64 protein-coding genes (1 of these 64 only partly in view) are annotated in these 55518 nt (G+C 65.6%); 23 read left to right on the plus strand and 41 right to left on the minus strand.

Going from position 1 to position 55518, the window contains the following annotated elements:
* Positions 1-139 precede the first annotated feature (139 nt).
* From EH231_RS14285 to EH231_RS14300, 4 genes are all read right to left on the minus strand, one after another.
* On the minus strand, positions 140-688 hold the full coding sequence (locus tag EH231_RS14285) for a hypothetical protein (RefSeq protein WP_036432564.1): 549 nt from the start codon (positions 686-688) through the stop codon (positions 140-142).
* 54 nt (positions 689-742) lie between these two features.
* Positions 743-1378, minus strand: a complete 636-nt coding sequence (locus EH231_RS14290; RefSeq protein WP_036432566.1) for a class I SAM-dependent methyltransferase — start codon at positions 1376-1378, stop codon at positions 743-745.
* 20 nt (positions 1379-1398) lie between these two features.
* A complete protein-coding gene (locus tag EH231_RS14295; RefSeq protein ID WP_036432568.1) occupies positions 1399-2010 on the minus strand; it encodes a methyltransferase family protein in 612 nt (203 codons plus the stop codon).
* 81 nt (positions 2011-2091) lie between these two features.
* The gene (locus EH231_RS14300) at positions 2092-2754 is read right to left on the minus strand and encodes a DsbA family protein (RefSeq protein WP_036432571.1); all 663 of its coding nucleotides are present in this window, start codon (positions 2752-2754) and stop codon (positions 2092-2094) included.
* A gap of 101 nt (positions 2755-2855) precedes the next feature.
* Here EH231_RS14300 and EH231_RS14305 point away from each other — a divergent pair, with 101 nt between their 5' ends.
* Together EH231_RS14305 and EH231_RS14310 are read left to right on the plus strand one after the other, a co-directional pair.
* Entirely contained in the window at positions 2856-3227 is a 372-nt protein-coding gene (locus tag EH231_RS14305; RefSeq protein ID WP_047036712.1) for an ArsR/SmtB family transcription factor, read from the plus strand.
* Complete coding sequence (locus EH231_RS14310; RefSeq protein WP_036432573.1) at positions 3224-5200, plus strand: heavy metal translocating P-type ATPase; 1977 nt, start codon at positions 3224-3226, stop codon at positions 5198-5200. The genes EH231_RS14305 and EH231_RS14310 overlap by 4 nt, the downstream gene beginning before the upstream one ends.
* A gap of 598 nt (positions 5201-5798) precedes the next feature.
* Here EH231_RS14310 and EH231_RS14320 read toward each other — a convergent pair.
* The 11 genes from EH231_RS14320 to EH231_RS14370 form a co-directional block, all read right to left on the minus strand.
* The gene (locus tag EH231_RS14320) at positions 5799-6164 is read right to left on the minus strand and encodes a SpoIIAA family protein (RefSeq protein WP_036432576.1); all 366 of its coding nucleotides are present in this window, start codon (positions 6162-6164) and stop codon (positions 5799-5801) included.
* 23 nt (positions 6165-6187) lie between these two features.
* The gene (locus tag EH231_RS14325) at positions 6188-6520 is read right to left on the minus strand and encodes a YnfA family protein (RefSeq protein ID WP_036432578.1); all 333 of its coding nucleotides are present in this window, start codon (positions 6518-6520) and stop codon (positions 6188-6190) included.
* Positions 6521-6530: 10 nt separating this feature from the next.
* On the minus strand, positions 6531-6863 hold the full coding sequence (locus EH231_RS14330; protein WP_036432580.1) for a hypothetical protein: 333 nt from the start codon (positions 6861-6863) through the stop codon (positions 6531-6533).
* A complete protein-coding gene (locus tag EH231_RS14335) occupies positions 6850-7302 on the minus strand; it encodes a MerR family transcriptional regulator (protein WP_036432581.1) in 453 nt (150 codons plus the stop codon). The genes EH231_RS14330 and EH231_RS14335 overlap by 14 nt, the downstream gene beginning before the upstream one ends.
* Complete coding sequence (locus EH231_RS14340; RefSeq protein ID WP_036432584.1) at positions 7299-7643, minus strand: hypothetical protein; 345 nt, start codon at positions 7641-7643, stop codon at positions 7299-7301. Before EH231_RS14340 ends, EH231_RS14335 begins: the two co-directional genes overlap by 4 nt.
* 73 nt (positions 7644-7716) lie before the next feature.
* Entirely contained in the window at positions 7717-8175 is a 459-nt protein-coding gene (locus tag EH231_RS14345; RefSeq protein ID WP_036432587.1) for an arsenate-mycothiol transferase ArsC, read from the minus strand.
* Positions 8176-8202: 27 nt separating this feature from the next.
* The gene (locus EH231_RS14350; RefSeq protein WP_036432590.1) at positions 8203-8871 is read right to left on the minus strand and encodes an arsenate reductase ArsC; all 669 of its coding nucleotides are present in this window, start codon (positions 8869-8871) and stop codon (positions 8203-8205) included.
* A complete protein-coding gene (gene arsB, locus EH231_RS14355) occupies positions 8864-9982 on the minus strand; it encodes an ACR3 family arsenite efflux transporter (protein ID WP_036432593.1) in 1119 nt (372 codons plus the stop codon). The genes EH231_RS14350 and arsB (EH231_RS14355) overlap by 8 nt, the downstream gene beginning before the upstream one ends.
* Positions 9979-10359: an ArsR/SmtB family transcription factor gene (locus tag EH231_RS14360; RefSeq protein WP_064873926.1), complete on the minus strand. Its 381-nt coding sequence runs from the start codon at positions 10357-10359 to the stop codon at positions 9979-9981. Before EH231_RS14360 ends, arsB (EH231_RS14355) begins: the two co-directional genes overlap by 4 nt.
* Positions 10360-10401: 42 nt before the next feature.
* Positions 10402-10914 (minus strand): DinB family protein, encoded by a 513-nt coding sequence (locus EH231_RS14365; RefSeq protein WP_036432600.1) that lies wholly within the window; start codon positions 10912-10914, stop codon positions 10402-10404.
* A gap of 63 nt (positions 10915-10977) precedes the next feature.
* Complete coding sequence (locus EH231_RS14370; protein ID WP_036432603.1) at positions 10978-11454, minus strand: ArsI/CadI family heavy metal resistance metalloenzyme; 477 nt, start codon at positions 11452-11454, stop codon at positions 10978-10980.
* Between the two features lie 100 nt (positions 11455-11554).
* Between EH231_RS14370 and EH231_RS14375 the strand changes: the two genes are divergently transcribed.
* On the plus strand, positions 11555-11914 hold the full coding sequence (locus tag EH231_RS14375; protein ID WP_036432606.1) for an Rv2640c family ArsR-like transcriptional regulator: 360 nt from the start codon (positions 11555-11557) through the stop codon (positions 11912-11914).
* Between the two features lie 80 nt (positions 11915-11994).
* On the opposite strand, the gene EH231_RS14380 is transcribed toward EH231_RS14375, so the two are convergent.
* From EH231_RS14380 to EH231_RS14400, 5 genes are all read right to left on the minus strand, one after another.
* Positions 11995-12408: a DUF6262 family protein gene (locus EH231_RS14380; protein ID WP_036432609.1), complete on the minus strand. Its 414-nt coding sequence runs from the start codon at positions 12406-12408 to the stop codon at positions 11995-11997.
* Positions 12405-14645: a tyrosine-type recombinase/integrase gene (locus tag EH231_RS14385; RefSeq protein WP_072279042.1), complete on the minus strand. Its 2241-nt coding sequence runs from the start codon at positions 14643-14645 to the stop codon at positions 12405-12407. The genes EH231_RS14380 and EH231_RS14385 overlap by 4 nt, the downstream gene beginning before the upstream one ends.
* Positions 14632-15837, minus strand: a complete 1206-nt coding sequence (locus EH231_RS14390) for a tyrosine-type recombinase/integrase (protein ID WP_036435507.1) — start codon at positions 15835-15837, stop codon at positions 14632-14634. Before EH231_RS14390 ends, EH231_RS14385 begins: the two co-directional genes overlap by 14 nt.
* Positions 15838-15859: 22 nt before the next feature.
* On the minus strand, positions 15860-17116 hold the full coding sequence (locus EH231_RS14395) for a helix-turn-helix domain-containing protein (protein WP_070930154.1): 1257 nt from the start codon (positions 17114-17116) through the stop codon (positions 15860-15862).
* 64 nt (positions 17117-17180) lie between these two features.
* The gene (locus EH231_RS14400; RefSeq protein ID WP_049234150.1) at positions 17181-17894 is read right to left on the minus strand and encodes a hypothetical protein; all 714 of its coding nucleotides are present in this window, start codon (positions 17892-17894) and stop codon (positions 17181-17183) included.
* Between the two features lie 207 nt (positions 17895-18101).
* On the opposite strand from EH231_RS14400, the gene EH231_RS14405 reads away from it, so the two are divergent.
* On the plus strand, positions 18102-18560 hold the full coding sequence (locus tag EH231_RS14405; RefSeq protein WP_164480890.1) for a DUF3060 domain-containing protein: 459 nt from the start codon (positions 18102-18104) through the stop codon (positions 18558-18560).
* Here the strand turns inward: EH231_RS14405 and EH231_RS14410 are convergent.
* Positions 18533-19432, minus strand: coding sequence for an alpha/beta fold hydrolase (locus EH231_RS14410; protein ID WP_164480891.1), 900 nt, complete (start codon positions 19430-19432; stop codon positions 18533-18535). The two genes, EH231_RS14405 and EH231_RS14410, sit on opposite strands and share 28 nt — an antisense overlap.
* A gap of 103 nt (positions 19433-19535) precedes the next feature.
* Here EH231_RS14410 and EH231_RS14415 point away from each other — a divergent pair, with 103 nt between their 5' ends.
* Positions 19536-20138, plus strand: coding sequence for a TetR/AcrR family transcriptional regulator (locus EH231_RS14415; protein ID WP_090427719.1), 603 nt, complete (start codon positions 19536-19538; stop codon positions 20136-20138).
* Between the two features lies 1 nt (position 20139).
* Here EH231_RS14415 and EH231_RS14420 read toward each other — a convergent pair whose 3' ends face one another.
* Positions 20140-20913 (minus strand): amino acid ABC transporter ATP-binding protein, encoded by a 774-nt coding sequence (locus tag EH231_RS14420; RefSeq protein WP_090427717.1) that lies wholly within the window; start codon positions 20911-20913, stop codon positions 20140-20142.
* Positions 20910-22325: an amino acid ABC transporter substrate-binding protein/permease gene (locus tag EH231_RS14425; RefSeq protein WP_090428890.1), complete on the minus strand. Its 1416-nt coding sequence runs from the start codon at positions 22323-22325 to the stop codon at positions 20910-20912. Before EH231_RS14425 ends, EH231_RS14420 begins: the two co-directional genes overlap by 4 nt.
* A 176-nt stretch (positions 22326-22501) precedes the next feature.
* Between EH231_RS14425 and EH231_RS14430 the strand changes: the two genes are divergently transcribed.
* The gene (locus tag EH231_RS14430; RefSeq protein ID WP_090427714.1) at positions 22502-23446 is read left to right on the plus strand and encodes a YjiK family protein; all 945 of its coding nucleotides are present in this window, start codon (positions 22502-22504) and stop codon (positions 23444-23446) included.
* A gap of 4 nt (positions 23447-23450) precedes the next feature.
* On the opposite strand, the gene EH231_RS14435 is transcribed toward EH231_RS14430, so the two are convergent.
* Entirely contained in the window at positions 23451-25115 is a 1665-nt protein-coding gene (locus EH231_RS14435; RefSeq protein ID WP_124712607.1) for a CotH kinase family protein, read from the minus strand.
* A gap of 344 nt (positions 25116-25459) precedes the next feature.
* Between EH231_RS14435 and EH231_RS14440 the strand changes: the two genes are divergently transcribed.
* The gene (locus tag EH231_RS14440; RefSeq protein ID WP_124712608.1) at positions 25460-25753 is read left to right on the plus strand and encodes a hypothetical protein; all 294 of its coding nucleotides are present in this window, start codon (positions 25460-25462) and stop codon (positions 25751-25753) included.
* Positions 25754-25767: 14 nt separating this feature from the next.
* On the opposite strand, the gene EH231_RS14445 is transcribed toward EH231_RS14440, so the two are convergent.
* Both EH231_RS14445 and EH231_RS14450 read right to left on the minus strand, forming a co-directional pair.
* Positions 25768-26688 carry a TauD/TfdA dioxygenase family protein gene (locus EH231_RS14445; RefSeq protein WP_124714272.1) on the minus strand — a complete coding sequence of 307 codons (921 nt, stop codon included), beginning with the start codon at positions 26686-26688 and terminating at the stop codon, positions 25768-25770.
* Positions 26689-26760: 72 nt separating this feature from the next.
* Positions 26761-27075, minus strand: coding sequence for a hypothetical protein (locus tag EH231_RS14450; protein WP_234927248.1), 315 nt, complete (start codon positions 27073-27075; stop codon positions 26761-26763).
* Between the two features lie 158 nt (positions 27076-27233).
* Between EH231_RS14450 and EH231_RS14455 the strand changes: the two genes are divergently transcribed.
* Entirely contained in the window at positions 27234-27527 is a 294-nt protein-coding gene (locus EH231_RS14455; RefSeq protein ID WP_044519994.1) for a DUF4193 domain-containing protein, read from the plus strand.
* Between the two features lie 34 nt (positions 27528-27561).
* On the opposite strand, the gene EH231_RS14460 is transcribed toward EH231_RS14455, so the two are convergent.
* On the minus strand, positions 27562-27921 hold the full coding sequence (locus tag EH231_RS14460; protein ID WP_044519995.1) for an Rv2640c family ArsR-like transcriptional regulator: 360 nt from the start codon (positions 27919-27921) through the stop codon (positions 27562-27564).
* Between the two features lie 100 nt (positions 27922-28021).
* On the opposite strand from EH231_RS14460, the gene EH231_RS14465 reads away from it, so the two are divergent.
* Genes EH231_RS14465 through EH231_RS14475 form a run of 3 tightly spaced genes read left to right on the plus strand, consistent with a single transcriptional unit; the run spans position 28022 to position 29942 of the window.
* Positions 28022-28453, plus strand: a complete 432-nt coding sequence (locus EH231_RS14465; RefSeq protein ID WP_124712609.1) for an ArsI/CadI family heavy metal resistance metalloenzyme — start codon at positions 28022-28024, stop codon at positions 28451-28453.
* The gene (arsB, locus tag EH231_RS14470) at positions 28450-29523 is read left to right on the plus strand and encodes an ACR3 family arsenite efflux transporter (protein ID WP_170856296.1); all 1074 of its coding nucleotides are present in this window, start codon (positions 28450-28452) and stop codon (positions 29521-29523) included. Before EH231_RS14465 ends, arsB (EH231_RS14470) begins: the two co-directional genes overlap by 4 nt.
* Positions 29523-29942: an arsenate reductase/protein-tyrosine-phosphatase family protein gene (locus EH231_RS14475; protein ID WP_090428881.1), complete on the plus strand. Its 420-nt coding sequence runs from the start codon at positions 29523-29525 to the stop codon at positions 29940-29942. Before arsB (EH231_RS14470) ends, EH231_RS14475 begins: the two co-directional genes overlap by 1 nt.
* Before the next feature lie 16 nt (positions 29943-29958).
* Here the strand turns inward: EH231_RS14475 and EH231_RS14480 are convergent, their stop codons facing one another.
* Positions 29959-31068 carry a hypothetical protein gene (locus tag EH231_RS14480; protein WP_090427702.1) on the minus strand — a complete coding sequence of 370 codons (1110 nt, stop codon included), beginning with the start codon at positions 31066-31068 and terminating at the stop codon, positions 29959-29961.
* 137 nt (positions 31069-31205) lie between these two features.
* Here EH231_RS14480 and EH231_RS14485 point away from each other — a divergent pair, with 137 nt between their 5' ends.
* The 8 genes from EH231_RS14485 to EH231_RS14520 all read left to right on the plus strand — a co-directional run bounded on the left by EH231_RS14485 (position 31206) and on the right by EH231_RS14520 (position 37562).
* Positions 31206-31628, plus strand: coding sequence for a YybH family protein (locus EH231_RS14485; RefSeq protein ID WP_090428878.1), 423 nt, complete (start codon positions 31206-31208; stop codon positions 31626-31628).
* Between the two features lie 78 nt (positions 31629-31706).
* The gene (locus EH231_RS14490) at positions 31707-33068 is read left to right on the plus strand and encodes a cytochrome P450 (protein ID WP_090427699.1); all 1362 of its coding nucleotides are present in this window, start codon (positions 31707-31709) and stop codon (positions 33066-33068) included.
* 12 nt (positions 33069-33080) lie between these two features.
* A complete protein-coding gene (locus tag EH231_RS14495; RefSeq protein ID WP_090427696.1) occupies positions 33081-33401 on the plus strand; it encodes a hypothetical protein in 321 nt (106 codons plus the stop codon).
* Positions 33402-33414: 13 nt separating this feature from the next.
* Positions 33415-33705 carry a cupin domain-containing protein gene (locus EH231_RS14500; RefSeq protein ID WP_090427693.1) on the plus strand — a complete coding sequence of 97 codons (291 nt, stop codon included), beginning with the start codon at positions 33415-33417 and terminating at the stop codon, positions 33703-33705.
* Positions 33706-33818: 113 nt separating this feature from the next.
* The gene (locus EH231_RS14505; protein ID WP_090427690.1) at positions 33819-34382 is read left to right on the plus strand and encodes a hypothetical protein; all 564 of its coding nucleotides are present in this window, start codon (positions 33819-33821) and stop codon (positions 34380-34382) included.
* Positions 34379-35716: a Dyp-type peroxidase gene (locus EH231_RS14510; protein ID WP_090427689.1), complete on the plus strand. Its 1338-nt coding sequence runs from the start codon at positions 34379-34381 to the stop codon at positions 35714-35716. The genes EH231_RS14505 and EH231_RS14510 overlap by 4 nt, the downstream gene beginning before the upstream one ends.
* Complete coding sequence (locus tag EH231_RS14515) at positions 35713-36720, plus strand: hypothetical protein (RefSeq protein ID WP_044520004.1); 1008 nt, start codon at positions 35713-35715, stop codon at positions 36718-36720. The genes EH231_RS14510 and EH231_RS14515 overlap by 4 nt, the downstream gene beginning before the upstream one ends.
* An 11-nt stretch (positions 36721-36731) precedes the next feature.
* Positions 36732-37562 (plus strand): bile acid:sodium symporter family protein, encoded by an 831-nt coding sequence (locus EH231_RS14520; RefSeq protein ID WP_090427686.1) that lies wholly within the window; start codon positions 36732-36734, stop codon positions 37560-37562.
* Here EH231_RS14520 and EH231_RS14525 read toward each other — a convergent pair.
* On the minus strand, positions 37492-39756 hold the full coding sequence (locus tag EH231_RS14525) for a winged helix-turn-helix domain-containing protein (protein WP_124712610.1): 2265 nt from the start codon (positions 39754-39756) through the stop codon (positions 37492-37494). The two genes, EH231_RS14520 and EH231_RS14525, sit on opposite strands and share 71 nt — an antisense overlap.
* Before the next feature lie 121 nt (positions 39757-39877).
* Between EH231_RS14525 and EH231_RS14530 the strand changes: the two genes are divergently transcribed.
* Positions 39878-40561 carry a hypothetical protein gene (locus tag EH231_RS14530; RefSeq protein ID WP_090427680.1) on the plus strand — a complete coding sequence of 228 codons (684 nt, stop codon included), beginning with the start codon at positions 39878-39880 and terminating at the stop codon, positions 40559-40561.
* An 89-nt stretch (positions 40562-40650) separates the two neighbouring features.
* On the opposite strand, the gene EH231_RS14535 is transcribed toward EH231_RS14530, so the two are convergent.
* From EH231_RS14535 to EH231_RS14545, 3 genes are all read right to left on the minus strand, one after another.
* Entirely contained in the window at positions 40651-41328 is a 678-nt protein-coding gene (locus EH231_RS14535) for a YczE/YyaS/YitT family protein (RefSeq protein ID WP_241177983.1), read from the minus strand.
* A gap of 242 nt (positions 41329-41570) precedes the next feature.
* The gene (locus EH231_RS14540; protein ID WP_124712611.1) at positions 41571-41993 is read right to left on the minus strand and encodes a hypothetical protein; all 423 of its coding nucleotides are present in this window, start codon (positions 41991-41993) and stop codon (positions 41571-41573) included.
* A gap of 177 nt (positions 41994-42170) precedes the next feature.
* Complete coding sequence (locus EH231_RS14545; protein ID WP_234939992.1) at positions 42171-42461, minus strand: hypothetical protein; 291 nt, start codon at positions 42459-42461, stop codon at positions 42171-42173.
* Positions 42462-42592: 131 nt separating this feature from the next.
* Here EH231_RS14545 and EH231_RS14550 point away from each other — a divergent pair, with 131 nt between their 5' ends.
* Positions 42593-43432: a glycoside hydrolase family 16 protein gene (locus EH231_RS14550; RefSeq protein WP_090427676.1), complete on the plus strand. Its 840-nt coding sequence runs from the start codon at positions 42593-42595 to the stop codon at positions 43430-43432.
* An 11-nt stretch (positions 43433-43443) separates the two neighbouring features.
* Here EH231_RS14550 and EH231_RS14555 read toward each other — a convergent pair whose 3' ends face one another.
* Positions 43444-45096 (minus strand): acyl-CoA synthetase, encoded by a 1653-nt coding sequence (locus EH231_RS14555; protein WP_124712612.1) that lies wholly within the window; start codon positions 45094-45096, stop codon positions 43444-43446.
* A 54-nt stretch (positions 45097-45150) separates the two neighbouring features.
* Entirely contained in the window at positions 45151-45699 is a 549-nt protein-coding gene (locus EH231_RS14560; protein ID WP_241177985.1) for a cutinase family protein, read from the minus strand.
* Here EH231_RS14560 and EH231_RS14565 point away from each other — a divergent pair.
* Positions 45698-45880 (plus strand): DUF3349 domain-containing protein, encoded by a 183-nt coding sequence (locus EH231_RS14565; protein WP_164480892.1) that lies wholly within the window; start codon positions 45698-45700, stop codon positions 45878-45880. The genes EH231_RS14560 and EH231_RS14565 overlap by 2 nt on opposite strands.
* Here the strand turns inward: EH231_RS14565 and EH231_RS14570 are convergent.
* Together EH231_RS14570 and EH231_RS14575 are read right to left on the minus strand one after the other, a co-directional pair.
* Entirely contained in the window at positions 45877-47808 is a 1932-nt protein-coding gene (locus EH231_RS14570) for a potassium transporter Kup (RefSeq protein WP_206429661.1), read from the minus strand. The genes EH231_RS14565 and EH231_RS14570 overlap by 4 nt on opposite strands.
* Positions 47809-47954: 146 nt before the next feature.
* Complete coding sequence (locus EH231_RS14575; protein ID WP_124712614.1) at positions 47955-48959, minus strand: AraC family transcriptional regulator; 1005 nt, start codon at positions 48957-48959, stop codon at positions 47955-47957.
* 233 nt (positions 48960-49192) lie between these two features.
* On the opposite strand from EH231_RS14575, the gene EH231_RS14580 reads away from it, so the two are divergent.
* Complete coding sequence (locus EH231_RS14580) at positions 49193-50569, plus strand: DUF1254 domain-containing protein (RefSeq protein WP_124714274.1); 1377 nt, start codon at positions 49193-49195, stop codon at positions 50567-50569.
* 10 nt (positions 50570-50579) lie between these two features.
* Here EH231_RS14580 and EH231_RS14585 read toward each other — a convergent pair whose 3' ends face one another.
* The 5 genes from EH231_RS14585 to EH231_RS14605 all read right to left on the minus strand — a co-directional run.
* Entirely contained in the window at positions 50580-51728 is a 1149-nt protein-coding gene (locus EH231_RS14585) for a zinc-binding dehydrogenase (RefSeq protein ID WP_124712615.1), read from the minus strand.
* Positions 51729-51773: 45 nt separating this feature from the next.
* Positions 51774-52637: a viomycin phosphotransferase gene (gene vph / locus EH231_RS14590; RefSeq protein ID WP_124712616.1), complete on the minus strand. Its 864-nt coding sequence runs from the start codon at positions 52635-52637 to the stop codon at positions 51774-51776.
* 48 nt (positions 52638-52685) lie between these two features.
* On the minus strand, positions 52686-54575 hold the full coding sequence (locus EH231_RS14595) for a hypothetical protein (protein WP_124712617.1): 1890 nt from the start codon (positions 54573-54575) through the stop codon (positions 52686-52688).
* Positions 54576-54690: 115 nt separating this feature from the next.
* Entirely contained in the window at positions 54691-55134 is a 444-nt protein-coding gene (locus EH231_RS14600) for a DUF6636 domain-containing protein (RefSeq protein WP_124712618.1), read from the minus strand.
* 35 nt (positions 55135-55169) lie between these two features.
* Positions 55170-55518, minus strand: partial view of a glutamate racemase gene (locus EH231_RS14605; protein WP_124712619.1) — the 3' end only. Its footprint extends 428 nt past the window's final position; the window shows 349 of its 777 coding nt (coding positions 429-777); its start codon lies off the right edge, out of view — the gene reads right to left on this strand; it ends in the stop codon at positions 55170-55172.

Here is a 55518-nt window from a genome sequence, read left to right on the forward strand (position 1 = left end):
GTTATCTGGGGTCAGATTCTGATGTTTACTGTTGTTCCCGCTGAGGCGATCTGATCTAGTCGGGCCTGATCGGAAACAGGTTAGGCTGTTGGTGTTTCCGGTTAGGGGTTGGTTGGTGCGTTCTGGTTGACGCGACGATTCAGGAGCCCATCATTCCGCGGCCGCCCATCATCGGGCCCATCATGGCGGGCATGCCGTCGGTGACGAAGCCGGTGACTTCGTGTGCGTGGGCGCGGATGGTGTTGGTGAGCTCGGGGTCGGAGGAGGTCTCGGTGGCGATAACTCCGTTAGGTGTCAGTGTGATTCGCCGCTGGTAGTCGGTTGCATGGCGGAACAGGGTGGGCAGGCTTTGACTCATGCAGCTCACTTCGGCGCCTTGGTCGAGATGCTGATACATCGAGGAGACGTGGGCGTGCAGTTGCGCGACGAGATCGGGGGCGTCGGATTCGGTGGTGGTACGGATGCCTCCGGGGATGTTTTCCACGGTGCGGCGCAGTTCGGTGTGGCGGGCGAACATGGTCATGTAGCGATCCATGTCGGTGCCGGAGACTCCGCCCATCATGCCGGGACCGTTGGCGTTCCCGGTGGGCATGCGAATACTGTTGGTGCGCAACAGGTATCCCAGTGCGGCGATCGCCCCTGCCCCACTGAGTAGGGCAAGTGCGGCGCGTCTGGTGAATTCGGTCATGTGCGGCTGCTTTCGTGATGGTGTCCCGCTCGGACCCCTTGGCTGCAGGGCAGGTCAGGTGGCAGGGGTTTTGTGGGCGACGACGCGTTCGACGAGGCCGAGTGTGAACCGCTCACGATGGTCGATCGCGAGGTCGGTCGCGGCCCGCAGGTGCTCTAGGGGGCGACGTAGGAAGTGTTCGCCGCCGAGGGGAATGGTGAATAGTTCGAGGCCCCGCTGCACGGCTCGGACTGGGGCGGTGCTGCTGCGGATGTGGTCGACGAGGATGAGTTTTCCGCCGGGGCGCAGGACTCGGGTCATTTCGGTGAGGGCTTGGGTGTGGTCGGGGATGGCGCAGAGCCCGAAGGTGCAGACGACGGTGTCGAAGCTGGCATCGTCGAACGGCAGGTGATGCGCGTCGGCTTGTTGCAGGGTGGCGGGGTGACCGAGGTCGGCGGCGCGTTGGCGGGCGATGTCGAGCATCTGCTGGCTCCAGTCGATCCCGGTCAGGGTGACGTTCTCGGGGTAGAAGGCAAGGTTGAGTCCGGTGCCGATCGCGACCTCCAGGACGTCGCCGGTGGCTTGGCTGCAGACCCATTGGCGGGAGTCGCCGAACAGGTGGCGGTCGAAGAACCCGATCTCACGGTCATAGGTGCGAGATTTCTTGTCCCAGTACCGGTTCCAGCGGGCGGTGCGATCATCGGTGGGCATGGTTCACCTCGCGTCGGCGGTCAGACGGTCAGGCGGCGTCCGATGTAGGGAACGAACCGGCCGACAGCCCCACAGTAGTCCCGGTAGGCCTGGCCGTGGATGGTGTTGAGGTAGGGCTCTTCGACCACTCGTACCTGCAGTTCGATCGTGGCCCACAAGACGGCGAAGGCGGCCAGGGCAAGCGGGTTTGGGGTGATCAGGGTGATGCCGGCGGCGAAGATCAGCATGGCGGTGAAGATGGGGTTGCGTACCAGCGCGAACACGCCGTGGCGCACCAATGTGGTTGTTTCGCTGGGGTCCACTCCGATGCGCCACGATGGGCCCATGTCGCGTTGGGCGTGGACGGTGGCGGCGATCCCGGCGACGGCCAGCACTATGCCGGTGGTCTGGATCCACGGCGCATCAAGCACGGCCATCGGGGTGAGGATGTCGAGCAGTTGCAGCAGGGGCGCGGCCGCCCCGGCGAGGATGGCGGCGATGAATCCGACACCGGCCAACCATTGCAGCGACCCGGGCCGACCGTGGATGCCGCGGAATCCGGTGGATCCGGTGTGGCGGTATTGGGTCCAACTGCGCCAGCCGAACCCTAAGACGGCAAAGATCACGTAGAAGATGAGCGCGGTGGCGGGCATGGGTGAAACCTCCTGGCCGGGACTGGGATAGGTGCCGATGTGGAGATGGGCGTTAAAGCCGATGGACGTGGGACGGCGCGGTTAGTTCTCGGCGAGCGCTTGATCAAGGGCCTTGGCGAGGTCTTCATAGCTGTGCGGTTGGATGCGGGTGCCGTTGAGGAAAAACGTCGGCGTGCCCTGCACCCCCAAGGCCCGGCCGTCGGCCATGTCGAGCCGGATGCGCTCCAGCGTGGCGGGATCGGCGTAGGCCGCGTCGAAAGCGGCCATATCCAGGCCGAGTTCTGCTGCGAATCCACGGAATACGTCATCGGCCGGGGTTTGCTTTTCACCCCACTGAGCCTGGGTGTCATACATTTTGCGATACACCGCCTCCAGCTGGCCCTGCTGGGCGGCGGCTTCCACGGCCCGGGCGGCCCGCTCGGCGTTGACGTGCGCTGGCAGCGGGAAGTGGCGGATCACGAAATTCACCCGGTCCCCGTATTCAGCCCGCAACTTTTCGATCTCCGGGTAAACCGCGCGGCAACCCTCACATTCGAAGTCGAGAAACTCCACGAACGTCACCTTGCTCTCAGGCACCGAGTTGAGCCGGTGACTGTTCTCCCGCACCACCTGCCCGATCTCGCTGGTATCGGACTGCGCTGGGGCGGTCGAGTCACGGTCGCGCACCGACAGGTAGACCAGCGCACCGATCGCCATCGCGGCGATGACGAACGCGGTGAGCAACATGCGGCTGGCGCGCGCCATTCAGATACCTCTTTCGTGGGATCGGCGGCTATATCGCATGGCATCGATGTTGGCGAGGTTGACCGATCAATAGCATTGGACGCTATCATCGTTATGTGGCGATGAAAAGTGGTTCGGTCGATCCCGCGGTGTGCGGGAATGTGGATGCGGCGACGGCGTTGTTTCACAGCCTCTCGGATGCGACCCGGTTGGCGATCCTGCGCCGCCTGGCGGGTGGTGAGGCCCGGGTGGTGGATCTGACGGGCGAGTTGGGGTTGGCGCAGTCGACGGTGTCGGCGCATCTGGCCTGCCTGCGTGACTGCGGGTTGGTGGATTTCCGGCCGCAGGGCCGCGCCTCGGTGTATCGGCTGGCCCGCCCGGAGCTGCTGGAGATGTTGCGCGCGGCCGAGGCGGTGCTGGAGGCCACCGGCAACGCGGTGGCGTTGTGCCCCAACTACGGCCTCCCCGATCAGCGGAAGAAGGTTGCTCGATGAGTGAGGCGTGTGGCTGCGGCAGCGACGAACGTAGCGACGACGAGCACGAACCCGAACGGCTCTGGGAGATCACCGAACTGCGCGCCGCCGCGGTGGCGGGTGTGGTGCTGCTGGCCGGGTATGTGGTCGGCGGGGCCGGCGGGCCCCGCCCGGTCGAAATCGGGTTGTATGCGCTGGCGTTGGCGATCGGGGCCTACACGTTCGTGCCCTCGACGCTGCGCCGGCTGACCCAAGGCAAGATCGGGGTCGGCACGCTGATGACGATCGCCGCGGTCGGCGCAGTGATCCTCGGCGAGGTCGGCGAGGCCGCCATGCTGGCGTTCCTGTTCTCCATCAGCGAAGGTCTCGAAGAATACTCGCTGGCCCGCACCCGCCGCGGCCTGCGCGCCCTGTTGTCGCTGGTGCCCGATGAGGCCACCGTCCTGCGCGACGGCGCCGAAACCATCATCCCGCCAAGCGAATTGCGGGTGGGTGACCGGATGCTGGTCAAACCCGGTGAACGCGTCGCCACCGACGGGGTCATCGTCTCAGGCCGTACCGCGCTGGATGTTTCGGCGATCACCGGCGAATCCGTGCCGGTGGAGGCCGGGCCCGGTGATGAGGTGTTCGCCGGGTCGATCAACGGCACCGGGGTGCTCGAGGTCGAGGTCACCAGCAGCGCCGCCGACAACTCGCTGGCCCGCATTGTGGCCATCGTGGAGGCCGAGCAGTCCCGCAAGGGCGAAGCCCAGCGCCTGGCCGACCGCATCGCCAAACCCCTGGTCCCGACGATCATGATCGCCGGCGTCCTCATCGCGGCCATCGGCAGCGTGTTGGGTGATCCGCTGGTGTGGATCGAACGCGCCCTGGTGGTGCTGGTGGCGGCCTCCCCATGCGCGCTGGCGATCTCGGTGCCGGTCACCGTGGTCGCCGCGATCGGCGCGGCCAGCAAGCTCGGCGTCCTGGTCAAGGGCGGCGCGGCGCTGGAAGCCCTGGGCGCGGTCCGCACCGTGGCGCTGGATAAGACCGGCACATTGACTGCCAACAAGCCCACCGTCATCGACGTCGCCACCACCAACGGCGCCACCCGCGAGCATGTGCTGGAGGTCGCGGCGGCGTTGGAGGCCCGCAGCGAACACCCCCTGGCTGCAGCGATCCTCGCCGCCGCCGAGGGCCCGGTCCGACCCGCCGAGGAGGTGGAGGCGGTCACCGGCGCCGGCCTCACCGGGTATCGCGACGGCCGCCGGTTGCGGCTCGGTCGGCCCGGCTGGCTCGATCCCGGCCCGCTGGCCGAACAGGTCGCCAAGATGCAGGCCGCCGGGGCGACCGCGGTGCTGGTCGAAGACAACGGTCAGGTCATTGGGGCGGTCGCGGTGCGTGACGAACTACGGCCCGAAGCCGCCCGGGTCGTCGAGGCGTTACGCCGTGGGGGTTATCAGGTGGCGATGCTGACCGGTGACAACCAAGCGACCGCGACCGCCCTGGCCAAGCAGGTGGGGATCGATACGGTGCATGCTGATCTGCGGCCCGAAGACAAGGCCGCGCTGATTAGTCAACTGCGCCAACATTCCTCGACGGCCATGGTCGGTGACGGCGTCAACGACGCCCCCGCCCTGGCCACCGCAGACCTCGGCATCGCCATGGGCGCAATGGGCACCGACGTGGCGATCGAAACCGCCGACGTCGCCCTCATGGGTGAAGACCTGCGCCACCTCACCCAAGCCTTCGCCCACGCCCGCCGTGCCCGGCGCATCATGCTGCAAAACGTCGGCCTCTCACTGGGCCTGATCACGGTACTCATTCCGCTCGCCCTCACCGGGATGCTGGGGTTGGCCGCGGTCGTCGCCGTGCACGAACTCGCCGAAATCGTCGTCATCGCCAACGGGGTCCGCGCCGGACGCACCAAACCCCTCCGGGGCGCCATCATCGAAACCGGAACCGACTCCCACCGGCTGGCACACACCCGCACCCAGGAAACCACGACAGCCAGTTGAACTCGGGGCGCAACAGGATCACGTCACAGCCAAGAGGGGTCGGCCGAGCAACGGGGTGAAACCCCGGATCGATCAGGTCAACGGTGTCGCACTCCGCAGCGCCGCCAGCACGCGATCCCTGGTCGGAAGGTCCAATCGGCATGCATCAGCTGCCAACTCAGTGCCCGGCTTCATGATATCCACACCATCAACGAGCACCGTCGGCGATGGATATGCACCGACCCTTTCCACCACCACATCGTCAGCGATACCCACCTCAGACAGACACTCGGCGAGCAAGCGCCGAGCCGCCGCCGCATTCGGACACCCCGGGCTCGTGAGAAGCTCCACACGCATACATCCAGCTTCGCTCAACCCGCGCGAGTTCTGCACGCCTCCAGGCGGGGCCAACTGACACCGCCCAGGCGGAGCCAATTTAGGTTGACATAGGCACGGTGCACGAAATCGTCGTCATCGCCAACGGTGTGCGCGCCGGACGCACCACACCACTGGCCGCTGGTGCCACGACCGAAGCGCCGACGGCGGCTGCAACGCACACATAGGCCCACCACCAGTGGTGGCGCTGCTGGCTGACGCTGGCCTGACCGCTCAGCGGGCGCTATGCGCGAAGCCAGTCCCATGCGGGTTCGAGTTGATCGCGTGGAAACGTCTTCAGTTGACCGCGGATGAGCAGTGCCGCGGGTATTTTGACGCACCATTCTTCCCATTTCGGGGCGCCCAGCATGGCGATCTTGTCGAAGTGACGTCGATGTTTGAGGTCGAAGATCGTGTTGGCCCAGGCCGCGGGAAGGGTCCAGCCTTCAAAGGATTCGTCGATCAGGATCAGCACCCGCAACGTGGTGTACTGCTCCAGAAGGGAGTCGATTCGTGGGCCGAGCACGTCGCGGTAGGTTTGCCGGTTCAGCTTGCCGCTGAACCGGATTCCGACGACATTGCCGGTGCTGCAGGACAGGAACTCGATCACAGCATGCCCCTCCTGGGGAAGTGTCAGTGCGCGCGTGGGCCGTACATGATCACGGCGACGCCGGCCAGGCAGACCAGGGCGCCGATGATGTCCCAGCGGTCGGGTCGAAACCCGTCCAGCGCCATGCCCCAGGCCAGTGAGCCGGCGACGAACACGCCGCCGTAGGCGGCCAGGATCCGGCCGAAATGCGCATCCGGCTGCAGGGTGGCGACAAACCCGTAGATTCCGAGTGCGATGACGCCGAGCCCGGCCCATAGCCAGCCGCGTTGCTCGCGCACACCTTGCCAGATCAGCCACGCGCCTCCGATTTCGGCGACCGCGGCCAACACGAACAACAGGATTGAACGGATCACCATGGTGATGACCCTAGGAGACCTGGCCGGGCACTGGGGCCGCTGCCGGCTGTGATCGTCGGCACCGGCAACTGGTGTTCGTGTTCGGACGAGTGCACTGGCAGGTGTCGGCTCCGCGTCGGCGGTAGGCGCGGATCTGTGACACGACCACCCCGACGACTCCGACGGCGATGAGCGCGAATCCGAGTGGCTCTAGCCACCGGGAACCGACGAGCAGCATGCCACCGCCGGCGATGCCGGCCGCGGCCAGCAGTGGCACGACCACACAGCAGCCCACACATGCCAGCGCCCCGACGCCGATCGATGCCCACCACGCCTTGCGGGCGCGGTCGTCAGCAGCAGCCACCGGTGCCGCCTTTCGTCTCGTTGTCGGGTTCTGCGGTGAATGGTAGTGGGCAGCAGGGGCTTTCGGCGCAGGCGAGGAGGTCGTCACAGCCCGCGGCGAGCGCAGCACGCAGCGTGTCGCGCACGGCGGTAAGTTCGGCGAGCTTCTGGTCGACCTCGGCCAGTTTGGTGGCCGCCCGGGTGTGTAGTCCGGCCTCGGAGCGGCTACCGAGTCGGGTGGCGGCCAACAGGTCGGCGACTTCGTCGAGGGTGAAGCCCAACCGTTGCGCGGCCTTGATCACCCGCATCATGGTCACGGTTTCCGGTGGGTATAGGCGGTGTCCACCCAGTGATCGCTGCGGCTGGCGCAGCAGGCCGCGTCGCTCGTAGTAGCGCAGCGTCTCGGTGTTGACCCCGGCTGCGGCCGCGACCTGCCCGCTGCGCAATCCGCTGTCGCTCACCGTGTCTGCCCCGTCGTCATGTCACCGATCCGCTGTGCGAGGGCGTCGAGCACGTCGGTGTGCGACGGGGGAACGCCGATGCTTATCACCACATCCGAACCGGCCGTGTCGAAGTCGAAGCGGAAAAACGAGCAGCAGCCGACTTCGCGTGCCGCCAGGTCGCGGGCAGCGGCCTCGGCGTCGGCGGCCAGCACAAGATCCAACCGTGTGGCACTCACCCGTACCGACCGCAGCACCGATTGACCGAATAGCCCGTCGAACTCGGCCACCCGCAACGGCCGATCAACCGTGGGTAACGAGCACGAATCGGGCACCCAACCCGTAGTTTCCTCGCTGGCCATACGTCGACGATAAACCCGTACCTAGGTACGGAATGCAACCCTCAATCGGTGGCGAACGGCAGCGGGGTGGCCCTCAACCGTCTCGGCGGTCGGATTGTGTTGACTGGCCGGCGGGTGGTGCGGCCGCGGTGGACAAGTTGGCGGCCAGGGCCTGGACGCGCGTGGTGATGTCGTCGCGGATGATTCGCATGCGGTCGATGCCGTCGATGCCGCGCAGGGAGGGTTCGTCGGTGTCCCACCGTTGGATGGTGGTGCCGGGATGGTCCTCGAGTTGGGCTTGGGTGCCGACGATGACGACCAGATCGGCCTCGTCGAGCATCTGCTCGGTGAGTTGGGTGGGCTGATGGTCGCTGATGTCGACGCCGACTTCGGCCAATGCCTGCACCGATTGTTGGTTGACTGCACCCTTGGCGTGGGTGCCCGCCGAGGTCACGCGGATGTGCGGGCCGGCGATCTGCCGCATGAGCCCGGCGGCCATCACCGACTTGCCGGCGTTACTGACGCAGACGAACAACACGGATCTGTCGGCCATATCGGTGTTTTCCTTGGGTTTTCGCGATTAGCGGGTGATGGGCACGTTCAGATCGGTCAGGAGTCGGTGGATGCGTTCTTCGATGTCGTCGCGGATCGGGCGGACCGCGTCGAGGCCTTGGCCGGCGGGGTCGGGGAGTTCCCAGTTTTCGTAGCGTTTTCCGGGGAAGATGGGGCAGGCGTCGCCGCAGCCCATGGTGATGACGACGTCGGCGGCTTGCACGATTTCGTCGGTCCAGGGTTTGGGGTATTCGCCGGTGATGTCGATCCCGACTTCGTGCATGGCCTCGATGGCGGCGGGGTTGATCTCGTTGCCGGGTTCTGACCCTCCGGACCAGGCGATCGCGTTGTCGCCGGCCAGGTGGGTGAAGAAGCCGAGGGCCATCTGGGAGCGGCCGGCGTTGTGGGTGCATAGGAACAGGACGGTCGGTTTGCCGTCGCTGATCTTGCCTTCCACCCGGGCCAGGGCGTGGAGGCGCTGGCGGGCGAACCGTTCGGCCAGCAGCGGCAGGAAGTTGGGAATGGTGGCGCGGCCGGCGAACTGGTCGTAGGACGAGCAGAGGAACCGTTCGATGGTTTCGGTGCCGAAGGTGCCGTCGAACTCGCCGTGCAGACGGCTCGCCGCGGTTTTCAGGGCGAGTTGTTGGTCGATGGAGAGGTCGTGGCGCAGTTGGTGGGTGACGGGGCTGTCAGTCATCGGCTGGTTCCGTTCTCGTCGTCGAGCCGGTGGGCAGGTGTTGGGAGGTGTGGTGGCTGAACCGATTACGTAGCGCCAGCGAGACGTAGACCAATCCGACCAGGACCGGGACTTCGATGAGCGGGCCGACGACCCCGGCCAGCGCTTGGCCGGAGGTGGCGCCGTAGGTGGCGATCGCCACGGCGATGGCCAGTTCGAAGTTGTTGCCGGCGGCGGTGAACGCCAGGGTGGTGGTGCGCTCATAACCCAGATCCAACAGCGTGCCGAGCAGGTAGCCCCCGCCCCACATGACGGCGAAGTACGCCAACAGAGGTAGGGCGATGCGGGCGACGTCCCAGGGTTGGTGGGTGATCTGATCGCCTTGCAGGGCAAAGAGAATCACGATGGTGAACAGCAGACCGTAGAGGGCCCATGGGCCGATCGTCGGTAGGAACTTGGCCTCATACCAGTCGCGGCCCTTGGTTTTCTCGCCGATGCGGCGGGACAGGTAGCCGGCCAATAGCGGGATGCCGAGGAAGATGAGTACGGATTTGGCGATCTGCCACGGTGAGGTGTCGATGGTGGTTTGTTCCAGGCCGAGCCAGCCGGGCAACACCGACAAGTAGAACCAGCCCAGCACGGCGAACATGATGACTTGGAAGATCGAGTTGAGCGCGACGAGGACGGCGGCGGCTTCGCGGTCTCCGCAGGCCAGGTCGTTCCAGATGATGACCATGGCGATGCAGCGGGCCAGTCCGACGATGATCAGGCCGGTGCGGTATTCGGGCAGGTCGGGCAGTAGCAGCCAGGCGAGTGCGAACATCAGCGCGGGTCCGAGCACCCAGTTCAGGACCAGTGAGGAGAGCAGGAGTTTGCGGTCGCCGGTGACGGTGTCGAGGCGGTCGTAGCGGACTTTCGCCAGCACCGGATACATCATGATCAACAGGCCCAGGGCGATCGGCAGCGAAATCCCGTCGATCTGAACCTTTTCCAGAGCGGTGTTCAGGCCGGGGATCCAGCGGCCCAGCAGCAGCCCTGCGACCATGGCCGCGCCGATCCATAAGGGCAGGAACCGGTCGAGGGTGGAGAGCTTGCCGACGACCGCTGGAGGGGATGTGGTGGTGTCGGTCATGCCGATACTCCCGCCACGGTGTGGGCGGTGGTCGCGCCGAGGAGCACGGCCAGGCTGGCCAGCGCTTCGGGCACCACGGCGTAATACACCCACGACGCCCGGCGCTGCGAGGTCAGCAATCCAGCGTCCCGCAGCACTTTGAGGTGATGGCTGATGGTCGGCTGGGAGACTTCCAGCCCGGGTGAGATGTCACAGACGCAGGCCTCGCCGCCGGCGTGGCTGGCGATCGCCGAGAACAGCTGCAGCCGCACCGGATCGGCCAGCGCCTTGAGCTTGACCGCCATATCCGCCGCCACCGCCGCCGATATGGGTTCGTGCAGCAGGGCGCCCGGAGGGCAACACACTTGATCGGCCAACATCTCCCGGGACTTCGACATACATCGATATTGACAGCTATCGAATCAGATGGCAAATGAACGTCAGGTGAAGATGAGCTGGGCCGCGTGGAAGTCGAAATGGCGCCCTGGGTAGCGGTAGACGTCTTCGAGCGTCATGTAATCGGAGAAGAACGGATCCCATCCCGGCGGGAAGTGCATGCCGCGGCGCAGGGAGTCGTCGGTTTCTCGGGCGAGTCGTTGTTGCAGCGCGGCGATGACCCGGTCGAGTTTGGCGCCCATCCTGACCCGGTTGTAAACCAGGGCGGCGGCACACGATCCGTAGTAGTTGACGTGATGAAACGGCGTGGTCGCGGCGTTGAGCACCCGGGCGTAGGTGACGCTGACGCGGTCAGGCAGTCGGCCCATCACCCGCACCAGGGGCAGCAGTCGCTGCACGACCATGTAGCCGAACACCATGTGGAACAGCAATTGCTCGTTGGTCCAACGGGTTCCGCGCGTCGGGGCGCCCCAGTCGTCGGGACCGGCGGCCGCCAGTAGCTGGTGAAACGTGACACGCGCGCGCTCCAGATCGGCAGCGATGGCGTCGCGGTCCATGCCCCGATCATGCGCCTACCGCGGCCCGTGTGGCCACGGCCGCGGCAGGTCGCGAACGGTCGGCTAGCAGCAGGATGCTGCGGCTTGATCTGACTCCTTGGATGCGCCGCCGCAGCACACATCACCGTCACCCTCACTGGATTCGTCGAGGTGCTGTGGGCTGGCGCCGAATGTGTCGGAGTCGGCCAGCACGGTGTAGACCTCCCATTTCTCCCCGGCCGGGCCGGTCACCCAGACCTTGTCCTGGGTGGCGAAGCAACAGGTGGTGCCGATCTCCTCGTCGGTGAACAGCCCCTCGCCGGTCAGCCGGGCGATCTCGGCATGGACGGCTTCCCTGGACTCCACCTCGACGCCGAGGTGGTTGATGGTGCCGCCCTTACCGGGGTTTTCCAGCAGCACCAGCTTCAGCGGCGGCTCGGTGACGGCGAAGTTGGCATAGCCCGGCTTCACCTTCGCCGGAGTGGTGTTGAACAGCTTGGAGTAGAACGTGATCGCCTCATCGAGATCATCAACATTGAGGGCGAGTTGAACACGGGACATAATCCGCCTCCTCTAGGGCTGAGACATATATCGAATTGACGCGTCGACCTCAGGATGCCACCTTTTTGATATATGTCAAGATTGGTGGCAGGATGGGGTCATGCCCAAAGCGCTGCCCGTGATCGACATGTCCGCGCCGGTATGCTGCGCCCCGGTAGCCGCGGGCCCGATCAGCGACGACGACGCCCTGGCGGTGGCGATGCGCCTGAAGGCGCTCGCCGACCCGATGCGGGTCAAAATCATGTCTCTACTGTTCAGTTCGCGCCCCGGCGAGGAGACCAGCGGGGAACTGGCCGGGGCGCTCGACTTGAGCGAATCCACCGTCAGCCACCACCTGGGCCAACTCCGCAAAGCCGGGCTGGTGATCTCCGACCGTCGCGGCATGAACGTCTTTCACCGCGTCAAACCCGAAGCGCTCCAAGCACTCTGCGTGGTGCTCGACCCCGACTGCTGCACTTAGCCGACAGGTGAGCTGGACACCGTCGCCGCGCGCGCGGGTCAGCTGGGATGCTCCGGAATGACCGCCCCACGGTGAGATGATCAGGTGATCTGTTCGTGAAGGGTGTCGAGTTGGCCGTAGAGCAGCTCGATCGTTGATTGTTGTTCTGCCACGGTGGCTTTGAGTGCGGCGATCTCTTTGTCTTTGGCGGCGAGCCGGTGGCGCAGCGCAGCGTCGATGCTGGTTTCGCGGCCGGCCGGTGCTGGCTGGCGGGCGGCGGGGCGGTCGCGGTACTGCTTGATGAGGGCCACCAGGTCGTCGTGTTTGTAGATGGTCTTGCGGGACACCTTGGCGCGGCGGGACACGGTGGAGAAGTTGATGTCGGCGTTGGTCTTGCGCAGGTAGGCGATCGCTTTTTCGACGGCACGCCGCTTCTCATCGCTGCGGCCGTCGCGGTATTCGGCCAGCGCATTCAGTGCTTTCTGGGTGGGTGGCGGCGGCTTGGGGCGACTCATCGCGGCGTGTCCGGGTCAGCCTTGCGCAACACTGATTCGTGGCTTCCGCGGGCAGCAGTCTGCATCGTGGGTGCCCGGTTGGCGGTACCCGCACCGGCGACGCTGTTTGCGCCGTCATCGGTCACGTCGTCGCGGTGGAGCCGGTCGAGGATGGCGTCCAGGGAGGCGATTTCGCGTCGACGCTCATGGATCCACACGTTGTCGTCGGTGAGCTCGCGCCCGGTGCGGGCACGGTACTGTTCGCGGCGGACGTCGATCAGTTTCAGGGTCCTGGCGCGTTGGTCGACCAGTTCGTCGAGGTGGGTGGCGTCGGTGGCGAAATGCCCGCATGACAAGCAGGCGTTGCCTTTGTCGCAGGTGGCTACCGGTGGCAGCAGGCATACCCCGTTGGGCAGCACCCGGTCGGTGCGGGCCGAGAGCTGGGTCATGTCGTAGATGTCGGACGGGCTGATGGTGATATCGGTGCCATGGGCGCCGATCTTTTTGTGCCGCAGGAACTCCGCTTCGGCGGTCGCTTGCAGGGTGGCGGCATAGCGCAGGGTCATCGCCGGGGAGGCGTGTCCGAGATAGCGCTGCACCACATGGATCGGGACGCCGTCGTTGAGCAGCTCGGTGGCCCGGGTGTGGCGCAGCCGGTGGGTCTGGGAGAACCGCAGCGGGTGGCCGGCGGTGTCGGTGAGACCGTGGATGTTGTCGAGCCGATTGAGGATCCGGCTGTAGGAGTCATAGCTGCGTGGTCGTTGGCCCTGGTGCTGGTAGCGCACCCCGAGGAACAGGTACTTCGTCTCCAAATCCGGGTAACGCCGCCGGATCCAGTCTTGCTGTTCGCTGATCACGTTGACCACGGCCTGCTCGACCAGAATGGTGGGCACCACCCCGTCGACTTTGGTCTGCTGGTAACGCAGTTTGGCCACGAACCCATCGGGAACGTCGGTGGCTCCCGCGGGGCGGTCATGCCCCGGGATCGGCTGCAGCGGGTCGAAATCGAGCATCAGAATCTCCGAGGCCCGGCGCCCGGTCAACGCTTGCAGCAGCCAGATCCGGGCCGCTTGCGGATCGCCGAGACCAGCCACGACCGAGATGGTGGAATCGGGATGGGTGATGACCACCGGTTTGCCCGCATCGGCGGCCAGCACGTCGAGATAGCACAGCATCCGCTGCAGCTCGGCGGTCGAAAACCAGGTCAGCTCCCGGCCGCCGGTAGGGCGTCGGCTGCGAAACGCCGCACCCCACAACCGGGTATGGGTGTCGGTCAACCGGCTCCAGCGAGGATCTCCGGTCGCTGCCGCGGCTTCCTCGGCATGGTCCACCATGAACGTGTAGAACATCTGAATCTTGGACTGGACGACCGCGATCGTCGCCGCCGACAGCGGACGCTCCGGTTTGGCCCGCGCGGCAGGTGATTTGAGGTATTCGGTGAACTCGGTGAACACCAGCCGCAGCGCCGCCCGGTCGGTGCTGATCACCGGATCATCGATCCCGCGTTCGACCAAGAATGGACCCAGATGGCGGGTGATGCCGCGGGTGCGGCCGATCACCGACGACCAGCGCAGCAGTTCAGCCGTCAAACAGGTGCGCAGCCAGAACCGCACCCCTTCACGCAGCCAGACCGGTTCGATCCCTCCGAGGCGGGCAACCTGGTCATGGCAGGGTTCGTGCTCACGCTGCGGGATGCGGGGATCAGCGTCCAGATCCCAGATGTCATGAGCCCACCATGGCCGGTCGGTGCAGCGGACCGACACGTACAGGTGCAGGTGCTCGATGAAACTGGCCACGTTGCGCCGAAACCCGGCCGAGGGCAGCCGACCGGTGCGGCGCTCGAACTCGCGTACCCCGTGACGCACGATGGCCTCGGCGCTCAGATCAGCGACACTGACCGGGTAACGCCGGTGCCGTTGGTGGTAGTCGGCGGCGGCGATGCTCAGTGCACCGCTGGTCCATTTCAGCAGCGACGGTTCGATCTTGCGACGTTCTTCGTGTCCACACAGCCACACCCACCACGCGAGCTCCTCGCACAACCGTTGCGGCACACCCTGCGGGGTGAAGTCGTGGCCGTCCGGGGTGGGCCGGTAGCGCGGGTTGCGCTGAAAGACCGTGTTGGCCGGGCCGGTATCCAGGTGATAGACCAGCCTGCGCCACTGCGGCGGCACTTGTTGCCACTGCTGTGTCCACCGATCCCCGGCGGCACCGCGCGTCGGTGGGGTATGCGCTGGTGCAGGACTGTCATTGCCCGTCACGGTTCACCTTCCACCCAGCGACATAGTTCTTCCATTCGGCCAGCGTGCGCATCTCGGCGTCGGCGGTCACCCACCCGTAGGTCGACAACGTGGTCTGCACGTCGGCGTGACCGAGACGACGCATCACCACATGCACATCCACCCCAGCCAGCAACAACGCGGTGGCGTGGGTGTGGCGCAGCCAGTGCGGCGTCCACTGCTCAGGCAGCACGCCGGTTCGGCGCGCGGTGATCAGATCCACCTTGTCGTAGATGGTTTCCGGTCGCAGCGGGGCATAGCGCACGCCTCGCACCAGGTTGACAAACACGAAACACGACGCCAGATCGCCGACCGTGACATCCGCGCCGGCGGCCACCAACTGCCACACGTACTCGGTGTAGAGGGCGACCAGATCGTCGCCGATGTAAATCCGGCGCGGGCCCGATTTCGCGCGCACCCCGTGCGGATGATCATCACGGCCCGCCACCATCACCGATGGGGTACCGCCACCGGCAATATCAAAATCACTGTGGCGCAACGACAACGCCTCACCGAGCCGCATCCCGGTTTCGGCCAACACCGCGAAGAACAACCGGTCACGCAGCCCCGCCCCGCCGCCCGACCATTCACCCGAGACCGTCTGGACACTGCACGCATCCAAGATGGCGTTGACCTGCACCGGCAGCAGCACCGGTGTTTCGGCGCGCTGCAGGCCGCGGAGCCGGTGAATCGGCCCGTCCTGCTCGCGTTTCGGGCCGACCCCGGCCAGAAACGGTGCATAGCGGCCCCGCCGGGACGTACGAGCATGACTGGCGTACAACCGCCGGTAGGGGCGCACCAGGTCATGGGCATTGGCGAAATACCGGTACATCGACAACACCGCCGCACTGCGCGGCAGCAGCGAGGATTCGGCCAATCTCTGCTCCGGTTCACCGATACGGGCCACCCCAGGCAGATCCCCGGTGCGCAGATAAGCCAGGAACTGGCCAAACAGACTGGTGGGGAAGTCATCCCACGCGGTACCGGTACCCTCCAGCACCGTCCACCACGCCGCCAGCCCATAGGCATAGGCGCGCAGCGTGTTCGGTGAGCCCCCTTGGTTGCGCAGAAACGTCAGGTACTCGCGCGCCGGGGCCACGGGCAGCTTGTCGACGCCGACCACCGTGTAGGTGGGTGGCCGGTCCTCAAAGCGCACCCGCTGCACCTGTGCCACCGTCAGCCGCACCCCACCACATTCACGATGGCCTGCCCTTACGGAAATCGTCCAACCGGATCACCTGGGAGCCGCCATCGGCCGGTGGGGCCGCGGTGCGGCCATGGCCGACACTGGCCGCGACCGGATTATGCTCGGCCGCCGGCGCCGGCCGCTGCGTGGCCAAAAACCAATCCAGCACATCAGCGGGATAGATCATCGAATCCCGGGCGCTCAGCATCCGCACCGACGCGCCGCCGTAGCAGCGCTCCACCCACTTACGCAGCAGCCGGGGCCGCTCCGGGACGCGGTCAGCCCACCCCGGTTCCGTCATACCCCACGTGTGCCCGGTATCCGGGTTGATCCGTGAATGCAGCTGGGTGGTCAACATTTTCGCCCGATCCGGCGCGATCAGCCCCGAATCCCGCAGATGCATGATCAACGACCCCAACGACAGACCCCACTTGGCTTTGAGCGGACGCAGATTCAACAGCGACATCACCCGCGGCAACTCACCGGCGATGACCCCTGCCGGGGCCAACAACTCGGTCGCGAACCGGTTTGCCTCCAACTCGTCGGCGGCACTGACCGAGCAATAGGCGTGACTGTGCAACACCAAATGACCGAGCTCATGGGCGACCGTGAACCGGGTCCGCTCCCACGAGTCGCTATCCCTCAACACCAGCAGCGGCCGGTCCCGTAACCGGCCCACCCAACTCGAATACCCCAAATGCCGCTCATCACGAGAACGCCCACCGGTAGCGGCGAATTCGCTTTCCCATTCACCGGCGACCCGGCGCCGGACAATCACCGGAGCACCCAGCCGCTCGGCCTCATACATCAAATCGTCAAGCGGCTCATCGGGTTCCAGTCCCATCGCCTCACGCAGACGTGCTGCGGCCACCGTGATCGAACTGTGTGCCAGCTCATCGGGACTGACCGTCGGAACCTTCACCGGAGGCAGCTTCGACCGGCCATCGAGCTCACCGAGAAAATCGCCTGCCAACGACGCGAACGTCGCCAGAAACTCCTGCTCACCCAACGTCATTGACTTCGGCGCCCGAAACAGCAACTCGTTCGCGGTGATCCGTGTCCGCGGCTCCGAGCTGAAAAACGCTGCAGGAAACCGGAACAACCCCGCCAGCAACGCAACATCGCCGTCGTCGAGCCGCACCGTCAGCGACTTCTCAATCTGGGACTGCCGTGACGTACTCCAGCCTGTGGCTTCCACCACCGACCGTGCCGTCATCCGCCTCAACAACCGGGCCTGCCGGACCCGTGCACCAAAAACCTCAATCATCGTGCGCTCAATTCAACGTCACCGGGTTGGGAAACCCACATGCACCCAACACTGTGCACGATGGCTACGACGATTTCGGCGGACCGTCCTCCTCGTCCTGATCGCTCGCAGCGTCCTCGTCGACCTCGGCGAAGTCGTCGTCGCGGCGCCGTGTCCCGAAAGTCCCCGGTCCCGCGCCCTCCCGACGGCTCCCGCCGAGACCAACATTGAATGAGCGGTCCTCCATGATCGGCGGCGGCAACGGTGTCCGACCGTAAAGAACCTCCACATTGTCGAGGAGTAGTCCCGCCGCGAGGACCGCGCCGCCGAAAAACCCGCGACCGTCCGGCCACCACAACAGGTATTCCCGATACTTCTGCGGCTCGGGAATACCCTCTTCGCCACCGATCGGGTGACCCAGCACCTCCTCGATGCTGTACTGCTCCCCACCCGGCACAAACGGCACAGTCTCGATCAGCTGACCAGTCCGCCGATTGCGCGGATGCTTGCGCACATAAATCCGCGAGCCCTTCCCGTCGAGCAGAAGAACTCCCATCCCGTTGCCCGCCTTGACTTTTAGAGTCGAATCGGGAGTCTCCCGCCGTAACCGCGATAGCAGAAACGTTTCCAACACCGAGCACGACACCGTGATCGGTCGCACATTGCTGCCCTGATCGACAAAACGATCTGGGACTTCCGGATGCCGCGCAGCCAGATCCCCATGCGCCTCGCCCAAAACCTGAGCATGCTGCCGGACGAGTTCCTCCACCAACTGCTGAGGATCGTCGTGTAGTTCCATGGGGTAAACATTTACCCCGGTATCCCACACTCAACCTCGCGCCACGCCGCTGCCGGTCGGCAAAATTTTGGCTGCTCATACCTAATAGGTTACATGTATGCGTGGATAAAACTGCACTTCAACACACCTTTAAGGCGTGTTTTGAGAATTTAACGCCTGATAACGCCGCAACCGCAGCGCAGCACCGGCAGCGCGCACTTGTTCCTGGTGTTCGGCGGATTCGCACTGGCCCTTCTGGTCGGCGGCCTCGTCACGGCCTACCTGACGTTCAGCGATACCGACGCGGCAGACCCCGATACCGATACCCACACGGTCACCGACAGCCAGTCGACGACCATCCGGCAGACCACGATCAACGGCGTGCCCCTGCCCGGATCCGTTGCACCGACCGAAGTTCCGGCGGGAGAGACGGTGATCGTCTCGGGGATCAACGAGCACAGGACTGTCGAATGCCGGGACAACACCGTGATCGTCAGCGGCATCCAGAACGAGCTGGAGATCACCGGCCACTGCATCGCCGTGACCGTGTCGGGCGTCGAGAACGTCATCACCGTCGAATCCGTCGAGACCATCGGGGTATCCGGATTCGACAACCGGGTCACCTACCGCGCAGGCGAACCCGACGTGAGCAAATCAGGTCAGTCCAACGTGGTCGAGCAGGGCTGACCGGATTCGGCCACGGGCTCCGGGCACCCGAGGAACTCGCACAACAGCGCGACCAGTGGAGCCGGATTGTCTTCGGGAACCCAGGCATAGGAGTCGTCGACGTATTCCAGCGTGGCCCGGGGTAGCGTCCGGGCCAGCCGGGCCGCCCCCTCGGCGGGGAAGTACCGCTCCTCCCGCGGCCAGACCACCAGGGCAGGCCGGTCGTAGTTGGCCAGCCGGGGTGAGTACTCCGCCAGGTACGCCGGCGACAACCCGCCCAGGAAGCGTTGGAAATCCTTACGCACCAACGGATCACTGCGCAGCGGCCGGAGATACTCCGCCATGATGTCGGCCGGGATGGGGCGTTTGGTCGCGCCGCCATAGGTGATCCGGAGCCGTTGCACGGGCTTCAGCCCGATGGCCTTCGACTGCACCAGCCCGGCCCCGGGTAGCGAGGCCAGCCGGGACAGCACCTTGACCGGCCACGGATCGGAGTCGAACGCGTTGGTCGCGACGAGCACCAGCGCCTCGACCCGCCGCGGGTAGCATGCGGCGACCACCTGGGCGATGTCGCCGCCATAGCCGTTGCCGACCAGGACCGCCTCCTCGATGCCGAGCGCGTCGAGCAGATCGATGACGGTCCGGGCCAGACCGGGCAGGCTGAGATCGGCGTCCGGGACCGCCGGGGTGTGTGATCCCAGGGCAAGATCTGGTGCGATACAGCGGATCTGGTCACCGAACCGGGCGTCGAGGCCGTCGACCACATGACGCCAGACCAGCCCGTTGGCCACCAGGCCGTGCAGTAGCACGACGGGCCGGCCGTTGCCGTGTTCACGTACCCCGACCCAGCCGCTGGGCAGCTGGACCATCCGCCGGGAGCTGAGCATGTTCATGTTCGTCCTCTCGCCGTGAGCTTCGGGACATAAATCAATACAGACTGTATGGAAACACATGAACCGCCGAACAGCAATACATACAGCTTGTTAAAATTCCCTGATGAGCGATGACCCCCGCGACGGCCGCGAACAGCGCAGTGAGGCGACCCGGTCCGCGCTGGTCGCCGCGGCCCGCTCACTGTTCGTCGAACGCGGCTATGCAGCCGTTTCCACGGGCGACATCGCGCGCGTCGCCGCCGTCACCCGCAACGCGCTGTACTACCACTTCCCCACCAAGGAGGCGGTGTTCCGGGCGGTCTACGAGAACGTGGAAGGCGAACTGGCCGAGCGGGTTCTGCCGGCAGCCCTGGCCCACGACACCAGCCGAGCGCAGCTCGAGGCCGGGATCGAAGAATTCCTGGACGGCTGCCTCGACCCCACCGTCGCCCGCATCAGTGTGCTGCAGGCGCCGGCGGCACTGGGATTCGCGCAGATGCGCGAGATCGACAATCGCAACTACCTCGGCGCCCTGCGCGACGGCATCCGCAGCGCCATCGACGCCGGGGAACTCCCAGACCTTCCCGCGGACACCCTCGCGTCGATGATCATCGGGGCGCTGGACGAGGCGGCCCTGCTGATCGCGACCGCCGACGACCCGGCCGCGGCCCGCCACGACGCCGGCCTGGTGGCACAAGCCCTGGTCGACGGGCTCTTCGTGGGCTGAGCTACAGCACCTTCGACAGAAACTCTTGCAGCCGAGGATGTTTGGGGCTGTCGAACACCTCGGACGGGGTGTCGTCCTCGACGATGTTGCCGTCAGCCATGAAGATCACGCGGGAGGCCACCTCGCGGGCGAACCCCATCTCGTGAGTGACCACCACCATCGTCATGCCGCCCTCGGCCAGGTCGCGCAGCACCTGCAGCACATCGCCGACCATCTCCGGGTCCAGCGCGCTGGTGGCCTCGTCGAACAACATGATCGACGGGTTCATCGCCAGCGCCCGCGCGATCGCGACACGCTGCTTCTGCCCGCCGGACAGCGTCGCCGGTTTGACATTGGCCTTCTCCGCCAGGCCCACCTGGGTCAGCAACTCCATCGCCCGCTTCTCGGCGGCGGCCTTGTCCATCTTCTTGGTCAGCAGCGGCGCCAGCGTCACATTGTCGATCACCGTCATGTGCGGGAACAGGTTGAAGTGCTGGAACACCATGCCGATGTGCTGACGAACCTTGTCCAGGTTCACTTTTCGGTCGGTGAGGTCGAATCCGTCGACGGTGACCTTGCCCGCGGTGATGTCCTCAAGCTTGTTGAGGCACCGCAGGAAGGTGGACTTGCCCGACCCTGACGGTCCGATGACGCAGACCACCTCGCCCTTGCTGACCGTGGTGTCGATGCCATCGAGAACCACCAGGTCGCCGAATGACTTCTTGAGGCCCTCGATGCGGATCTTGACGGTGCCCTCGGGCTCGGCGGCCGCGGCTTCCGGTACCAGCTGGGTCATTTCACCATCCTTTTCTCGAGCCGGTCGGAGAGTTTCGTCAGAGCCATGATGACGATGAAGTAGATGATGCCGATGATCAGCCACATGGTGAACGACTGGTAGTTGCGGGCGATGATCAGGCGTCCGGTCTGGGTCAGCTCGGCGATGCCGATCACCGACAGGATCGACGTGTCCTTGAGGGTGATCACGAACTGGTTGACGTAGGACGGGATCATGGTGCGGACCGCCTGCGGCAGAATGACTTTGCGCATCGTCGGCAGGTATCCGATACCGAGGCTGCGGGCCGCCTCCATCTGTCCCTTGTCCACAGCCTGGATTCCGCCGCGCACGATCTCGGTCATATAGGCCCCGGCGTTGAGCGAGAGCGTGATGATGCCCGCGGTCAGCGCCGTCATCTGGAATCCCAGCGCGGTCGGTATGCCGAAGTAGATGAAGAAGGCCTGCACCAGAAGTGGTGTGCCGCGGAAGATATCGACGTAGGTGGTGCCGATGGCCCGCAGCACTATCGACCGTGACACCCGGAAGAGACCGAAGATGATGCCGAGCACCAGCGCGATGGCGATGGACACCACCGTGAGGATGAGCGTCATCTTCAGGCCGGCCATCAGGAACGGGAAGGTGCTCTTGATCAATCCGAAGAACGAGTTGTCGGCCTCCGAGGCGCCCTCGCCGAGGTACTTCTCGACGATCTCGTCGTAACGGCCGGAATCCTTGAGCTCCTTGAGACCCGCGTTGAACTTGCTCAGCAGTTCGGCATTGCGGCCCTTGTTCACCGCGAAGCCGTAGCTGGAGCCCTTCTCCTTCGGCGTCACGGTCTTGAACCCGTTGCCCTGTTGGATGCCGTAGGCGAGCACCGGGTAGTCCTCGAAGACGGCCACGGAGTTACCCGTCTTCACTTCCTCGAACATCGACGCGGAATCGGCGAACGAGACGATCTGGAAGCCGTACTTGCCCTTGATCGACTCGGCGAACTCGGCGCCCTGGGTGCCGTTCTTGACCGCGACCCGCTTGCCCTTGAGGTCGGCGTAGGACTTGATGTCCTCGTTGCCGGCAAGCACCGCCATCTGCACGCCGGATTCGAAATACGGATCGGAGAAGTCGAAGACCTTCTTGCGTTCATCGGTGATCGACATGCCGGCGATCACCCCGTCGGCCTGATTGGCCTGAACCGCCTGGAGCGCGGCGTCGAAGCCCAGCGGTTTGATCGTGATGTTGAACTTCTGGTTCGCCGCGATCTCGTTGATGAGATCGATGTCGATGCCGACGAATTTCCCATCCACGTCCTGGAATTCGAACGGGGCGAACGTGATGTCGGTGGCGACGATATAGGTCTCACCTTCGGCGGCGGCGCGCGCCGGGGCCAGCATCGCGGCCCCGAACAGCCCGACCAGCAACGCCACGACGGCGGCCATCAGCCGTTGCGGGGACCGGAGTACTCCGGCGATGCCCTCGCCCGACGCGGTTTCGGCTCTCATCGTCCAGTCTCCTATCCAGGTGTGAAACGACGAGTCCTCACGCTATCGTCGCGACCGCGATTAGGGCGGGATTTCCGGGGGTACGGCGCAGGCCACCGGCTTAGCATCGCTATATGGCCGAGCCCCTGAAGACGCCGCGGGAGCTGTTCGGGGACAAGTCACGGATCAAGTCACGTTCGTTCGGCAAGCGCAACGACGGCGTGGTGTTCAATGCATCCGGGGTGGTCCAGGTCGCGCCGGAACGGTTCGTCTTCATCGACAATCACGAGCCCACAGCGGTTTTCGAGCTCACTCTGGATCCGGACAACGACGAGCTGAAACAGATCCGACGGCGCGACCTGGTGGGCGTGACGGAGCGGCAACTCGGTGATCCCGAGGGCTTGACCCGCGTCGACACCGACGGCCGGACCTACCTCGTCGCGACATCCTCGTTGTCCGTGTCGGCTTCGCGGGTCAACGACGGGCTGGTCCGCATCCGCTACGCCGATTCCGGTGACCTGCGGGCCGAACCGATGGCGGGGTTCCGGTCCTGGCTGCTGGCGCACGAGCCCACCCTGGCCGCAGCAGCGGCATCCGAACCCGATGACGGCGGAGTCAATATCGAAGGTGTGGCGTGGGATCCGGGCGCCCGGGCGCTGCTGTTCGGGGTGCGCGGGCCTGCCGAGCCCGGTCAGGTGACGATCGTCGAGGTTCCCGCGGCCGCGAGCGGCCTATGGAGCACGGCCGCCGGCACCGCCGCATGGACCACGGCGGCCCTCGGCACCCCGGTCACCCGGACCCTGCGGGTGCCCCACTCGGCAGCGCTGCAGGGCATCCGCGACATCTCCTACGACGAGCGTTCCGGCCAGTTCCTGATCCTGCTCGGCAAGTCGTTGAGCAGGAAGGCCGAGCCGTTCGCGCTGTGCACCTGGACGCGCGGCGCCGAGGCACTGCGGGTCACCGGGGCACGCTTTGACGAGTCGATGAAGCCGGAGGGCTGCACCGCCTTCTACCGGGACGGCAAGCGACGGATCCTCATCGTCGACGACCGCGGCGGCTACGCGGTGACCGGAGGTTGAACCCTCAGTAGAAGCAGATCCGCGAGCCGAGCGGCTCCTGATGGACCCGGGCCCGACCACCCGGGGTGAGGTCCATGCCGTAGGTGGCGTGCAGGTTCGTCCGCGCGCTCACCAGCCGGAGGTAGCCGCTGTAGGCGAAGTCGGCCGGTGCCGACGCCGACGGGACGACCGCGAACTCCTCGGCATGGTCGCCGTTGGCCGGCGCGCAGGTGTAGAGGTACTTGTGTCCCTGGTCCGTGGTCAGGCTGTCACTGGCGTGCAACACGCGGCCGGAGGCTTGGCTGGTCAGCGATTTCCGCCCACCGCCTGCGTCGGTGATCCGCCACAGATCGGCCGGATCGTTGTCGTCCTTCAGCGGCCAGTGGTAGACCTCGAAGTTCTCCCCTACGGCCGCCCCCGGCGGGATGGTCTCGCTGTTGCTGGCGTGCAGCGCGGCGCCGGCCTCCTCGCTCAGCAGGTAGACGGTGGCGTTGTCTGGGATCCCGGTCAGCGCGTAGGCCGCTGATTCGGCCAGCCGCAGCTGTTGACGCACAGTGGCGACCTGAGCGGCGGCACCGGGTACACCGAGATCGGCCGCCACGCTCTCAAGCTGGTCCAGCAGTGGTTTGAGCACCGTCTGCTGGGACTGCCGGCTGAAGATCGTGTCGCGAAAGGTGCGGATCTGATCGAACAACTGCTCGCGCCGGGCCGCGTCGTCCCGCACCAGCTGCGCGAGTACCGCGGCGCCACCCAGCTTGAACCGGTGGTCGGTCCGCAACGTCTGGTCGATGCCCCACGGGATCAGCTTGAACTTGATGTCGCCGAGCCCGGGTGCCTCGACTGCCGTGACGTCGTTGTAGGCGTAGGTGTTGTTGGTGTTGTTCGAGTAGCCGTCCCAGTGTTTGAGAAAGAACTCCATGGCATACAGCCGGATGAACTGCTCGACATCGAACACCTCTGCGGCCCCGTCGATCCCGTGGTCGGCGATGTGGCGGATGGCGAGCTTCAGGTCTGCCTTGTTGTCGAACGCCGACAGGTCCTCGGTGGCGATGAGGCGCAGTCGGTCTGCCACGAAATCATCCCTGTGTTCGATTTCGTACAGATTTCCTTTCATGTTGCCGAAGTTACGTTCGATGTACCGCTTCATGATCGGTTCGGCATTGACGTAGACGCCTGGCGCGTTGACCCCGGGAAAGCCTTGTCCGATCGGGGTGCCATTGACGAAGACGCGGACCAGGTTGCAGCGTGAGTGCGGCAGCCCCGCCATCCCGAGCAGGTGGTAGCCGAGCGGCTGGCGGACGTAGGACAGGTCCTGGATCGAGTTGTTCAGGGTCAGGTAACGCGATCCGAGCAGATCCTCGGCACGCTCCTCACTGGTATCGCTGAACTTGCCGAAATCCAGGTGAATGCACGGCTTTTCACTGTTGATCGAGCCGCAGAAGGATTTCTTCTTGACGCCGACATCGCTGAACTCGGCCCGTGCGGGGAACGCGGTCCCAGAGATCTCCACCGAGGCCGCCTTGCGCCAGGTGTAGCGCGAACCGCCGTCCCAGTCGAAGTTGCATATCCCGCCGTCGGGCTGTTCGGTGCGCACCGCATCCCAGTCCGCTTGCGCCATAGCGATTCTGACTGTGAGCACGTTGTCGATTGCATAGAGCGCGTCGAGCTTCTCCTGCTGTTGCGCGCTCATCGGATCTCCCCCATGTCAGCACCTCTCGCCGAATCCCTGACGATCAGTGTGCGCGACACACACACGAGTGGCCATCCAATTGCACTGCGCGGGAACAAGATAGTTGCGCAGGAAAGGTCCCGCTCCGCACGCCATCGGCCAGTGGCAAACTGCGTGTTGAGCTTTACAAATCGCCCAACCTGTCCACTTCACAGCCTCGGGAAGCCCGGCTGTAAAAGAACGTTCCGTCCGAAACGTCGCATATAGAGGTAGTGCACTACGCGTGAGGATGGACCGCCGGCGGCCGTACGTTTTCTTCATGAAAGCGCTGGAAAACACGGCGCTTGGTTCAGAGGAAGTTCGAAATGAGCATTTTTCATCCGGTTTCCGTCGACAAGCGCGAAGCCTCACAACAGACCGCATCGGATCGAGATTCACGCGAACCGGTGCTCATCACCGAACAGCAGGTGCTGTTCAGTACCGCGGCGGCAGCGGGTTCCCGAGGGGACCACAACGTCATGGCGATGGTGTCGCATGCGATGTCATCGGTGGCAGCACGCTGGCATGCGAGTACTGAGCGTCGGCATGCCCGCTACTACCCGTCGCGGTGCAGCTACCTGGAAAACAGCCTGATGGCTCGGGAGATGGACCGGCTCTGATCACCCCGCCCGGGTCAGCTCGCCAACGCGGCAGGCGTGACCACCTCGGAGTATCGCGATGCGTCGCCGGCGATCGACCTGCTGCGCCGTCCGTGGACGTCGACCGGGATATCGCCGGCCAGCGTGATCCGGCTGAGCCGGCGGAACTGGTCGTCGTAGTCGGCCACCGCGTAGTGCTGGGTGGCCCGGTTGTCCCAGATCGCCAGGTCGCCGGGTTCCCAGCTCCATCGAATGGTGTTCTCCAGCTTGATGACCCGGTTCTGGAGCAGCTGGAACAGCGTGGCCGATTCGGCGGCGCCGAGGCCGACGAACTGCTTGATGAAGTGGCCCAGCAGCAATACCCGCTTACCGGTCTCGGGATGGACGCGCACCACCGGATGCTCGGTCTCGTAGTACACGGACTCGAACTCTTCGCGGTACTGACGGTGGCCGTCGGCGAGTTCCTCGTGACGCCCGTCGTAATCGGCCGCATAGTCGTACTGGTTGGTGTGCACCGCCCACAGGTTCTCGACCAGCGCCCGCAGCGGCTCGGGCAGCAGGTCGTACGCCGCCTCGGTCGAGGCCCACGTCGTGGTGCCGCCGTAGTCCGGCAGTGTGATCGCCCGCAGCAACGAGGCCTTCGGGATGCGGTCGACGAACGTCACATCGGTGTGCCAGCTGTTGGCCTTGTCATACCGCGAGTCGATCGGCAGGATCCGGTCCCCCCGCGAGGTGACGGTCGGATGCGCTCCCGTCGGCGTGCCGAGCAACCGGGCGAAGGCCAGCTGCCCGTCGTCGTCGAGGTGGTTTTGGCCGCGGAAGAAGATGACCTTGTGCTCAAGGAGGGCATCGTTGATCGCGGACACCGTGGCCGCGTCGAGGTTGCCGTTGACGTCGATTCCGTCGACGCGGGCCCCGATGTGGGCACCGAGCTTCACTACACGCAGAGAGGACACCCCGTCACCATCGGCGACGGGGTGTGGCAGCACCACGGTTGCGCTCACTACGAGCGCAAAGACCTTCGAAGGTCAGTCGATACGGATGACGTAGGTGCCGTCGTCGTCACGCTCGATCTGACCGTCGAGGGCGTTGATCCACACCGGGGTGTCGCGTCGGGAACCGAGGAACGCACTCTGCACGGAACCCCCGGGCTGCAGGTCGACATTCCACTCGTCGTCCTGGGCGACGATGGTGAGGAGCTCCTCGCCATTGGCGCGTCGGATCGAGATCACCTGGCCGTTGGCGTCCAGGTCCTCCAGATCCGCGTCGTCGTCATCGAGGTACTCATCGAGCTCGGCGTCATCGAAGATCTCGGCGTCCGAACCTCTGACATCGTCATGCACGCCGACGACTGTACTCAGCATCACGTCCACCGATGCAGACCCCGGCGGATTGAACCGCTAACGTGCATCCGACGTTTACAGGCTGTTCGTCCGGGGAACAAGAAGTCCCGCTGTGGCGTTGGCGAGAAACATTGGTCTTGAACTTAGGAGGATCATTCATGGCTACCGATTACGACGCCCCTCGCGTCAAGGAGACCGACGAGCCCGCTGAGGAGTCGCTGGAACAGCTGGCCACGCGGCGCACCGCAGCCGACACGGCAGTCATCGACGAGGACGAGGTGGTCGATTCGTTCGACCTGCCCGACGCTGACATCTCCGGCGAGGAGCTGAGCGTTCGGGTCATCCCCAAGCAGGCTGACGAGTTCACCTGTTCCAGCTGCTTCCTGGTGCAGCACCGCAACCGGCTGGCCCTGCAGAAGGGCGAGCAGTTGCTCTGCGTCGAGTGCGTCTGACGCGACCGACGAATCAGACCCGACAGTCGTTGTTCTAACGGCAGCAGTTCGGGTCGAGCACGGTGCACAACGCGACGAGCGAGTCCCGGCGCGGGCGGTGGTAGACGTTCATACCGCGCCGTTCGGACTCCACCATTCCCGCTCGCCGCAACTGCGACAGATGGTGGCTGACCGTCGATTCGGCCAGGCCCACCGCGGCCGCCAGGTCACACCCGCAGACCTCTCCAGCCTCCGCACTGAACAACAGCGACACCAGCTTCACCCGCACCGGGTCGGCCAGCGCTTTCAGCCTTAAGGCGATCTCCAGCGCTCCATCGTCATCGATCGGACCCGCCGCCACTGGTGAGCAGCAGACCGGTTCTGAGGTGTCGACCACCGGCAACGCCTTGGGCATGCAACCATTCTGCCAGAGGATATTGACATACGTCGAAGAGGTGGCATCATCGATGCTGCCCGAATAGTTCGACATAAGTCGCAGAGGTTGGGAGCCTGACATGTCCCGCGCACAACTTGCCCTGAACGTCGATGATCTCGAAGAAGCCATCGCGTTCTACTCGAAGCTCTTCAATACGGCGCCGGCGAAGGTCAAGCCCGGCTATGCCAACTTCGCCATCGCCGCTCCCCCGCTCAAATTGGTGCTCATCGAAAATCCCGGGCACGGCGGGACACTCAACCATCTCGGCGTCGAGGTCGAGTCGAGTGACCAGGTGCACGCAGAGATCGCCCGTCTCACGGACGAAGGCCTGTTCACCGAGGAGGAGATCGGCACCACCTGTTGCTTCGCCACCCAGGACAAGGTGTGGGTGACCGGTCCCGCGGGCGAGAAGTGGGAGGTCTACACAGTTCTCGCCGATTCGGAATCCTTCGGCACCGACTCACCCGCACTCGATGGCACCGAATCCGGCGGCGCCTGCTGCACAGCGTGAACCAGGTTGCCCCCGCGCGGCTTTCCACGCTCGACCGGCTGCTACCGGTGTGGATCGCCGTGGCGATGGCCGTGGGCCTGCTGCTCGGAAAGCTCGTTCCAGGAGTCAACACCGCACTGAATCACGTTCAGATCGACGGCATCTCGCTGCCGATCGCACTGGGCCTGCTGATCATGATGTACCCGGTCCTGGCGAAGGTCCGCTACGACCGGCTCGACCGCGTGACCGGTGATCGCAAGCTGTTGATCAGCTCGCTGATCCTCAACTGGGTGCTGGGTCCCGCCCTGATGTTCGCGCTGGCCTGGCTCTTTCTGCCCGATCTGCCCGAGTACCGAACGGGTCTCATCATCGTCGGTCTGGCCCGTTGCATCGCCATGGTCATCATCTGGAACGACCTGGCCTGCGGCGACCGCGAGGCCGCCGCGGTACTGGTCGCCCTCAATTCGGTTTTTCAAGTGCTCATGTTCGCGGTGCTCGGCTGGTTCTACTTGTCGGTTCTGCCCGGCTGGCTCGGCCTGGAGCAAGCCCGCATCGACACATCACCATGGCAGATCGCCAAGTCGGTGATCATCTTCCTGGGTATTCCGCTGCTGGCCGGCTACCTGTCGCGCCGCATCGGTGAATCCGCGAAAGGCCGGGACTGGTACGAATCGACGTTCCTGCCCCGTATCGGCCCATGGGCCCTGTACGGACTGCTGTTCACCATCGTCGTGCTGTTCGCGCTCCAGGGCGACCAGATCGCCGGCCGTCCGTGGGACGTCGCACGCATCGCGCTGCCGCTGCTGGCCTACTTCGCGATCATGTGGGGTGGCGGATACGCACTGGGAGCGGTCCTGGGGCTGGGCTACGAGCGCACCACCACTCTCGCGTTCACAGCCGCGGGCAACAACTTCGAACTGGCCATCGCGGTGGCGATCGCGACGTACGGGGCGACCTCCGGCCAGGCTCTGGCAGGTGTGGTCGGCCCGCTCATCGAAGTGCCCGTACTCGTGGCACTGGTCTACGTGTCCCTGGGTCTGCGACGCCGGTTCGCCACCGTGGGTGACACCAAACCCGTGAGGATCAGGTGATGACCGAGCGGGACCGCCCCAGCGTGTTGTTCCTGTGCACGCACAACGCAGGCCGGTCCCAGATGGCGATGGGCTTCTTGGCCCACCTCGCAGGAGACCGGGCATCCGTGTTCTCGGGAGGCTCGGAACCTGCCGACACGGTCAACGCCGCGGCCGTGGCGGCGATGGCCGAAGTCGGTATCGACATCGCGCACGAACAACCTCGGCGATGGACCGACGAGGTCGTCGAGGCGGCCGACGTCGTCGTGACGATGGGCTGCGGGGACACCTGCCCGTACTTCCCCGGCAAGCGGTACGAGAACTGGGAGTTGGCCGATCCGGCCGGCCTAGGGGTCGAAGCGGTCCGGCCGATTCGCGACGACATCGAGCGGCGGGTTCGCGCTCTTCTCGAGGACCTCGGAATCAATCCCGTCGGCTGATCCTCGAGATGCCGACTCAGTCCTCGCCGCGCTCTGACTCCCCGCCGGCAGGCTTCGCGGCGGCAGCGCTCTCCTTCTTGCCCTGAGCCTTGCTGTCGGCGTGCTTGTTCAGGCCTCCGGTTACCCGGTCACTGAAGCTCTTGACGTCGGCACCTACCTGTTTCAGCGCGGCCTTGACCGCGGTGCGGCCGGCGACCTTCTTCTTCGAAACCGGTGAATCCTCCGGTTCGGCAGCCAGTTTGGCGGGCGCTTCCACGTCCGGTTGGGCCTCGGCGGTCACGTCGACCACGTCCGGCACGTCGACCACCGGGGCGTCGGGAACGTCGACGGTGACAGCCTTGAACGGCGCCCCGAGACTGATCGGCGCCGCGGCTGACAGACTGCGCAGCTGCGCGGCGTCGAAGGTGGGCGGCGGCGGCGGTGCGGTCGCCAGCGCGGTGGTGATCCCGAGCTGAGCGGCCTCGATGCCGTCGACGATCGACCTCGCCCCGTCCCCGAGGGAGACGAGGAAATTCTTCGTTCCGTCCACCGTGGCGTCGATGATGTTGCTCAGATCGAAGGTGAGCACGGCGGCGACCAGATTCTGCGTGCCCAGGATGAACGCGTTCACGGCACCGCTGCCGGCATCGAGGAACCCGTTGGCGACGTCGATGACCGCCTTGGGCCATGCGGCCTCCATCGCGGCCTGCACCACCAGATACTTCTGGTTGCGCCAGATCGCCGAATCCAGCAGCGGCTGCCCGACGGCGATCACCGAATCCCGCACCGCCTGGGTGAAAGTGTCGAATGCCCCGACGAAGTCGAGATCGAAAATCTGCTGGATGATCTCCACCGTGACGCCGGGGATCGCCAGCACCGACTGGCCCAGGCCGATCCCGGCCTTGCCCAGCCCCGCCAGGTAGACGGCCCAGTTCTCAGCCCAGTTGCGGATCGACTGCCGCACGATCGGCAAAGTCAGGATGTAGGGCAGCTCGAAGTCGGTGAGGTGGAAATCGGAGGCGATCGCCGGGGCCGCCGCCGGTACAGCGGGCGCCTGCCATGACGGCGTGATCGGGGACATCGCCACCGCGGTCGCGCCGACCATCGCCACTCCGGTGGCCAACCACGGGCGGACCGCAACGTCCATACACAGACCCCAATCCTGAGAATTACATGAGATTGACGGAACTGTAACCCGCCAAGTCCGGTCCGGCGCGCTAACCGCCGAACGGAGTCGCGGCGATCCGCGCCGGTACGCCATCGGCCTGGCCTACCGTGACATTCGTGACTGAAGCCGCCATTCGACAGCGCATCGCCGACGGTGTGGATGCGATCCGGGCGCGGGACCTCGACAGGCTCACGGCCCTCTACGCGCCCGACGTCGTGTCCTTCGACCTCGGCGCACCGCTGCGGTACGCGGGAGACGACAACAAGCGAAGGGCCTGGCAGGAAGTCTTCACCGCGTACACCGGACCGATCGGCTACGACGTACACGAGCTGACCGTCACCACCGAGGGCGACATCGCGTTCGTACACAGCCTCAATCACGTCCGCGGCACCCTGGCCAGCGGCCGCGACATCGACATGTGGCTGCGATGGACGGCATGTCTGCGGTGCGTCGACGGCGTCTGGCGCGTCTTTCACGACCACGTCTCGGTGCCCGCGGACCTTGAGTACGGCAAGGCAATCGTGAATCTCACGCCGTGATCCACCAGAACCGCCCACACCACGGCACATAGTTCCTATCCTCAGACCTGCAGACCCACAACGGCGTTGGGAGCGCAGATGACCGAGGGTGCGACGGCAGAGGCTCGACATATCGAGCACAGCTACCACTTCGATCGGCACACCCCGCAGTATCGCGACCAGTTCGAGCCGATCACCTCGGAGATGCTGGGCACCTGCCCGCTGGCCTGGACCGACACCTACGGCGGGCACTGGGTGGCCGCCGGCAGCAGCGAAGTCTTCGAACTCGCCCGCTGCCCACACATCTCGAATGACAACGACATCGTCGGGGAACGAAAAGGCTATCGGGGCATCAACATTCCGCGCGGCGAAGTGAGCACGCAGTTCCGCGGCGGCATGTTGGAGATGGATGATCCCGAGCACCGCGCCTACCGGACACCGCTCAACGGCTACCTGTCACCGGCCGCTGTCGCACGGTGGAAGCCGGTGGTCGACGAGCTCGTCAGGGCGTGCCTGGACGAGAAGATCGAAGACGGCAGTATCGATTTCGTCGACGATCTGGCGAACATCGTCCCGGCGGTACTGACCCTGGGACTGCTCGGTGTCCCCCTCTCCGAATGGGAGATCTACTGCGAACCCGCGCACGCATCGGTGTACACGCGCGCCGACTCCCCCGACGCCAAACGCGTCTTCGACCTGTCCGTGGCCTCCGCGATCCACATGATGGGCCACGTTGCGGTGATCCGCGAAGATCCACGTCCGGGGTTGATCGACGCCATGGTCCGGATGCGCGTCGATGGCGAGCCGGCACCCGATTCCGAGATCCTGGGCATGCTCATGCTCCTGATCGGCGGGGGTTTCGACACCACCACTGCACTGACCGCGCATTCGCTCGAGTGGCTCTCCCTGCACCCCGATCAGCGTCAGCGGTTGAGCCGGGACCGTGCTTCCCTCCTCGACTCGGCGACCGAGGAGTTCCTCCGTTTCTTCACCCCGGCCCCCGGGGACGGCCGCACGATCTCCGAGGACATCGAGGTCGATGGCGTGCCACTCAAAGAGGGTGAGCGGCTGTGGTTGTCGTGGGCGATGGCCAACCGCGACCCGCGGGTCTTCGAGAACCCGAACGTGCTCATGATGGACCGAACGGGTAACCGCCACTTCAGTTTCGGCCTGGGTGTGCATCGGTGTATCGGCTCGAATGTGGCGCGCACGGTGTTCAAGTCGATGCTCACCGGGGTGCTCGACCGGATGCCGGATTACCGGTGCGATCCCCACGGCACCGTGCACTACGAGACCATCGGCGTCATCCAGGGCATGCAGCATCTGCCCGCGACATTCACGCCGGGCCGCCGGACCGGTCCGGGTCTGGCCGAGACACTGGAGAAACTGCAACGGATCTGCGACGAGCAGCAACTGGCCGCGCCGATCACCGTGCACAAGGCGACCGCGATCATCGACTGAAAGTGAAATGACATGAAAGCCCTGATCACCACCCGACACCTGATCGTCACCGCCTGCTCCGCGGTCGCGATGGTGGCGGCGACTTCGGTCGCCGCCCTTCCTGCCCCGTCGACCGCGCTGGCGGCCTGCCCGAACGGCGAGGACAACGACACCTACACCCAGAATTGTGTCCCCTACCTGGTGCCGAACTCACCGAGCGGCAACAACCTGTGCCCGCCCGGGGTGAGCGGCACGGAATGCGGTTCGGCAGAGATCCAGACGACTCCCACTGCGCCGATCGCACCGACCGGCCCCGAGCAGGAGCTCGAAGACGTGAGCACGCCGGACTTCTGATGGCGCAGCGAACATGACGACCGGATCCCACGGCGAGATCCAGCTCGAAAATGACTGGTTCCGTGTGACTCAGTGGACGATCGACCCGGGTGGTGCGATTCCGATGCACCGGCACGATCACGAGTACGTGGTTGTCCCACTGGTCACCGACACCATGCATGTCGTCACCGCCGACGGTACCGAGATCGTCGCAGAACTCGTCGCCGGCCAGAGCTATTCACGCCCGGCGGGTTCCGAGCACACCGTCGAGAATCGCGGTGACCTCCAACCGATCGTCTTCGTCGAAGTGGAGCGACTCTCCTAGCATCCGGTGTGACGCGCGCATCACCTCCCGGAGTGCGCTTCAGGGCCCTGACGGGCGGTTTTCCCCCGAATTGGGGGACGACGGGAGGCTGCCGCGCCCATAATCTCGTTGCCATGGCGCACAACGGAAACAACGATTGGACCCAGCCCGCAGCTCTCGCCATCCCCAAGGAGGGCTACTTCGAACTGACCCGGGGACGGTACGGCCCGGTCTTTCCCCGCACCCCCGCGTGCTACGGCTTCAACATCATCGCCAAGGTGAAGGAGGGCCGCGAGGAGGCCATCCGGGCCTACGGCAAGCAGCTCGAGGCAGCGGTCGCCGCGCAGCCCGACGTGCTCGCCCCGCTGAAGCTGCACTACCTGCGCTGGCAGCTGTTCGACGTCGGCTCCGGACTGCATTTCCAGTACCAGGGCATCTTCGACACCGACTTCGACAAGTACACCGAGGACGCCGTCAAACTGTTCAGCTCGACGGGCATCACCACAGCGTTCGTCAACCTTGAGGGCTTCCCGGAGGACTGGAAGACCAACCCCGAAGCGTTCATCATGTTCGTCCGCAACCACCAGGTGCCCAGCTTCCTGGAGTATGGCGAGTACCCGTACGTGACATCCGAGGAGGTCAAGAAGGCGTTGCGGCTCAAGGCCGCGTTCTCCGACATGTTGGACCAAATGCAATGACGGACCTCGAATTCGACGATATCCAGCACATCATGCTGACCGGGACGCCCCACTTGACCGGCCGGTACGAGTTCCTGTCCTTCGACACCCCCGAAGCCGGGCGAGCCTGGCTGGCCGAGATGGTTCCCCTCGTGCAGTCGGCCACCGACGTGCGCGAGACGGTGAACGTCTTCAAGCGTTGGGTCAACCTGGCCTTCACGTGGAATGGGTTGCGCGCGTTGGGAGTTGACGAGGATTCACTGGCGTCGTTCCCGGACGAGTTCCGGGAGGGCATGGCGTCGCGCGCCGACATCCTCGGGGACACCGGCGCGGCCGCACCTGAACACTGGATGGGCGGGCTCGCGGGCGACGATCTGCACGCGATCGTCATCCTGTTCGCCCGGGACGAGGAGGAACGCGTCCGGTGCGTCGGCGAGCACGATGCGCTGCTGGCCCGCTGCCCCGGGGTGCGGTCGCTTTCGCATCTGGATCTGGCCGCCACCGCCCCGTTCGAGTACGACCACGATCACTTCGGGTACCGCGACCCGGTATCTCAGCCGCAGATGAAGGGTTCCGGCGAGGAGCTGATACCCGGTTCGGGCGGGGCGCTCGCACCAGGTGAGTTCCTCCTCGGCTATCCGGACGAGGACGGGCTGGTGTCGAACCAGCCCACACCCGAGGTGCTTTCGCGCAACGGTAGCTACATGGCCTACCGCAGGTTGGAGGAGCATGTCGGGACCTTCCGCGACTACCTGAAGCAGAATGCCGAGGGCGCCGAGGGCGAGGAGCTACTGGCCGCCAAGTTCATGGGACGCTGGCGCAGTGGTGCACCGTTGGTGCTGGCACCCGAACACGACGATCCGGAACTGGGCGCGGATCCGATGCGCAACAACGATTTCGACTACGGCCAGATGGATCCGCACGGCTACGCCTGTCCGCTGGGCTCCCACGCCCGCAGGCTGAACCCACGCGATACCGAACCGAACCCGAACCGGCGCAGGATGATCCGGCGCAGCGGCACCTACGGGCCTGCGCTGCCCGAGGGCGTCGCAGACGACGGGATCGAACGCGGTGTCGGGATGTTCCTGATCTGCGCCAGCCTGGTCCGTCAGTTCGAGTTCGCCCAGAACGTCTGGATCAACGACAAGTCGTTCAAGGATCTCGGCAACGACCACGACCCCATCTGCGGCACCCAGGACGGCACGCTGGACTTCAAGATTCCGAAGCGGCCGATCCGCAAAGTACACAAGGGATTACCCGCATTCACCACGCTGCGCGGCGGGGCGTACTTCTTCCTGCCCGGCCTGAACGCGCTGCGTTACCTCAAGACCCTTGGAACAAAGGAGGCAGCATGAGCTCATACGCTCGCACCTACAACCAGGCCCACATCGCCCGGCCGCGCAACGGCAAGCGACGCGTCAGCATCTACTGGTCGTGGAGCTACCCCTGGGAGGTCCAGCGCGACCCGGCAGAGCTGTACAACCGGTTCTCCACCGTCACCGAGGTACGCCTGGCCACCTGGCCTGCCTACGAGACGCCCGAATACAGCCCCAAGGAGTTCCTGCAGGGCATCGACGGGACGCTGGAACTGTTCCACCGCTCGTCCCTGGCATTCCAGGATGTCGCCGGCGAAGCGACCGGGCATCCGGTGGCGGTGTTCCAGCGGGTCGATCAGGCCGGGTACCGGTTGCCGATCGATGAACGCATCCTGGACGACACCGACACCCTGATGATCTTCGGCCTGGACCATCTGCTCGGCGACGAGGCCGCGACGGAAGACGAGATCGCCGCGATCCAGCAGTGGTTGAAGCGCGAGGGCACCTGCCTGATGCTGGCACCGCATCACGACGTCGGGTTCACCGACGACAAGGAACAGCAGCAGATGGAGTACCTGCACCACGGTGATCCGCTGACACCGCGGATCCAGCGCTTCAGCGGCTACGCGCGGTCACTGCTGACCGGACTGAACATCCCGGTGCACAACACCTGGGGTCTGCGTCCGGCCACGGTCGAGGGCACCAGGCAGATCGTGCCGCTCACCCGATTCCACGATCTGGATTCCGCCGGCCTGCTGAAGGACGTCACGACGCTGGCCTTGCATCCGCACCTGCCGCACTATGAGCTGACCGCGCCCGAGGGGCCGGATCTCAGGGTGCTGGGCCGGCAGTTGATCGACCAGACCCGGCCGCATCCGTTCACATTGGCGGGCAACACCGAGTTCAACGCGTTGATCCACATGCCGCCGTCCGGTGACCGCGCCGGTGACATCGTGCTGGTCGACTCCACCCACTTCACGACGCTGTTCGGCGCCAGTGACAGCCTGAAGTCCTTCTGGCGCAACCTGGTGACGATGGCCTGATGGGGGCAGGTATGAACGATCTCCTCCTGCGTGGTTCGAACATCGCCGTTGTCTTCTTCGTCGTGTCGAGCACACTGGCGGTGGGTCTTGGCTTGACCGTCGGCCAGATTCTGGCTCCACTCAAGAACATTCGTGTGGTGGCATTGTCCCTGGCGGCGAACTTCGTGCTGGCCCCGCTGGCCGCATTCGGACTGTGGCGGGTGTTCGACCTGGACGACCCGCTCGGGATCGGGTTGCTGTTGTGCGGGCTCGCGGCCGGCGCACCGTTCCTGATCAAGCTCGCCGAGTTCGCGAAGGCCGATATGGCCTTCGCGGTGGGCCTGATGGTGCTGCTGATGGTGGTCACCGTGGGATACGTGCCGCTGATCCTGCCGATCTTCGTCTCGGGCACCGCGGTCAACCCCGCCCAGATCGCGATGTCCCTCGTGGTGCTGATGCTCATCCCGCTGGCCGCGGGCCTGCTACTGCGGGCCCGCGGACCCGGTGTGGCCGCCCGCCTCCAGCCCGTGATCGCGAAGGTCTCCACCGTCAGCATGATCCTGGTGATCGCGTTCACGATCGCCGCCCATTTCAACAGCGTGCTTTCGGTTTTCGGCACGTTCGGCATCCTGGCGGCCGTCATCTACACGGTGATCTGCGCCGGGATCGGTTGGCTCATGGGCGGTCCCGGGACACGGGAGGTGCTGGCGCTGGGGACCGCTCAGCGCAACGCCGCAGCGGCGTTCGTGGTCGCAGGCCAGAACTTCGACGATCCCAAGGTGGTCGTGATGATCACCGTCGTGCTGATCGCCGAGTTTCTGATGCTGTTGCCGTTCGCGCGGCGGCTCGCGCGGACTCGCTGAGCAGCCCGAGCCGGCCGGCCTCGGCCACCGCCGCGGCGCGCGAGGCGACGGCGAGCTTCCGGTAGATCGACGTGGCCTGGCTCTTCACGGTTTCCCGGCCCAGGATCAGCTCGTCGGCAATGCGCTGCAGAGACAGATGGGTCGCCAGGTAGGGCAACAGCCGCAGCTCCGCCGCCGTCAGCGACGACCGTGCACCGCGGGCCGTGCGGGCTGCCGACAGGGTTCGGATGCGGTCCAGCCATTGCCCGACGCCGACCGCCTCGGTTTCACGCCGGTGGGCGCGTTGCGCCTCGACCAGGTGACGGTCGCACAGTTCGGTGTCGTCGATCTCCACAGCGGCACCGGCGACCAGCACGTGGGCCATCAGGGCGGTGCGGGCGGACAGATCGCCCAGCCGGTCGACGAGCCGCTCGGTCGCGCTGACCGCCGAGCGCGCTCCGGCCACGTCGCCGCGCCGGGCCCGGACCAGCGCATCGACCGCGTAGACCACCACCATCGGGACCATGTCGGACAGGTCCCGTGAGTCGACGATCGAACGCGCGGACGCGGTGTGCTCGACGGCGGCCGACAGGTCACCGTCGAGCAGGTCCAGCGCGGCGAGATGTGCCAGCGCGGCGGCCTGGAATCCGGGCAGGTCTTCGGTCACCGGCAGCGCGGATTCCAGGGTGGCCCGCGCCTGCGCGGCTTCGCCGAGCATGGACAGCGCGGTGCCCTTCATGGTGGTGGCCGCCCCCCACCACGGATTCACCAGGTGATCGCCTGCGCTACGAACTGTTTCGGCATGACGGATGACCTCCCCCACGCCCCCGACACCGATCAGTGAACCGATCAGCGCGGCAGCCACCTCGACCGAAGGGGTGCCGTCGGAAAGCGGTTCACCGCCGTCCGCCGCGCTCGCGGTCAGCAACGACCGCTGGATCAACTCGGCGTCACCGTTCATCACGCCCAGCCACGCCCGCGCGATCGCCGCGTCGGGGTAGTCGGCGAAGGTCTGCTCGTCGATCAGGCTGAGCCGCCGGGCCAGCACACCGACGCGGCCGTCGAAACCCAACCGGACGGCGTCCATGCCCACCAGCGCGGCCGCCTGAGCGCGGTCGTCGGCGGCCAGCGCCTGGGTCAACGCGCCGTCGACGTCACCGGCCTGGGCCAGCCGATCCGCCGCCCTCGCAGCCAGCTCCCGAAACCGGTCCGGATCGCGGTCGCGCAATCGGGCGCGCAACAGATCGCCGAACAACTGGTGATAGCGGTACCAGACACCTTGGGCGTCAAGGGAAACCAGAAACATGTTGCCCGAGTGGGTGATTGCGTCGAGCATCGCAGCCGAATCGGTACGTCCCAGCAACGCGTCGAGCTCGTCGGCGCAAAAGCGGTCCAGGACCGCTGATTCCGTCAGAAACGTGACGGTGTCGGGTTCGAGCTGACTGAGCACCTCTTCGACCAGATAGTCGGCCACCAGCCGGTGCCTGCCGGTCACGGCCTCAGCGGGTGCGCCATCGCGCAGCGCCAACGCCGCCATGACCACGCCGGCCGCCCAGCCCTCACATTTGTCGAGAACGCGTGCGATCGTGGCCTTGTCCATGCCGGCGCCGAGGGCCGCGAATGCGGCCGTACCTTCGGGCCCGGACAGCTTCAGCTCCGGAATTCCGATCTCGACGACATAGCCCTGCAGTCGGCGTCGCGCCAGATCGAGCGCGGGCAGCTGCCTGCCGATCAGCGCCAGCGTCGTCGAATTCGGAGCCAGGTCCACCACTGCGCGCAGGGTGTCGACGGCCGCGCTCGCCGACAACTCGTGAACGTCGTCGAGCACCAGGACGACGGGCCCGCAGCTCTCGAGGGCCCGGACGAACGCCGACACCAGTTGGGTTTCGGCGCGGCCCGCGCCCTGCAGGTACTGCAGCACCGCCGGGTCGATGGGCCTGATCTGGTTCAGCGCCGTGGCGAGATGCAGCAACAGATGCGCGGGGTCGTTGTCGAGGTTGTCCAGCCGCGCCCAGGCGAACAGGCGTTCGTCGGCGTCGTCCCACTGCACCACCGCAGTGGTCTTGCCGTATCCCGCGGGCGCGGCGATCACCACCAGACCGGTGCGATCCCGCAGCACACGGGCGATTCCGGGGCGGGGAACACCGGCGCGCGCGGTGGCCGGCCGTCCGACGGTCGCCACCGGGATGTGCGCCGGCCAGGATCCTGCTCCCACTTTCGCATCCTAGGCCAGACGAGATCCCGCAGGTTCGAACGCGATCTCGTTGTCCCGGGGTGGTCGGGATCGATCATCGTCGCAACCTGACCGATGGGTACAGCGGTGGCATCCTGGCAAGGTGGGACTGATCATCCGGCTGGTGGAACTGCTGATCATCCTCGTCCCGGTGATCGGCGTGATCGTGGCGGCGATGAAAGGGCTGGGAGCGGTTCGCGGCCGAGGAATCGAATCCGCCGCCGACACAGGTGTGGATCCTGGGCCCGATCGGTCCCCCGCGAACGAATCGGGTCGGTGGCGAGCGATCCGCCGCACCATCGAAGAACACGATCGGACCGACACCCGGTGGTTGGAATACGAGCTCGATCTGGTGAAGCTGCTGAACTACCCGCTGATGACCGATATGCGCGAGCCGGTAACCCAGCAGTTCCACCGCGCGAAGCTGCGGGCAGATCTGCTCAGACCGATCGCCGCGGAAGCCCTCGTCAACGACCGCGACGGCTTTGTCGAATACCGCGAGGCGGTCGAGGACTACGCATCGGCGTTTCACGTCGCCGAAAACGAGGCCATCCGGACGCGGCGCCGCCACTTCTCCGAGGCCGAACAGCAGCGGGTCAGCCGTGCCCAGAGCATGTTGCTGGTGGCTTCGGACACCACCGCAACTCCGCAGGAACGCGCGCGGGCATACAGCCTGGCTCGACGAGAGCTCGACGGCCTCATGGTGTTGCCCGAGCGAACCCTGGCGCAGATCGAACGCGGGATATCGGGAGAGCTTGAGGGCGGCGGGGCGAACGCCACGGAATGAGCGCCGCTTTCACCTCCCCGGCTTCTCCTCGGTGAGGCTTGAAAGCCTGGTTACACCACCGATTTACCCAAATCTGCCTGAGCCACCCGTCAGAAGTGCCAGCGGGTGGTCTTGACGCGTTCCTGAAACGCCTCGAGTGCCGCCAGGTCCTTCTTCATCAGCGGCTTGTTGACCTTCTCGGTGAAGAAGTCGATCAGCGGACCGGCGAAGAAAGCGGTCATCACGGTCCCGATGCCGACCTGTCCGTGGAATGCCAACGCCAGCGCGACGAACAAGAGGTCCTGGGCCACCCGCACCGCCCGGTACGGCAGGCGCGTGTGATCGACGATGATCGGGGCGATCGCGTCGTACGGGGCATTGCCCAGCGCGGCGGTCATGTACATCGACGCACCGGCGGCGAACAACGTGATCCCGACGAGGAACATCACGGTCTGCACCAGCCGGGTCGGCTCGCTGGGGACCATGGGGCCCAACAGGGCCGAGAACCATTGGACGAAGTACCCGGTCATCACCATGTTGATGACCGAGCCGATCCCGATGTACATGCGACCGAAGAAGAAAACCGGGATCAGCAGCACCGCATTGCTGATCAGCTGGTACGTGCCGAGGTCGAGACCGATCGTGTTGCTGATGCCGATGTTGGCCGCGGTGTAGGGATCCACGCCGACCTGCGCCACGCGCAACACGGCCGACCCGAAGCCCAGGACAGCCACACCCACGAGCGCCCAGAACGACCGCCGCCAGTAGTGCATGTTCTGACTACCCACAACCCACGACTATGACAGAGCTAGGTAGTCGTCGAACGCGGCGCGCCGGAAACAGGTCGTTCTCCTGCTGTTCGCGCTCGGTGCCGGCGCCGACGAACTGGACTGACTGCCAATCAATTTCGAGGCACCCGTTCCGGCGGGCTGACCATTGCGGGGTTCGGCGCTTTGAGATTGCGTACAGGGCTGTGATCCGGCAGGGATCACGACCCTGTACGCAATCTCAACGCATCAGCACTGGCGTTCTAGGAGAGCTTCGTCAAGGTGAACGAGAATCGCTCACTGCGCTCGGCCGGGCCACAGTCGCTCTTCTCCCAGGTCGCGTAGCCATTGCCGGTCAGTGTCGCGTCGTCCCAGGAGAGCGTGCGTGAGGCGGCGAGCGGGGTGCCCTCGCAGGTCCCCGCGTCGGGCCAGGGGCTCACCATCGTCCAACGGCCGCTGTCCAGGTGGGCCTGGCCGCCATACGGCGCCCAGGTCGCGCCACCGGTGGCCGACACGTCGGCGCATCCCGCGCCACAGGAGGTGACGGTCCAGGTGCTCCACGTCGACGGACCGTCATGGTCATAGCGATAGGTGCCGTTGAGCTCTTCGGCGGCGGCCGGGCCCGCGAAACCGACAGCCGTCCCGGCGAGAACCATCGCCGGAATAAGGCCCATGACAAGTCTCACGATCGCACTCCTGAAGTCGCCCCGACCCGGTGTCCATAAATTGACGCGCAGAGCATCTCACACGAACACGCCTCGGGGACAGCAGGATTGGCCGGGGCATCCGCCACGGAAGGTGCCGCACTTAGCTGGCGGGTCACGACTGCCACCTGTACCGGCGGGCGGACCCGCCCCTGGCAGTTAGCGGGATTCGACCTCGAACTCGACCAACCCGGCGGTGCGGGCGTTGACGACGACGTGTTCCCAGCTGATCACCGCGGCCGCGATCACAGTGATGGCGGTCGCGAAACCGGCGAGTGAGGCCAGCGCCGTCGCCCACTGCCCGTCGGTGGCGACACTGAGCAGGAGAGCGATGACCGCGCCGGCGAGTACGAGTCCGGCGGCCGGCACGCTCAGCGGCCAGTCGCGACGCCGGATACCGGACGCGGAGTGCGTGCTCGCCCGGCGTGATGATTCGATCGGCGTGGTCATACAACCCACTGTCCCCGCGCTGGCTGAGCAGGGATGAAGCGTTTCCTATGGAAATGATCTGAACCGAACTGCCCGCTGGCAAAACCGCTCGATCCCTACTTGCGCATGCTGCACCGCTATCGTGGTCCAACATGGCCAACTTGGATCGTCGAAAAATGATGATGTTGTCAGGTCTGGGCGTGATGGCGGCGGCACTGCCCGCCCCGCAGGCCCAGGCACTCCCGACCAAGCCCCAGACACCGCCCGTTCCGGCGCCCTCAGCGCCGCAAGCTGCGACGAACTACGTGTTCGCCGACGAATTCGACGGGGCAGCGGGCTCCGCGCCGAATGCGTCGAAGTGGACCATCGCGAAGGCCCGCGAGACCATCAAAGACCCCACCTACTGGGAGCAGCCCGGCCGCATCGGCCAGTACCGCGACGACCGCAAGAACGCGTTCCTCGACGGCAAGGGGAACCTGGTCATCCGGGCCACCAAGGAAGGCGACGCCTATTACGGCGCCAAGCTGGCCAGCGTGTGGGAGGGCGGTGCCGGCCACACCTGGGAGGCGCGGATCAAGTTCAACTGCCTGACCGCGGGCGCATGGCCGGCCTTCTGGCTGGGCACCCTGGGCGAGGGTGAGCTCGACATCGTCGAGTGGTACGGCAACGGCAAATGGCCGTCGGCCACCACCGTGCACGCCAAGTCCAACGGCGGCGAGTGGGAGACCCACAACATCGCCGTCGACACCGGCTGGCACACCTGGCGTACCCAGTGGGACGCCAACGGCGCCCGGTTCTGGCAGGACTACACCGAAGGCGCGAAGCCCTACTTCGAGGTTTCGGCGAGCCAGCTCCCCGACTGGCCGTTCAGCCAGCCCGGTTACACGATGTTCGTGGTCTTGAACCTCGCGGTCGCGGGCTCTGGCGGAGAAGACCCCAGCGGCGGGACCTACCCTGCCGACATGCTCGTGGATTACGTGCGCGTCTGGTAGCCGGCCTCCGGTCAGGTATCGACCTTCATCTCGACCAACACCCGGCGCAGCAGCTTGCCGGTGGCGTTCCTGGGTAGTTCGTCGATGAACACGACGTCGCGGGGCACCTTGTGGCGCGCCAGGTTCTCTTTGACGTGCTGCTTGATGTCTGCGGGGTCCTGCGCCGCACCGGGCTCGGAAACAATGAAGGCGCGCAACCGCTTTCCGAACTCGACGTCGTCGACACCCACGACAGCCACCTCGGCGACGTCGGCGCGTTGCTCCAACAGGTTCTCCACTTCCTGCGGGAAGACGTTCTCACCGCCGGAGACGATCATGTCGTCGTCGCGCCCCTCGACGAACAGCAGCCCGTCGTCGTCGAAGTGGCCCATGTCGCCGCTGGACATGTAGCCGTCGATGATCTGCTTGTTGCGGCCATCGGTGTAGCCCTGGAACGGCGCGCCGTTGCGGACGAAGATTCGACCGCGACGGTTGCGGCCCTCAATGCGCTGGTCGTTCTCGTCGTAGAGCACCACCTCGCAGGTGACCGGCGCGCGGCCCGCGGTGCCGGGTGCGGCGCGGAGCTCGGCAGGGGTGGCGACGGAGGCGATGGCGCACTCGGTCGAGCCGTACATGTTGTAGAGAACATCGCCGAACGTGTCCTGCACCCGCGTGGACAGCTCAGGGCTCAGGGCCGACCCGGCGATCAGGATCACCTTCAGCGACGACGTGTCGTACCGGGCGATGACGTCGGGGCCGAGTTCGACCATCCGGTGCAGCATCGTCGGGACCGCCACCAGCATGTCGGCCCGGTGTTCGGCGATGAGTTTCAGTGTGCCCTCGGCATTGAACCGCCTGGCAGTCACGATCTTGTTGCCCAATGCCGCGCCGACCCCGTAAGTGGCCCACCCCGTGCTGTGGAAGATCGGTGAGACGATGACCATGGTTCCCTTGCGGGGGAATGGAATTCGGTCGATTATCTGCGCCGTCGCCAGTGGAGACACCGCACCGCGCGGCGCCCCCTTGGGTAGGCCGGTCGTACCGCTGGTCAGGATGACCGAGCCGCCGACCTTCGCTGGCGGGGGAAGTGGCGCAGTGGAATTCGTGGTGACGATGGCATCGAGCGTCTGCGCTCCCGCGGGTAGCTCGGCGCCGTCATCCACCCAGGTGAGCACGCGGGGCAGATCGGCGGGCAACGCGTCGAGCAGACCGAGGAACTCACTGTCGTGCAGCATCACGTCGACCTTCTCGCGGTCGCAGACCTGAGCGAACTGAGGTTTGGCGAACCCGGTGTTCATCAGCACCATCCGGGCGCCGAGCTTGCCACACGCGGCCATCGCGAGAGCCAGACCGCGGTGGTCGCGGCACAGCACGCCGACGACCGATCCCGCCGTGACGCCGAGAGACTGCAGGCCACGCGCCAATGCCCACGATTGATCGTCGACCTGCTGATACGTCAACTGCCCGCGCTCATCGACGATCGCCGGCAAGGTCGGATACCTGTGGCCACCCTGGATCGCCATCGTCGCCTGAGGTCCGTAAACGGGCGCGAGTTTCGCAGCCCGAACCGTCGACTTCAGATCTTTCAGGTCGATGATGCCGGTGTCGGTGAGCCGCTTGACCGCGTGCACCGACTCGGTCACTTGTTGCAGGGTGCGTCGAATACCGGTCAGTCCAGCCGCCATGCGGCCCATTGTGTCGTCTGGACCGACAGCTCAGCGGGATATTGCGCGGATCGGCTACAGCCGGCCCGCGGCATAGGCCGCCGGTCGGCTACAGCCGGCCCGCAGCATAGGCCGCCGCATCCTCGACCCGCCCGGTCTGGATGTAGGCGTTGTGTGCGCGCATATCCAGCCACCTTCAAAACAGATCGGATCGTCCGGCACACACATGTCGATCATCTTTCCAGCGTAGAGCGGGCCGATCGCGGGAAGCGGGCCAGGCGACAGGACTTCGGCGAAAAGCGTTCTGGGACCGCCGAAGTCGGCCACCGCCGCGACGTGGCCACTGATCTCAGGCGGGAGATCCGCGCTGGCCATATCGATGGCGGCACCCAGCGAGCGCCCGCCGATCCTCGAACGGAGCGAATCGACGAACGAGATGGACCGGCTCTGAAGCTCTTCGGGCTCGGAAACGTATAGATGGACACCCCGCGACATCAACGATTCGTAAGTATTCGGTTGGCGCAGGTGCGGTGGCCGGCGGTGGAACATTACGTTGGCCTCGACCGGTGTTGGTTGCCGATGGATGTCACACAAGGATCCGAAGATGAGCTGTTCGACCCGCATGAGGAACATCATTGCGTTCTTGAGAGCCGGCTACCCGGCCGACGCTGCGCCCACCGGGCACATTGCACTACTTGCTCTGTGCCCACGCCGGATCACCGATGCCGAGATCGCCGGCATGGAGCTGCCGACACTGGAGCAGATCGCGCTCGTCCGGCAGCGGGTCAACGCCGGGGTCGGCTAGACCTCCATACGTGAACCGATGATGACGGTGCGATCCGGAGGCAGGCTGAAGTACCCTGCCGCATCGGCCGTCACGAGCGAGGTGGCGATGAAAAGACGCTTGCGCCAAGGGACCATGTTGGGTTCGGTTCCCGGGACGAGGTCGAGGTCGAGGTGCGACAGAAAGTACGATGCCCCGTCGAGATCGATGCCGCCCTCGGTCTCCTCGGCGGGCACCAGCTTGAGCGCGGCCGGAACGTCCGGCCGCTCCATGTAGCCCGCGTGGATCGTGACGTGCAGGATGCCGTCGTCACGGTAACCGAGGTCGTCCACCGTTATCCGGTTCTCATCAGACACGCGCGGAACGGGTGCCGTCTCCACCGACGCGATCAGGACATGTTCGTGCACGACGTGGTTGTGTTCGACATTGGCGCGCATGGCCAGCGGCACCGTGTCGTCGCCGCGATTGAGAAACACTGCCGTTCCGGGTATCCGGGTCAGCGTCGGACGCTGTTGGGCGATGTCGCTGACGAACGGGCGCAGCGGGCCTTCGATCTCGCGGCGGGAGGCGGTCACCACTGCTCTGCCGCGCTGCCACGTGGTCATGACGACGAAGGCGGCGACGGCGATGACGAGCGGCAGCCAGGCTCCGTGCACGAGTTTCGTGAGGTTGGCGGCGAAGAACAGCAGGTCGACCGCCAGCAAGGCCCCGCCGCCGAGCACCAGCACCCACAGCGGCCACCGCCACTGCTGCCGGGCCAGGTACAGGAACAGCACCGTGGTGATGGTGATGGTGCCGACGACCGCCATGCCGAACGCGTAGGCAAGTGCCGCAGAGGATTCGAATGCGAACACCAGCGTGAGCACCGACAACATGAGCATCCAGTTGATCCACGGCACATAGATCTGGCCGATCGTAGACGCCGAGGTGTGGGTAATACGCAGCCGCGGCAGGTATCCGAGTTGCACCGCCTGCGAGACCACCGAGAACGCGCCGGTGATCACCGCCTGCGAAGCGATGACGGTTGCCGCCGTCGCCAACACCACCATCGGGATTTGCGCCCATTCCGGGGTGAGGAGGAAGAACGGTGCGCTCGACTTCGTCTCGTCGGCCAGGATCAGTGCGCCCTGCCCGAAGTAGTTCAATGTGCAGGCCGGCAACACCAGACCCAGCCACCCGATGGTGATGGCGCGCCGCCCGAAATGGCCCATGTCGGCATAGAGCGCCTCCGCGCCGGTCACCGAGAGCACGATCGCGGCGAGCGCGAAGAAGGCGATGTGAAAGTTCCCTGCCAGGAACGTAATTGCGTACGACGGGGAAAGCGCGGCCAGAATTCCGGGGTTGGCGACGATCCCGGCGACACCGCACGCGCCGATCGCGGTGAACCACGCGATCATCACCGGCCCGAAGAACCGGCCGACCACGGCTGTCCCTTGGCGCTGAACGAGAAACAACCCGACGATGATCACCGCGGTGATCGGTACCACCCAGGCTTCGAGCCCGGGTTCGACGACCTTCAGTCCCTCGACGGCCGACAGCACCGAAATGGCCGGGGTGATCATCGAGTCACCGAAGAACAGTGCCGCCCCGAACAATCCGAGTGCGGCCAGCAGCATCGCGGTGCGTCGGCCCCGAGTCCCGCTGCCGCGGCGCAGCAGCGTGATCAACGCCATGATGCCGCCCTCACCGTGGTTGTCGGCGCGCATCACAAGAGTGACGTAGGTCAGGGTGACGATCAGCATCACCGACCAGAAGATCAACGAGACGACCCCGTAGACGTTGGCGTCGTTCAGCGGCACCGGGTGTGGATCGGCCGGGTTGAACACCGTCTGCACGGTGTAGATGGGGCTGGTGCCGATGTCGCCGAACACGACGCCCAACGCGCCGATGACGATCGCGGGGCGCAGCGCGTGGGCGGCGCCGTGTGAAGCACCGGCGGTCGCGGACATGGTGGGCACGAAGGTCGACCGTCCTGTCATGAAGTGGCTGGATTCGGATGCTTCCGCTGATTGTGCATCCAGACCCTGGGATCGTGCTCAGGTATGGGCGCCTCGGTATCCCCGCTCACTGCGAGAACGCGGTGTTGGTGCAACGGTTAAGCGCCGCTGCGGGTGTGGCGGTACGCGGTGGGGGTGGTGTTGAACCAGCGTTTGCAGGACCGGGTGAGCACGCTGTGTTCGGAGTAGCCGAGGTGGCTGCATATCTGGTGCAGGCTCAGATCGGTGTCGAACAGCAGCCGGTGGGCGATGTCGCGGCGGGTCTGATCGAGCAGTTCGGCGAACGTGGTGCCTTCGGCTGCCAGGCGGCGGCGCAGTGTTTTGGGGTGCAGGCCGAACTGGCGCGCGACGACCTCGGCAGTGAGGTTTCTGGTGGGGAGCATCTGGCGGATGATGCTGCTCACGGTGTCGGCCAGGCCGCGGGTGTCCTGGCCCAGGGTGGTGGACAGGTAGTTCAGCGCGAGTTGGTGGGCGACGGGATCGTGGGCAAGGGGCCGTTGCAGATCGGTTGCGCGCACGGTGAACCCGGCGATCGGCTCATTGAAGTGCGGTGGGCAGCCAAAATAGCTGCGGTAGTCGGCTTTGGTGCCCAGCGCCGGGTGGGGCAGGTGTACGGCCACAGGCCGGTAGGTGGTGCCCAGAAACAGATGCAGCGCACGCAGCGTGACACCGAGGGCCAGTTCGATCGCCTGTGCTTGCGGGGGTCGCGGGGTGAGCAGGAAATCAAATTCGAACCGGCCCAGCGCAGGATCGGGGTGGGGACTGATGCGGGTAGCGATACCGGGACTGTAGGCACCCACATAGGTGTCGAGGATGACGAACGCGTCGGTGACGGTGGCCGCGGTGCGGGCCGCGACACCAACCGGGCCCAGAATGTCGATGCTTTGGCGCAGCGCGAGCCGGCGACCGAAGTCCGCCATGTTGAGGATTACGGCCGCATCCTCGACGGCGGCAATGGCGTTGCGCAGCGGGATGTAACGATCACGCTGCCCAATGTCACCGGGGTCGAGGTTGGCCAGTTCCAGCATCGCGGCGGGGTCGCCTCCCGAGGCGCTCACGAATGGCAGAAACCCGGTCAGTGACGAGCCCCGGACCAACAGCATGTCCATCACAGTCAAGAAGATGTCCAGAAATGTCAAGACGGCGCGGGCGGTGTGCAGCAAAGATGGTCGGGGCCCGGTTCACCGCCGACGGTGACATGGGGACGGGCCGGTGGTGTTTTGGCGCGCCCAGTGGTCTGCGCCGAGCGGTTCAGGTGAAGGGGTCCGAATTGAAGGTTTCTGGTTCATGGTGGCGGTGGTCGAGTGTGGTTGCCGCCGTGGCGGTCTCAGCAGCGATGACGGCATGCAGCGGTGGTGACGGATCCGGCACGCCTGACACGACCGGCGAGGTCAGCCTGGAGCAGGTCCGCGAAATCGCGAAACAGGCCTACATTTACGGCTTCCCTATGGTGGACAACTACCGGGTGCAGTACTCCTATTTCGCCGACCAGCAGAATCCGAACTACAAGGGCGCTTGGAACCAGGTCCACAATGTCGCCCGGGTCGCCACCCCCGCTGACACCGCGATCCAGACGCCCAACTCCGACACGCCCTATTCCTTCATCGGCGCCGACCTGCGGGCCGAGCCGCTGGTGCTCACCATCCCGCCGATCGAGGCCGGCCGTTACTTCTCCGTGCAGTTCATCGACGCCTACACCTACAACTTCGCCTATGTGGGGAGCCGCGCCACCGGCAACGGCGGCGGCAAATATCTGCTCGCCGGGCCGGGCTGGCACGGCGAGAAACCTGCCGGCATCACCGAAGTCGTCCAGTCCGACACCGACTTCGCGTTCGTTGCCTACCGCACCCAGCTCTTCAGTCCCGACGATCTCGACAACGTCAAAAAGATCCAGGCCGGCTACCAGGTTCAACCCTTGTCGGCGTTCCTGAACCAGCCGCCACCGGCAGCACCACCGGCGATCGACTTCATCAAACCTCTTACACCCGACCAAGAGAAGACCTCACCGGAGTTCTTCGACATCCTGAACTTCACCCTGCGCTACGCCCCAATACTGCCGTCGGAGAAGGAACTGCGAGCCCGGTTCGCCACCATTGGCATCGGAGGTGAGGCCACCTTCAATCCCGACACGCTGACACCCGATATGCGTACCGCCATCGAGGGCGGAATGGCCGACGCCTGGGCAGAATTCAACACACTGCAGAAAGACAAGCTCAACACCGGGCAGGTGACCACGGCTGATCTGTTCGGCAGCCCTGAGGAACTCGGCGACAACTACTTGTACCGGATGGCCGGCGCAGTGCTCGGGATCTACGGCAACAGCAAGCAGGAAGCGATCTACCCGTACTTCGCCACCGACTCCGACGGGGCACCGCTGAACGGGACCAACAACTACACCTACCGGTTCGCGCCCGGACAGCTGCCACCGGTCAAGGCGTTCTGGTCGCTGACCATGTATCGGCTGCCCGAAATCCTGCTGGTGGCCAACCCGATCAACCGGTACCTGATCAACTCGGCGATGCTGCCCAACCTCAAAGCCGACCCCGACGGCGGCTACACCCTCTACATCCAGCACACATCACCCGGCCCGGACAAGGAATCCAACTGGCTGCCCGCACCCCAAGGTCCGTTCAGCCTCGTCGAGCGGTTGTACTGGCCCGAAGAGGCCGCGCTCAACGGCACCTGGCAGGCACCCAAACCGCAGAAGACGTAGAACCGGGCCGCTACGGCGCAGCCTGAGGCGTCACCAGGAATTTCTCGCCGGTGGCCTTCTTCAGGTAGCTGTTGAACGCGTCGGGCTTCAGCAGGCCGGCCAGTGAGACCTCCTGGGTGTAGGTGCTCGCGAACGTCGTGGTGAGCTCCGCGGCGACGCGGGCGCGCAGCCTCGCGATGGTCTCCGGGCCCGCACCGGCGAGAAATGGCGTCAGCAGCCAGCCGCCCACACCCCAGGCCATACCGAAATTTCTGGTGAGGACGGTGGGGCTGGTGTCGAGGCTGCCGTAGATGTACACCTGCTTGTGCACGGACGACCCGTATCGGGAGTATTGCGCAGCGGTCGCGCTGGCCGCCTGCTCCATGCCGTTGAGGATCTGGCTGGCCAACGTGCCACCGCCGGTGGCGTCGAACGCCAGCGTCGCCGACGTCGCTTTGAGCGCCTCGACGAGATCGGCCTCGAACGACGGGGACGCCGAGTTGCAGACGTGGACCGCCCCCAGCCCACGCAGTATCTCTTCCTGTTCGGCCTTGCGGACGATGTTGACCAGCGGTACCCCATCGGCGAGGCACGCCTTGACGAGCATCTGGCCCAGATTCGACGCCGCCGCCGTGTGCACCAGAGCCGAATGTTCTTCGCGGCGCATGGTTTCCAACATCCCCAGCGCCGTCAGCGGGTTGACGAACGACGATGCGCCTTCCTTCGCCGTGGCGCCGTCGGGCAGCACCAGGCACGCCGCCGCATTGACCACGCGGTACTGCGAGTACATCGCGCCGCCTGCGATCCCGACCGTCTTGCCGAGCAGCGCCTGCGCCGCCGGCGACGACCCCGCCGCCACCACGGTGCCCGCGCCCTCGTTGCCGACCGGAAGCGAGGCTCCGATGCGGGCCGACAGACCGGCCAGCGCCCCTTCCCGCAGCGGTGCGGTGACCACGGGACGTTCCGGCGTGCCCGTGACCGTCGCTGCCGACATGTCGGCGACGCTGGGAATCAGCAGGCCCAGGTCCGACGGGTTGACCGGCGATGCTTCGACCCGGACCACGACTTCATCGGCCGCCGGGGTCGGAACCTCGACCTCGTGCAGCGACAACTCGAGCTTGCCGTCCTCTGTCACCAGCGACCGCAATTCCAGAGCGGTCTTGGGTAGTGCCTCAGTCATGTCTGAACACTACGTCGCTGGCGGCGGGCTGCGCCCGGTGTTCACTCAGCGGTAGGCGGCCAGGCCGTCAGCAAGTTCTTCCTCGTCGCCGTCGCGGATCGCGTAGAGGGCTTGCTGCAGAGCGAACGTGTCGCGGATCGGGGCAATGCGGTCAGGGAGTGCCCGGTTTGACGAATTGTGCAGGGCAAGTACTCGCTCTAGGAATTCGCGACCGTAGCTGGCACTGATCGCCGCGAAGTCCTCGGCTTGGTCGCTGAGGGCTACATCGTCCCAGTCGAGGACTCCAGACAGATGTGGCAGGCCATCCCGCCACTCCCACAACACATTCTCAGCACCGAGGTCACCGTGGACGACTGCGTGGGTGAGATGGGGAAGGTTGTCGAGCGCTGCGAGTTCCCGCTCGGCCCGCAGACGGCCGTCGTGGGACATGAGCTGGAACAGCTCCGCGCGGACGCTCTCCGCGAATTCGCGCCATCGGACTTCCGGGGCCGCAGGAAGCTCCGCGCGTACCGTCTCGTTGGCGCCGACTCGGGCCAGAGCAGATAGCAATGTGGCGTACTGTTCGGCCACGGTTTCGGCCACCCGGTCATCATCGAGTGCGTCGTTTTCGAGCGGTTCCCCGGGAATTCTGCTGAGCAGCAGGAATGGCGTCTCATCGCTGCCATACGCACCGTCCTGGAGGAGAGGCTCAGGTGTGCGAAAACCGAGGTCGAGGCCGGCGAGCGTGCGTAGTGAGGTCACCCGCCCGGGCAACCGGTCAGCTGCTGCGCGAGTGCGAGCAAGGCACACGACGCGATCTGATCCGATGACCACGGTGTGGAATTGCCCTTGACGTACGAAAAGGTCGTCGAGACGGTCGTCGGGCAGCAGACGGCTCAATAGAGTGCGGTGTGCCGCAACGACGCTCATGCGTCCTATGGTTTCACCCCGCGGACGTAGCGGACGTCTACGCAGTGGTCAGCTGGGCGAGCATGTGCCCCCGGTGAACAGCTCGCAGGTGGTCTGCAACCCGTTGAGTACGCCGGCCGGAATCGCGGAGACGAAGTCGGTCAGGCTGACGGCGTGCAGTGAGGTGAGATCCGTGGCCTTCTGCGTGCCGATCAGCACCGCCACGGCGTCGCCTCGGGATGTGGTGATGGTGAATGAGTCGTCGCCGTCTCCGTATTGCCCCGCGCAGTCGGCTTGGCAGGCCCCGGTGGCGGGATCGATCTTTTCGTCGAACATGTCGTTGATCCACCCGGCGGACAGTTCGCGAACGGCCAGCGGGTTCTGCGGCTGCGGGAATCCGGCGATGGCATAGGCGGCGACCTGGATCAGCGGGTTGCCGCCCTGCATCGGGTCCATGTGCACACCGCCTTCGAGGACGACGCCGGTGAACTGGCCCGGCCGCGCCTCCGTCAGCTGGTCGTTGACGTCGCTGAACACGTTGAGGAAGTTCAGCGGGGCGCCGATCTCGTAGATCGGGATGTAGTCATTGGGATCGTCGTCGCTGGGGTCGGCGGTCCCGTTCGTTTCCAGCTCTTCGAGCCGGTCCATGGCGTCGGGGATGATCGAGCCCATCGGCACCGCGTCGTAAATCACCACGCCGGCAAGGTCGTTGGGCGCATCTAGGCCCTGCTCGCCCCGGCGGCTCAGCCCCTCGGCGTAGTACCCGGCGACCCCCGGTGCGAACCCGCCGCCCAGCGAGTGCCCGACCAGGACGAACTGCGTCGGCACGTCGAGATTCTCCGTGCGGCCGGCCTTCAGCTCGGCGGTGTCCATGCTGGCGTTGAGCGCCGTGCGGTCGGGATCGAGGAACAACTGCGCGACCGCCTCGTGCAGATTGTCGCCGCCGAGCCACATGCCGTCTTCCTCGAACGGGTTCGACGTGAAGGTGGTGGTGACGACGATGCTGTTGGTCGTGTGGGCCAGATACGACGCGGTGTAGCTGTAGAGCGGTCCGTTCGCGAGGAAGCCGTGCTGCAGGTAGATCATCCGGGTCGGTGGCTCACCGTTCGCGGATGTGGGGAAATACCAGTTGGATTCGACCTCGTGGCCTTCGGAGATGACCAGGGTGGACGTGCTGACCTCGACGGAGTCGCGCAGTTCCGGCGGGACCACCGGGTCCCCGCCGACGGCGCGTTCGAGAGTGGCCAGGGTGTCGAAGATGGCGCCACTGATCACCGACAACGGCTTGGGATAGTTCTGCGGCTCGGGATTGAGTGTCAGGGCGCCGAGGCTGCGGATCACGACGTGAATCGCCTCGACCGGGTCGTTCTGCCGGGCCGCGGTTGCCGCGGCGAGGCCGTCGGGGCGGGCGTCGGCTTGGCCCGGGTCGGCCGGCGCCGTGGCGTTGCGCAATGTCCCAATCAGGCTGTTACGCAGTTCAGTTGCCGACTTCGGTCGCAATGCCGGGGCGTTCACGCCGTCACGCGGCCCCGCAAGGACCGACCGGATGCTGATCGGTGGCCGGACCCGGATCTCAGCCGTGCGCGCCGTCTTCTCGGTGACGCTGCGGGTCGCGTCGTCGACGATGTCGCGGGTGGCGTCGCCCACGTCGCGTACCGCTTTCCGAACTTCGCGGACCGAGTCCCGAATCGCGGTGCGAGCCTTCTCCGGACCTGTCTTCTTGGCCTTCGTGTCGGTAGCCGTGACACCTGAGACTTCGGACTTCGGCTGCTGTTTCGCCGAGCGCGCTTTCCGGTGCTGAGACTGTGGCTTTGCGTCGTTCTGCGTGGTCGACGGCTTCGCGTCCTGCTTCGACGCGCCGCCCTCCTCGGCGTTGGCGGTTCCCGCCCCGGCGAGTACGGCCGCCGATACTCCGGCCGTGAATACTCCGGCACCCACCCACGCCGCGACACGCGTCATTATTCGCCCCCCGTTACATCGAATCCGACCTTTGTCACGCTAGCGGGGGTCGGCGCTTCGTCGGACGGGATTCGACGAGATGGCGGAAATGATCAGTCCAGCCGTTGTGCGAGCCCTAGCCGAGTTCGAGGGATTCGCGCGACATCCGGAAGAAGTGTCCGGTGCCGGTGTCCGTGCAGGTGACGCCCGCGGGTTGCGACTCACACTTCATCGGTCCGGCCGAACGCGTCTGGCCGTAGGCCAGCGTGGGCATTCCGGTGTCGAAGATGGTGTCGCCGTGGCAGTGCACCTCGGGAGCGCTGCCCGGTTTCAGGCTGACGCGGTCGCCCCAGTCCAGGTGGCAGTTCGCCGGTTTGGCCGGCGGGATGTAGGTGTGGTCGCGGATCTCGCAGACGACGCCGTTGCTGCCGTCGAAGCCGTTCGGGACCAGGCACCAGATGTTGCCCGAGGGGGTGACGAACTTGGGCGGTGGCGGGCAGGCGTATGCGGTCGCAGGAAGAGCGATGACGGCCGCCGCCGCGGCGACGAACGGGATGAGGTGACGCTGGATTGTGCTCATAGTCTTGAGCATGTGGGGCCGGCCTTGCGGAATTCTCAATGGACTCTGGCGGGGAGCGGGCATGTTGTGGCGGTCAGTTCCACTCCCCAGGCGAGCGCCGCACCGCGCCGCATGGCCTCGGTATCGCCGCTGGTCAGATAGGCCCTCGGAGCCACCGGACCGGCCTGGGCGGCGGGATGGCGCGCGGCGATCGCGGCGGCCAGCCGCTCAACCGGGTCGATCAGCGTGGTGTTGGGCAAGGCATCGGCGAACCAGTCGCTGACGGCTGGATAGTGGGTGCACGCCAAGACCACGGCTTGGGCCCGTTGTAGCGGGGCGACGATTCGGCGCAGGTCGGCGACGAACCCCGGTGAGCCGGTGCTACCTGCCTCGATGTGCGCCGAC

Source organism: Mycolicibacterium nivoides, from assembly GCF_003855255.1.
In the GTDB taxonomy this organism is placed as follows: Bacteria; Actinomycetota; Actinomycetes; order Mycobacteriales; family Mycobacteriaceae; genus Mycobacterium; species Mycobacterium nivoides.

Coding starts and splice junctions, on each gene's coding strand:
- EH231_RS14410 (WP_164480891.1), bottom strand. CDS start 19,432: ATGAACATGCTCAGCTCCCGGCGGATGGTCCAGCTGCCCAGCGGCTGG.
- EH231_RS14465 (WP_124712609.1), top strand. CDS start 28,022: ATGTCCCGCGCACAACTTGCCCTGAACGTCGATGATCTCGAAGAAGCC.
- EH231_RS14435 (WP_124712607.1), bottom strand. CDS start 25,115: ATGAGCGCGCAACAGCAGGAGAAGCTCGACGCGCTCTATGCAATCGAC.
- EH231_RS14350 (WP_036432590.1), bottom strand. CDS start 8,871: ATGACTGACAGCCCCGTCACCCACCAACTGCGCCACGACCTCTCCATC.
- EH231_RS14380 (WP_036432609.1), bottom strand. CDS start 12,408: ATGAGTCGCCCCAAGCCGCCGCCACCCACCCAGAAAGCACTGAATGCG.
- EH231_RS14550 (WP_090427676.1), top strand. CDS start 42,593: ATGGCCAACTTGGATCGTCGAAAAATGATGATGTTGTCAGGTCTGGGC.
- EH231_RS14375 (WP_036432606.1), top strand. CDS start 11,555: ATGCCCAAAGCGCTGCCCGTGATCGACATGTCCGCGCCGGTATGCTGC.
- EH231_RS14565 (WP_164480892.1), top strand. CDS start 45,698: ATGAGGAACATCATTGCGTTCTTGAGAGCCGGCTACCCGGCCGACGCT.
- EH231_RS14425 (WP_090428890.1), bottom strand. CDS start 22,325: ATGGCCGCCGTCGTGGCGTTGCTGGTCGGGCTGTTCGGGGCCGCGATG.
- EH231_RS14370 (WP_036432603.1), bottom strand. CDS start 11,454: ATGTCCCGTGTTCAACTCGCCCTCAATGTTGATGATCTCGATGAGGCG.
- EH231_RS14595 (WP_124712617.1), bottom strand. CDS start 54,575: ATGACGCGTGTCGCGGCGTGGGTGGGTGCCGGAGTATTCACGGCCGGA.
- EH231_RS14360 (WP_064873926.1), bottom strand. CDS start 10,359: ATGTCGAAGTCCCGGGAGATGTTGGCCGATCAAGTGTGTTGCCCTCCG.
- EH231_RS14520 (WP_090427686.1), top strand. CDS start 36,732: ATGAACGATCTCCTCCTGCGTGGTTCGAACATCGCCGTTGTCTTCTTC.
- EH231_RS14345 (WP_036432587.1), bottom strand. CDS start 8,175: ATGGCCGACAGATCCGTGTTGTTCGTCTGCGTCAGTAACGCCGGCAAG.
- EH231_RS14420 (WP_090427717.1), bottom strand. CDS start 20,913: ATGACCCAGCTGGTACCGGAAGCCGCGGCCGCCGAGCCCGAGGGCACC.
- EH231_RS14395 (WP_070930154.1), bottom strand. CDS start 17,116: ATGATTGAGGTTTTTGGTGCACGGGTCCGGCAGGCCCGGTTGTTGAGG.
- EH231_RS14475 (WP_090428881.1), top strand. CDS start 29,523: ATGACCGAGCGGGACCGCCCCAGCGTGTTGTTCCTGTGCACGCACAAC.
- vph (WP_124712616.1), bottom strand. CDS start 52,637: ATGAGCGTCGTTGCGGCACACCGCACTCTATTGAGCCGTCTGCTGCCC.
- EH231_RS14440 (WP_124712608.1), top strand. CDS start 25,460: ATGAGCATTTTTCATCCGGTTTCCGTCGACAAGCGCGAAGCCTCACAA.
- EH231_RS14290 (WP_036432566.1), bottom strand. CDS start 1,378: ATGCCCACCGATGATCGCACCGCCCGCTGGAACCGGTACTGGGACAAG.
- EH231_RS14310 (WP_036432573.1), top strand. CDS start 3,224: ATGAGTGAGGCGTGTGGCTGCGGCAGCGACGAACGTAGCGACGACGAG.
- EH231_RS14495 (WP_090427696.1), top strand. CDS start 33,081: ATGAAAGCCCTGATCACCACCCGACACCTGATCGTCACCGCCTGCTCC.
- EH231_RS14545 (WP_234939992.1), bottom strand. CDS start 42,461: ATGACCACGCCGATCGAATCATCACGCCGGGCGAGCACGCACTCCGCG.
- EH231_RS14490 (WP_090427699.1), top strand. CDS start 31,707: ATGACCGAGGGTGCGACGGCAGAGGCTCGACATATCGAGCACAGCTAC.
- EH231_RS14295 (WP_036432568.1), bottom strand. CDS start 2,010: ATGCCCGCCACCGCGCTCATCTTCTACGTGATCTTTGCCGTCTTAGGG.
- EH231_RS14570 (WP_206429661.1), bottom strand. CDS start 47,808: ATGTCCGCGACCGCCGGTGCTTCACACGGCGCCGCCCACGCGCTGCGC.
- EH231_RS14585 (WP_124712615.1), bottom strand. CDS start 51,728: ATGACTGAGGCACTACCCAAGACCGCTCTGGAATTGCGGTCGCTGGTG.
- EH231_RS14400 (WP_049234150.1), bottom strand. CDS start 17,894: ATGGAACTACACGACGATCCTCAGCAGTTGGTGGAGGAACTCGTCCGG.
- EH231_RS14460 (WP_044519995.1), bottom strand. CDS start 27,921: ATGCCCAAGGCGTTGCCGGTGGTCGACACCTCAGAACCGGTCTGCTGC.
- arsB (WP_036432593.1), bottom strand. CDS start 9,982: ATGACCGACACCACCACATCCCCTCCAGCGGTCGTCGGCAAGCTCTCC.
- EH231_RS14560 (WP_241177985.1), bottom strand. CDS start 45,699: ATGCGGGTCGAACAGCTCATCTTCGGATCCTTGTGTGACATCCATCGG.
- EH231_RS14510 (WP_090427689.1), top strand. CDS start 34,379: ATGACGGACCTCGAATTCGACGATATCCAGCACATCATGCTGACCGGG.
- EH231_RS14325 (WP_036432578.1), bottom strand. CDS start 6,520: ATGGTGATCCGTTCAATCCTGTTGTTCGTGTTGGCCGCGGTCGCCGAA.
- EH231_RS14415 (WP_090427719.1), top strand. CDS start 19,536: ATGAGCGATGACCCCCGCGACGGCCGCGAACAGCGCAGTGAGGCGACC.
- EH231_RS14505 (WP_090427690.1), top strand. CDS start 33,819: ATGGCGCACAACGGAAACAACGATTGGACCCAGCCCGCAGCTCTCGCC.
- EH231_RS14285 (WP_036432564.1), bottom strand. CDS start 688: ATGACCGAATTCACCAGACGCGCCGCACTTGCCCTACTCAGTGGGGCA.
- EH231_RS14340 (WP_036432584.1), bottom strand. CDS start 7,643: ATGGCCAGCGAGGAAACTACGGGTTGGGTGCCCGATTCGTGCTCGTTA.
- EH231_RS14600 (WP_124712618.1), bottom strand. CDS start 55,134: ATGAGCACAATCCAGCGTCACCTCATCCCGTTCGTCGCCGCGGCGGCG.
- EH231_RS14365 (WP_036432600.1), bottom strand. CDS start 10,914: ATGGACCGCGACGCCATCGCTGCCGATCTGGAGCGCGCGCGTGTCACG.
- EH231_RS14430 (WP_090427714.1), top strand. CDS start 22,502: ATGGCCGAGCCCCTGAAGACGCCGCGGGAGCTGTTCGGGGACAAGTCA.
- EH231_RS14480 (WP_090427702.1), bottom strand. CDS start 31,068: ATGGACGTTGCGGTCCGCCCGTGGTTGGCCACCGGAGTGGCGATGGTC.
- EH231_RS14580 (WP_124714274.1), top strand. CDS start 49,193: ATGACGGCATGCAGCGGTGGTGACGGATCCGGCACGCCTGACACGACC.
- EH231_RS14515 (WP_044520004.1), top strand. CDS start 35,713: ATGAGCTCATACGCTCGCACCTACAACCAGGCCCACATCGCCCGGCCG.
- EH231_RS14305 (WP_047036712.1), top strand. CDS start 2,856: ATGAAAAGTGGTTCGGTCGATCCCGCGGTGTGCGGGAATGTGGATGCG.
- EH231_RS14555 (WP_124712612.1), bottom strand. CDS start 45,096: ATGGCGGCTGGACTGACCGGTATTCGACGCACCCTGCAACAAGTGACC.
- EH231_RS14300 (WP_036432571.1), bottom strand. CDS start 2,754: ATGGCGCGCGCCAGCCGCATGTTGCTCACCGCGTTCGTCATCGCCGCG.
- EH231_RS14575 (WP_124712614.1), bottom strand. CDS start 48,959: ATGCTGTTGGTCCGGGGCTCGTCACTGACCGGGTTTCTGCCATTCGTG.
- EH231_RS14455 (WP_044519994.1), top strand. CDS start 27,234: ATGGCTACCGATTACGACGCCCCTCGCGTCAAGGAGACCGACGAGCCC.
- EH231_RS14500 (WP_090427693.1), top strand. CDS start 33,415: ATGACGACCGGATCCCACGGCGAGATCCAGCTCGAAAATGACTGGTTC.